At 35.5% G+C, this 57,671-nt stretch carries 41 protein-coding genes, 16 tRNA genes, 2 rRNA genes and 2 pseudogenes (2 of these 61 cut by a window edge); 5 read left to right on the top strand and 56 right to left on the bottom strand.

Annotated features, from left to right (window positions below; translation table 11 throughout):
- Positions 1-966 carry the 5' portion of a MocR-like pyridoxine biosynthesis transcription factor PdxR gene (pdxR, locus tag AC0ONG_RS01520; protein ID WP_000891922.1) on the bottom strand. It extends 435 nt beyond the left edge of the window, so only the first 966 of its 1,401 coding nucleotides appear in the window; its start codon is at positions 964-966; its stop codon lies beyond the left edge, outside the window.
- Between the two features lie 120 nt (positions 967-1,086).
- Here pdxR and AC0ONG_RS01515 point away from each other — a divergent pair, with 120 nt between their 5' ends.
- A complete protein-coding gene (locus AC0ONG_RS01515; protein WP_001059061.1) occupies positions 1,087-2,013 on the top strand; it encodes a DMT family transporter in 927 nt (308 codons plus the stop codon).
- A 195-nt stretch (positions 2,014-2,208) separates the two neighbouring features.
- Positions 2,209-2,733 carry a DUF4871 domain-containing protein gene (locus AC0ONG_RS01510; protein WP_000719684.1) on the top strand — a complete coding sequence of 175 codons (525 nt, stop codon included), beginning with the start codon at positions 2,209-2,211 and terminating at the stop codon, positions 2,731-2,733.
- Positions 2,734-3,019: 286 nt separating this feature from the next.
- On the opposite strand, the gene AC0ONG_RS01505 is transcribed toward AC0ONG_RS01510, so the two are convergent.
- The 20 genes and pseudogenes from AC0ONG_RS01505 to AC0ONG_RS01410 all read right to left on the bottom strand — a co-directional run bounded on the left by AC0ONG_RS01505 (position 3,020) and on the right by AC0ONG_RS01410 (position 23,754).
- Complete coding sequence (locus tag AC0ONG_RS01505) at positions 3,020-4,219, bottom strand: NAD(P)-dependent malic enzyme (RefSeq protein WP_000880775.1); 1,200 nt, start codon at positions 4,217-4,219, stop codon at positions 3,020-3,022.
- Between the two features lie 59 nt (positions 4,220-4,278).
- Positions 4,279-5,625, bottom strand: coding sequence for a 2-hydroxycarboxylate transporter family protein (locus tag AC0ONG_RS01500; protein ID WP_000512864.1), 1,347 nt, complete (start codon positions 5,623-5,625; stop codon positions 4,279-4,281).
- Positions 5,626-5,747: 122 nt separating this feature from the next.
- A complete protein-coding gene (locus tag AC0ONG_RS01495) occupies positions 5,748-6,455 on the bottom strand; it encodes a response regulator (RefSeq protein WP_000598690.1) in 708 nt (235 codons plus the stop codon).
- Entirely contained in the window at positions 6,452-8,056 is a 1,605-nt protein-coding gene (locus AC0ONG_RS01490) for a sensor histidine kinase (RefSeq protein WP_000746398.1), read from the bottom strand. The genes AC0ONG_RS01495 and AC0ONG_RS01490 overlap by 4 nt, the downstream gene beginning before the upstream one ends.
- Positions 8,057-8,134: 78 nt before the next feature.
- Positions 8,135-8,953 (bottom strand): methyl-accepting chemotaxis protein, encoded by an 819-nt coding sequence (locus tag AC0ONG_RS01485; protein WP_434166820.1) that lies wholly within the window; start codon positions 8,951-8,953, stop codon positions 8,135-8,137.
- A 120-nt stretch (positions 8,954-9,073) separates the two neighbouring features.
- Positions 9,074-9,976: pseudogene (locus tag AC0ONG_RS01480) on the bottom strand (HAMP domain-containing protein); the annotation flags it as partial.
- A gap of 422 nt (positions 9,977-10,398) precedes the next feature.
- Positions 10,399-11,154, bottom strand: coding sequence for a C39 family peptidase (locus tag AC0ONG_RS01475; protein WP_003255893.1), 756 nt, complete (start codon positions 11,152-11,154; stop codon positions 10,399-10,401).
- 7 nt (positions 11,155-11,161) lie between these two features.
- Positions 11,162-11,983 carry a hypothetical protein gene (locus AC0ONG_RS01470; protein WP_000728581.1) on the bottom strand — a complete coding sequence of 274 codons (822 nt, stop codon included), beginning with the start codon at positions 11,981-11,983 and terminating at the stop codon, positions 11,162-11,164.
- Between the two features lie 232 nt (positions 11,984-12,215).
- Positions 12,216-13,466 (bottom strand): sensor histidine kinase, encoded by a 1,251-nt coding sequence (locus AC0ONG_RS01465; RefSeq protein WP_012614732.1) that lies wholly within the window; start codon positions 13,464-13,466, stop codon positions 12,216-12,218.
- Positions 13,463-14,134, bottom strand: coding sequence for a response regulator transcription factor (locus tag AC0ONG_RS01460; RefSeq protein ID WP_001238636.1), 672 nt, complete (start codon positions 14,132-14,134; stop codon positions 13,463-13,465). Before AC0ONG_RS01460 ends, AC0ONG_RS01465 begins: the two co-directional genes overlap by 4 nt.
- A 195-nt stretch (positions 14,135-14,329) precedes the next feature.
- Positions 14,330-15,034, bottom strand: a complete 705-nt coding sequence (locus tag AC0ONG_RS01455) for a metallophosphoesterase family protein (protein WP_000821985.1) — start codon at positions 15,032-15,034, stop codon at positions 14,330-14,332.
- A 557-nt stretch (positions 15,035-15,591) separates the two neighbouring features.
- Positions 15,592-16,968 (bottom strand): ABC transporter substrate-binding protein, encoded by a 1,377-nt coding sequence (locus AC0ONG_RS01450; protein ID WP_000060581.1) that lies wholly within the window; start codon positions 16,966-16,968, stop codon positions 15,592-15,594.
- A 21-nt stretch (positions 16,969-16,989) separates the two neighbouring features.
- Positions 16,990-17,811 (bottom strand): carbohydrate ABC transporter permease, encoded by an 822-nt coding sequence (locus AC0ONG_RS01445; RefSeq protein ID WP_000635946.1) that lies wholly within the window; start codon positions 17,809-17,811, stop codon positions 16,990-16,992.
- A complete protein-coding gene (locus AC0ONG_RS01440; RefSeq protein WP_000573795.1) occupies positions 17,808-18,740 on the bottom strand; it encodes a carbohydrate ABC transporter permease in 933 nt (310 codons plus the stop codon). Before AC0ONG_RS01440 ends, AC0ONG_RS01445 begins: the two co-directional genes overlap by 4 nt.
- Entirely contained in the window at positions 18,740-19,837 is a 1,098-nt protein-coding gene (locus AC0ONG_RS01435; protein WP_000571394.1) for an ABC transporter ATP-binding protein, read from the bottom strand. The genes AC0ONG_RS01440 and AC0ONG_RS01435 overlap by 1 nt, the downstream gene beginning before the upstream one ends.
- A complete protein-coding gene (locus AC0ONG_RS01430) occupies positions 19,834-20,400 on the bottom strand; it encodes a glycerol-3-phosphate responsive antiterminator (RefSeq protein WP_000472005.1) in 567 nt (188 codons plus the stop codon). The genes AC0ONG_RS01435 and AC0ONG_RS01430 overlap by 4 nt, the downstream gene beginning before the upstream one ends.
- Positions 20,401-20,711: 311 nt before the next feature.
- Positions 20,712-21,327: pseudogene (locus AC0ONG_RS01425) on the bottom strand (GNAT family N-acetyltransferase).
- A 223-nt stretch (positions 21,328-21,550) separates the two neighbouring features.
- Complete coding sequence (locus AC0ONG_RS01420) at positions 21,551-22,420, bottom strand: ankyrin repeat domain-containing protein (protein ID WP_000287334.1); 870 nt, start codon at positions 22,418-22,420, stop codon at positions 21,551-21,553.
- A 440-nt stretch (positions 22,421-22,860) separates the two neighbouring features.
- A complete protein-coding gene (locus tag AC0ONG_RS01415; RefSeq protein ID WP_000865665.1) occupies positions 22,861-23,364 on the bottom strand; it encodes a nitrous oxide reductase accessory protein NosL in 504 nt (167 codons plus the stop codon).
- A gap of 135 nt (positions 23,365-23,499) precedes the next feature.
- Positions 23,500-23,754, bottom strand: a complete 255-nt coding sequence (locus AC0ONG_RS01410; RefSeq protein WP_000857378.1) for a hypothetical protein — start codon at positions 23,752-23,754, stop codon at positions 23,500-23,502.
- Positions 23,755-24,008: 254 nt separating this feature from the next.
- Here AC0ONG_RS01410 and AC0ONG_RS01405 point away from each other — a divergent pair, with 254 nt between their 5' ends.
- On the top strand, positions 24,009-25,313 hold the full coding sequence (locus AC0ONG_RS01405) for a CitMHS family transporter (protein ID WP_000880475.1): 1,305 nt from the start codon (positions 24,009-24,011) through the stop codon (positions 25,311-25,313).
- A gap of 46 nt (positions 25,314-25,359) precedes the next feature.
- Here AC0ONG_RS01405 and AC0ONG_RS01400 read toward each other — a convergent pair whose 3' ends face one another.
- The 6 genes from AC0ONG_RS01400 to colA form a co-directional block, all read right to left on the bottom strand.
- A complete protein-coding gene (locus tag AC0ONG_RS01400; protein WP_000503468.1) occupies positions 25,360-26,052 on the bottom strand; it encodes a response regulator in 693 nt (230 codons plus the stop codon).
- 2 nt (positions 26,053-26,054) lie between these two features.
- Positions 26,055-27,662 carry an ATP-binding protein gene (locus AC0ONG_RS01395; protein WP_003255872.1) on the bottom strand — a complete coding sequence of 536 codons (1,608 nt, stop codon included), beginning with the start codon at positions 27,660-27,662 and terminating at the stop codon, positions 26,055-26,057.
- A gap of 141 nt (positions 27,663-27,803) precedes the next feature.
- Positions 27,804-29,780, bottom strand: coding sequence for a methyl-accepting chemotaxis protein (locus AC0ONG_RS01390; RefSeq protein WP_000486200.1), 1,977 nt, complete (start codon positions 29,778-29,780; stop codon positions 27,804-27,806).
- Between the two features lie 249 nt (positions 29,781-30,029).
- Positions 30,030-31,604 carry a flotillin family protein gene (locus tag AC0ONG_RS01385; RefSeq protein ID WP_000154996.1) on the bottom strand — a complete coding sequence of 525 codons (1,575 nt, stop codon included), beginning with the start codon at positions 31,602-31,604 and terminating at the stop codon, positions 30,030-30,032.
- Positions 31,605-31,616: 12 nt separating this feature from the next.
- Positions 31,617-32,165, bottom strand: a complete 549-nt coding sequence (locus tag AC0ONG_RS01380) for an NfeD family protein (protein WP_001173143.1) — start codon at positions 32,163-32,165, stop codon at positions 31,617-31,619.
- 246 nt (positions 32,166-32,411) lie between these two features.
- A complete protein-coding gene (gene colA, locus AC0ONG_RS01375; RefSeq protein ID WP_001036431.1) occupies positions 32,412-35,309 on the bottom strand; it encodes a collagenase ColA in 2,898 nt (965 codons plus the stop codon).
- 268 nt (positions 35,310-35,577) lie between these two features.
- On the opposite strand from colA, the gene opuD reads away from it, so the two are divergent.
- Positions 35,578-37,128 carry a glycine betaine transporter OpuD gene (opuD, locus tag AC0ONG_RS01370; RefSeq protein ID WP_000591601.1) on the top strand — a complete coding sequence of 517 codons (1,551 nt, stop codon included), beginning with the start codon at positions 35,578-35,580 and terminating at the stop codon, positions 37,126-37,128.
- A 166-nt stretch (positions 37,129-37,294) separates the two neighbouring features.
- Here the strand turns inward: opuD and AC0ONG_RS01365 are convergent, their stop codons facing one another.
- From AC0ONG_RS01365 to AC0ONG_RS01310, 12 genes are all read right to left on the bottom strand, one after another.
- Positions 37,295-40,072 carry a leucine-rich repeat domain-containing protein gene (locus tag AC0ONG_RS01365; protein ID WP_153599396.1) on the bottom strand — a complete coding sequence of 926 codons (2,778 nt, stop codon included), beginning with the start codon at positions 40,070-40,072 and terminating at the stop codon, positions 37,295-37,297.
- 128 nt (positions 40,073-40,200) lie between these two features.
- Positions 40,201-41,376 carry a sporulation protein YhbH gene (gene yhbH / locus AC0ONG_RS01360; protein ID WP_000503516.1) on the bottom strand — a complete coding sequence of 392 codons (1,176 nt, stop codon included), beginning with the start codon at positions 41,374-41,376 and terminating at the stop codon, positions 40,201-40,203.
- A gap of 451 nt (positions 41,377-41,827) precedes the next feature.
- Complete coding sequence (locus AC0ONG_RS01355) at positions 41,828-43,723, bottom strand: PrkA family serine protein kinase (protein WP_000353273.1); 1,896 nt, start codon at positions 43,721-43,723, stop codon at positions 41,828-41,830.
- Positions 43,724-44,115: 392 nt separating this feature from the next.
- Entirely contained in the window at positions 44,116-46,185 is a 2,070-nt protein-coding gene (locus AC0ONG_RS01350) for a sensor domain-containing protein (protein ID WP_106081995.1), read from the bottom strand.
- Positions 46,186-46,312: 127 nt separating this feature from the next.
- Complete coding sequence (gene trmL / locus AC0ONG_RS01345) at positions 46,313-46,801, bottom strand: tRNA (uridine(34)/cytosine(34)/5-carboxymethylaminomethyluridine(34)-2'-O)-methyltransferase TrmL (RefSeq protein ID WP_000538147.1); 489 nt, start codon at positions 46,799-46,801, stop codon at positions 46,313-46,315.
- 58 nt (positions 46,802-46,859) lie between these two features.
- Positions 46,860-47,747 carry an amidase domain-containing protein gene (locus AC0ONG_RS01340; protein WP_017762769.1) on the bottom strand — a complete coding sequence of 296 codons (888 nt, stop codon included), beginning with the start codon at positions 47,745-47,747 and terminating at the stop codon, positions 46,860-46,862.
- Between the two features lie 44 nt (positions 47,748-47,791).
- Positions 47,792-48,934 carry a tRNA epoxyqueuosine(34) reductase QueG gene (queG, locus tag AC0ONG_RS01335; RefSeq protein ID WP_000345208.1) on the bottom strand — a complete coding sequence of 381 codons (1,143 nt, stop codon included), beginning with the start codon at positions 48,932-48,934 and terminating at the stop codon, positions 47,792-47,794.
- Between the two features lie 202 nt (positions 48,935-49,136).
- Positions 49,137-49,210: transfer RNA gene (locus tag AC0ONG_RS01330), tRNA-Gly, on the bottom strand.
- A 115-nt stretch (positions 49,211-49,325) separates the two neighbouring features.
- Entirely contained in the window at positions 49,326-49,976 is a 651-nt protein-coding gene (locus AC0ONG_RS01325) for a DsbA family protein (RefSeq protein WP_000841308.1), read from the bottom strand.
- A gap of 187 nt (positions 49,977-50,163) precedes the next feature.
- Positions 50,164-50,940, bottom strand: coding sequence for a transglycosylase domain-containing protein (locus tag AC0ONG_RS01320; protein ID WP_000664718.1), 777 nt, complete (start codon positions 50,938-50,940; stop codon positions 50,164-50,166).
- Positions 50,941-51,521: 581 nt separating this feature from the next.
- Positions 51,522-51,983 carry an NUDIX hydrolase gene (locus tag AC0ONG_RS01315; RefSeq protein WP_000400451.1) on the bottom strand — a complete coding sequence of 154 codons (462 nt, stop codon included), beginning with the start codon at positions 51,981-51,983 and terminating at the stop codon, positions 51,522-51,524.
- Between the two features lie 146 nt (positions 51,984-52,129).
- Complete coding sequence (locus AC0ONG_RS01310; RefSeq protein ID WP_000532954.1) at positions 52,130-52,849, bottom strand: YebC/PmpR family DNA-binding transcriptional regulator; 720 nt, start codon at positions 52,847-52,849, stop codon at positions 52,130-52,132.
- A gap of 352 nt (positions 52,850-53,201) precedes the next feature.
- On the opposite strand from AC0ONG_RS01310, the gene AC0ONG_RS01305 reads away from it, so the two are divergent.
- Positions 53,202-53,522: a DUF3884 family protein gene (locus tag AC0ONG_RS01305; protein ID WP_000149824.1), complete on the top strand. Its 321-nt coding sequence runs from the start codon at positions 53,202-53,204 to the stop codon at positions 53,520-53,522.
- 185 nt (positions 53,523-53,707) lie between these two features.
- Here AC0ONG_RS01305 and AC0ONG_RS01300 read toward each other — a convergent pair.
- The 17 genes from AC0ONG_RS01300 to AC0ONG_RS01220 all read right to left on the bottom strand — a co-directional run.
- Positions 53,708-53,789 (bottom strand) — tRNA-Leu (locus AC0ONG_RS01300).
- A gap of 10 nt (positions 53,790-53,799) precedes the next feature.
- A tRNA-Cys gene (locus AC0ONG_RS01295) sits at positions 53,800-53,870 on the bottom strand.
- A gap of 14 nt (positions 53,871-53,884) precedes the next feature.
- A tRNA-Gly gene (locus AC0ONG_RS01290) sits at positions 53,885-53,959 on the bottom strand.
- Between the two features lie 5 nt (positions 53,960-53,964).
- Positions 53,965-54,039 (bottom strand) — tRNA-Gln (locus AC0ONG_RS01285).
- Between the two features lie 63 nt (positions 54,040-54,102).
- A tRNA-His gene (locus tag AC0ONG_RS01280) sits at positions 54,103-54,178 on the bottom strand.
- Positions 54,179-54,197: 19 nt separating this feature from the next.
- Positions 54,198-54,271: transfer RNA gene (locus AC0ONG_RS01275), tRNA-Trp, on the bottom strand.
- Positions 54,272-54,278: 7 nt separating this feature from the next.
- Positions 54,279-54,362: transfer RNA gene (locus tag AC0ONG_RS01270), tRNA-Tyr, on the bottom strand.
- Between the two features lie 10 nt (positions 54,363-54,372).
- Positions 54,373-54,448 (bottom strand) — tRNA-Thr (locus AC0ONG_RS01265).
- An 18-nt stretch (positions 54,449-54,466) separates the two neighbouring features.
- Positions 54,467-54,542, bottom strand: a tRNA-Phe gene (locus AC0ONG_RS01260).
- Positions 54,543-54,551: 9 nt separating this feature from the next.
- A tRNA-Asp gene (locus AC0ONG_RS01255) sits at positions 54,552-54,627 on the bottom strand.
- 3 nt (positions 54,628-54,630) lie between these two features.
- A tRNA-Met gene (locus AC0ONG_RS01250) sits at positions 54,631-54,707 on the bottom strand.
- A gap of 26 nt (positions 54,708-54,733) precedes the next feature.
- Positions 54,734-54,809 (bottom strand) — tRNA-Val (locus tag AC0ONG_RS01245).
- A gap of 4 nt (positions 54,810-54,813) precedes the next feature.
- Positions 54,814-54,888 (bottom strand) — tRNA-Glu (locus AC0ONG_RS01240).
- A 17-nt stretch (positions 54,889-54,905) separates the two neighbouring features.
- Positions 54,906-54,997: transfer RNA gene (locus AC0ONG_RS01235), tRNA-Ser, on the bottom strand.
- Between the two features lie 2 nt (positions 54,998-54,999).
- Positions 55,000-55,074: transfer RNA gene (locus tag AC0ONG_RS01230), tRNA-Asn, on the bottom strand.
- Between the two features lie 8 nt (positions 55,075-55,082).
- Positions 55,083-55,198 (bottom strand): 5S ribosomal RNA (rrf, locus tag AC0ONG_RS01225).
- Between the two features lie 100 nt (positions 55,199-55,298).
- Positions 55,299-57,671: ribosomal RNA gene (locus tag AC0ONG_RS01220) — 23S ribosomal RNA — on the bottom strand; it runs 549 nt beyond the window's last position.

The raw sequence follows: 57,671 nt of genomic DNA, 5'->3' as shown, positions 1-57,671 counted from the left end.
CGGCAACACCATATAGCTCATCCGTAGCGATGGCAATAATGCTTTAGATAGCGTCCCCATATAAATAACTTTCCCCTCTGTATCTAACCCTTGTAGCGCCGGTATAGGCTTTCCAGAATAGCGAAATTCACTATCATAATCATCTTCAATCATATACCTGCCCTCTTCTTTCTTTGCCCATTGTAAGAGCTGCATCCTTCTCGTAATAGGCATAATCATTCCATATGGAAACTGATGGGAAGGTGTAACAAATACAACATTCGCATTGCTATTTTCTAAATCTGCAATACAAATTCCATCTCTATCTAAAGATAACATTTGGACTCTTGCTTCTCCCTGTTCAAAAACAACCATCTTCCTATGATACCCTGGGTTTTCAACTGCATAATTGCTTCCCTTTAACAATTGAAACAATAGTTTCACTAATATTTGTGTTCCCGCTCCTAATACAATTTGACTAGCTGAACAACGCACACCTCTAGATTCATACAAATAATTCGTAATCTCTTCTCTTAAGCTCGCTTCCCCTTGAGGGTGTCCTAGAAAGAGAAGTTCGTTATTATGCGGCTGCCATACTTCATTTACAATTTTCCGATACATATTGAATGGAAAAGCATTTGTATCAATTCCTGTTTGTGTAAAGTCAAATTTATAACTCTTCTCCTGAAACGGTACTTCTTCTATTCTCTCTCCGCAATCCTCTACATGAACCATTTGCTCAATCTTGCATACAAAATAACCTTTTCTCGATATCGACTCAATATAACCTTCTGCAAGTAATTGTTCGTACGCTGCCTCTACTGTATTTTTACTTACTTGTAAATGTATCGCTAACTTTCGCTTAGCTGGTAATTTCGTAAAAGGTACAATCGATCCATCTTTAATTTCTTTTTTTATATACTCATACAATTGCACATATAATGCCTTTTTACTATTCACATTTAAATTAGGCGTTAATTCTAACATAATATCTGACCCCTTAATAAAACTAAAATCTGATACTTTTTACAGTACCAGAAGTTATATATAATTCCTTTTATCATGTCACACATAAAAAATCAAATACCGGAGAGGAGAAACATGATAATGAACAATGGTAGACGTATCGGACTTATTATGATTATTACAGGGGCTACATTATGGGGATTATCTGGTCCAATGATTCAGTGGCTATTTCAGCATACTAATGTATCCTCAATTGATTTTTTAACAATTCGCTTGTTGCTTGCAGGAATATTTATTTTGTCTTTCTTACTTACAAAGAAACAAAACATATTTCAAATTTGGAAACACCCTAGATATTCTATACAACTTATTATTTTCTCTATTCTCGGCATGCTCGGTGCACAATACGCCTTTATCGAAACGGTTCATATTAGTAACGCGGTCACAGCAACGCTATTTCAATTTCTAGGTCCTGTTCTTATTACCATGTATGTTGCATTTGAACAAAGAAAATTCCCTGCTTCTATGCAACTATTCGCAATTATAACTGCGCTAACAGGGACATACTTCATTATTACAAATGGCTCAATTGAAAATGTTGTTTTATCTAAAGAAGCTATTATTTTTGGACTATTAACAGCAATCGGATTTGCATTTTATACCCTCCATCCAGCTTCGCTTATTAAAGCATGCGGAACAACCATAGTAATTGGCTGGGGGATGTTAATCGGCGGCATCGCCCTGCTTATTTGTAATAGTTCGTTTGGATGGAGTCAGCTTTCACAAACCTTTACACCAAAAACTTTTTCTATGCTTATTCTTATCATTATAAGCGGCACTCTTTCTTTCCTTCTTTATATCGGTAGTCTGAAATATTTAGCCGCAACAGAAACAAGCATTTTATCTAGCATTGAACCCCTTGTAGCTGCCATCGTTTCAATCACTTGGCTAAATGAATCTTTTGGAACATATCAATTATTAGGCGGCGTATGTATCGTTCTGTCCGTTATTTTTTTGACGATGCCTCAAAAAGAAACCGAACCAACCTATACAACGGAACAAATATAAGGTGAAACTTTAATCAGTGTGGGTTTGTTCATCCCCCCCACAGATTATTAACCTACACCAATCGGGCTTTTACGGGATAAAAAATGTCAAAAGAGGTCGTACAAAACTTACGACCTCTTTTTATAATTTAAAGGAATTGTCCCGCCTTCTAGCAAATACAATTACACTAACAATAAAAACTAGGAGTGTGGCACCATGAAAAAAATCGGAACTATGCTACTTCTCTCCTTCCTCATCACTGGATGCACACAAGCACAACCTGATTCAAAAGTACCTAAAACAGAAGCTGTCACAACATCATCCGCTCAAGTGAACGCACCTTCCTTCTTTCACCTTAGTGTTTTAAAAGATGTAAATTGGGAAGAAGCACCCTCATTCATAGACGGAAAAATACCTTTAAAAGGCATCGAAAAAAAAATCGCAATGGCTGATAGTCCTATTATCGCAAATGAACAAAATGAAATAATGTGGTACTTTCTAGATTCTGAAATACCAACTGGAAAATTGTCTATTATTGCGCTAAAACAAGGATCTGTAACTCCAACACCAGTACTCTTTCAAAAAGAAACTTCCAAACAAACTTGGACTACTTCAAATACAATCGATTCTACTACAAGCGAACTCCCTCTCGCTATGTCACTACCTTCATCTGGATTATGGTTATTAAATATATATGTGAATGAAAAATATTATGATCAGTTTGTAATCACCGCTGAGTAAAGTGACAAAAATAAACCACTTTCTTACAACAATGTAATTTCTACGTCATGTACTTCGATAGTTGAATTATCTCTCTTCTCTTATACTTAAAGTAAGAAATGAAACGATGAGAGATGAAAAAAATGATAGAAGTGATCGTAGCAGTAACTGAGGTTTTAGTAAATGGTAAACAAGTTGCAATGGAATTAAATAAATAGTGAAGAAACATAAATAATTCTACACTTCTTCATTATTTTGATTTCTTATCTCAAAAAAGCAGTGCCTTTTTAGGCACTGCTTTTAGCTATTAATAACTTGTTATTTTCGTAATTTGCGCCACGCCTGAATCAATAGCTGCTTTCGCTACTGCTTCTGCAACACTTGGAACAACTCTTTTATCTAATGGATTCGGGATTACATAATTCGCATTACGTTCTTCGTCCGTAATGATGTTAGCGATCCCATATGCTGCCGCTAATTTCATCTCTTCTGTAATATCAGTCGCGCGCACATCTAACGCACCGCGGAATATTCCGGGAAACGCCAATACATTATTTACTTGATTCGCATAATCCGAGCGCCCAGTTCCTACTACAGCTGCCCCAGCCTCTAATGCATCCTCAGGGAAGATTTCTGGAATTGGATTCGCCATCGCAAACACAATTGCTTTCTCATTCATCGTCTGTACAAGTTCTTTCGTTAATACGTTAGGAGCAGATACGCCAATAAAAATATCAGCTTGGTGAATCGCTTCTTTTAACGTTCCACGCACATGTTCACGATTTGTCTTTTTTGAAACTTCAATTTGCGCTTCGTTCATCCATGTTTCACCTTCACAAACAATACCTTCTAAGCTAACTAATGTAATGTACTTTGCACCAGCCTTTAATAATAATTTTCCAATTGCAATTCCTGCCGAACCCGCACCGTTAATAACGATTTTCACATTATCCATTTGTTTGCTAACAACTTTTAATGCATTAATAACAGCTGCTAAAACGACAATAGCTGTTCCATGTTGATCATCATGGAATATAGGAATATTCGTTTCTTCTTTTAATCGTTTTTCAATTTCAAAACAACGTGGTGCTGCAATATCTTCTAAATTAATCCCTGCAAATGTAGGCTCTAAATTTTTTACAAGGGTAACGATTTCATCTACATCCGTTGTGCCTAAACATAATGGGAAAGCATCTACATTCGCAAACTTCTTAAACAAAATACTTTTTCCTTCCATAACAGGCATAGCCGCTTTTGGTCCAATGTTTCCTAAACCAAGTACCGCTGTTCCATCTGAGACAACCGCCACCATATTACCACGTGCTGTATAGTCATACACCGTTTCTTCATCTGCCGCAATTGCTTTACAAGACTCAGCTACACCTGGTGTATACGTCAGGCTTAAATCATCCGCTGAATTTACCTCCACTTTACTTGTAATTTCAATTTTCCCTACTAACTCTTTATGCAATAACAATGATCTTTCATTAATTTGATTTGCTAACATACTTATAATCTCCCCTTAATTTGACAAGCTAGCTATATGAATATAGCTAGCTTGTTTAATCATGAAAACATCTTTAATAATATTGTCGCTGTTACAACCATTGCTGCCCCGCCTAAACGAGTAGAAATTTGCGCGAACGGCATTAATTCCATACGATTTGAAGCCGATAAAATAGCGACATCTCCAGTTCCACCTAAACCGCTATGACATCCAGTTACAATCGCTGATTCAACTGGATACATTTTCATCACTTTCCCTACAAGAAAACCTGATGCTACCATTGTAAGAACAACCGATGCACACACAACAACATATCCTACTGAAAGAACTGCTGCTACGTCTTTTAACGGAATATATAGCAATCCTAATCCAACCATTAAAGGCCAAGTTAAATTTTTTGAAATAAATTTATATAAATGGAATGCTCCTTGCTCCATTTTCGCTGGCATTAATTTAAAGTATTTCACAAGTGCTGCTGAGAAAATCATAATGATTGCCCCAGGAATACCGATGAACTTAGAAGCAAATCCTCCGAAGATGAAGAACGTGCACGCAATTAATAAACCTGCTCCCATTAATGAGAAGTCAATTGGCTTCTCTGTATTTTGTTCTTTTAATAATTCTGCTTGATTGTCTGTTTTCACTAATACACCGTTACCACTAAGCTCTGGTTTCTTCTCACCTAAACGCTTCATATACCCTGCACTCACGATTGCGAACATATTTCCAATAATAGCTGCTGGAATAAGCTGCGATACAAACGTTGCTGATGATTCATTTAAAATGTCACTATAAGCTAGCGACAATGGTAAAATTCCTTCTCCGATACCACCACTCACAATTGGTACGATGATAAAGAAGAATGTCTGCTTCATTTCAAATCCAAATAGTGAACCGACCAATAATCCTACTGCTACAGAAGCGAACGTCCCTACTACTAAAGGAATAAACATACGAACGAAACCTTGTACTAACACTTTACGGTTCATTCCTAAAATACTTCCGACTACTAAACAAGAAATATATAGATATAAAAAGTTCGATTTTTTCATTAACATTGTCGCAGCTTCCATTGAAGCTGGATTCATCCAGTTAAAAAATACAAGTAATGATGGAATAAATAACGAAAGTATTGCTGGACCGCCGATATTTTTTAAAATTGGAATTCTCATCCCAATATCACCTAAGAAAATCCCCATGATCATAATAACTGCAAATCCACCAATCATATCTGCTGGCAATTTATTATATACAGATGCCCCATAAATAATAGCAGCCAATACTACATATAACGGTAAAGGTATAACACCGATTTTTACATTCATAATTTTAGAAGCGAAAGATTCTCTTTGTACTTCATTTCCTTCAGGAAATGATACCGCTTCCACATTTTTTCGAATTCCCATATGGCACCCCCTCGTTTTCTTAATAACAATATTAAAACGCTTTCAATAGTAAAAATAGTTTTTGTAAGTTTTGTAATTGATTTTGTAATTAAAAAAAGTACAAGCGACTTATACTAAGTCGCTTATACGTAAAACTCTATTTTCTTTTGATCAACACATCTTAATTTACTTACAGGTCTTCCCACATGTTGGTACATCATTTCGTTTTCTAACACCCCAATGTCAGTCAAAAACATTACATATTTTCGAATAGAAACTCTTGAAATTCCAACTAATTGTGCCATTTCATCTGTTGTAAACACTCTTCCATTCAGCAACTCGATCTTCTGCCAAATTAATTGCAACGTTTGCTTCGTTAACCCTTTCGGAAGCTCTTTAGTGACAGTAGGCTCTCTTTTTTCTTTTTGTAAAATTAACGAATCTAATTCCGATTGACTAATTTTTTGCTGTTCTTTCATGAAAGTAAATTTTTCTCGATATATAGTTAATGCCTCTTTAAATCGTTCAAATGTAAATGGTTTAATTAAATAATCTACAACTCCATATTGTAATGCTTTTTTAATACTCCCCATATCATGTACAGCTGAAATCATCATTATATCGATTTCTTTTTCTTGGTTCCGGATATACATTAAAAGCTCAAACCCAGTCTCTTCAGGCATAAAAATATCAAGTAATACTAAATCCACTCGTGATGTCTCTAATACTTCTATCGCCGACTTTACTGAGTTAACTGCTTGAACAAGTTCAAACCCTCCTACTTGCTCTAAATAGTGCGTATTTAACATTGCTACCATCGGGTCATCTTCTACAATTAAAACTTTAATCATATTTGCCTCTCATCCCTACCTTTAGGTATTTCAATTGTTATCGTTGTTCCCTTTCCTACTAATGAATGCATATGAATTTCCCCATTTATTCGCTGTATACTTTCTTTTACAAGATACAAACCATAACCCCGGTTATCTCCCTTTGTGGAATAACCTTTCGTAAATAATTCCTCTATTTCTTTTTCTTGTATACCTTTTCCCGTATCTTGTACTGTAATAGTTAATATATCCCCATGTTGTATCTCAATTTCAACTTGCTTCTTTTCACAATTCGTCACTGCTTCTAATGCATTATCAATTAAATTTCCGACAATCGTAATAAGTTCATGAGTAATACTTTCATCATCTATTTCCGGCATATAAGAATCTTCACTTATAATTAATTTTATATTTTTCTCTCTAGCATAGCTGAGCTTACCTAGTAAAAAACCAGCAAATACTGGACTTTTTATTCTTTTCATAACTCCACCAATTTCATATTGATGCTCTGATACCATACCGCTTATATACTTCTGTAATTCTTCATACTGTTTCATATGTGTAAGCCCTAATACGACATGCATCTTATTCATAAACTCATGAGATTGTGCCCGTAATGCTTCTGCATATAGTCTAATACCAGTTAGTTCCTCTGCTAGTTTTCTAATCTCTGTTTTATCACGAAATGTTGCAATTGCACCCACTATTTCTCCTTTTACATATAAAGGAACTCGATTCGTCACAATCGTAATTCCATAAATATTTTGTTCTTCGTTTAATTGTACTTCTCCCGTTTGCAATACTTCTTTTATACGTGAATTTGGCATATACAACTCAACATCTTTACCGATAAAATTTTCTTCAAGTCCACTTTTTTTAAATAGACGTTTTGCTTCATTATTAATTAACGTTACTCTAGCCTCTTTATCTACAGCAATGATCCCCTCCTTTACAGATTGTAGCATCGTATTTCTTTCTTCAAGAATTTTTGCTATCCTGTGAGGCTCAAGACCGAATAAACTTTTCTTGATATGTCTAGCTAGCAATATTGCTCCTATAATTCCGACTAATACTCCAACTCCGACACCAATATAAATGATATGTCTACTTTCCTTAACTCTCTCTTTTACATTATCTGCTGAAATACCAACGGCCACTGCTCCAAGTTGTTCACCTGTTTCAGAAAATATTGGTACAAACACTCGCATGGAAATACCTAAAGTTCCTTCTGCTAACGATACATGTTCTTTTCCTTTCAATGCAGGCCCTTCGTCCCCACCAATGAAATGACGACCTATTTTTTGAGGATCTGGATGAGATTTTCTTATTCCATCCATGTCCATAACTACAATAAATTGAACACCTGTGTTTTTTAATATCCTATTTGTATACGTTTGGATTGCAGGAGTATCCGCTTTCCCAACCAAGCCATTGATTACAATTGAATCATTCGCCACAATGTGTGCAATTGTTTTTGCTTTCTCTGCTTGGCTATCCTCCGTCGCCCGTTCTACATTATGACTAATTAATATATCTGTCACAAGTAAAGAAAAAATTACAACTGTACAAACTAACAATGTAATCGTTTTCCACAAATTCCATAGTCTTTTTCTTTTTTTCATCCCGTTAATGACTCCCCTAATTGCTGAATAGAAAAATAAGTAAGGTGATATTATTTTCACCTTACTTATCTGCTGTTATTATACTTTAAATTTACTAGTCATCGCTTGTAGTTCTTCGGCCATCCCAGCTAAGTTTTGCGAAGCTGAACTAATTTCCTCCATTGAATTAACCTGTTCTTCTGTTGAAGCTGCAACACTTTGCATACTAGCTGTATTTTCTTCTGCAGCCGCTGCAATTTCATCAATAGCATTTGTCACTTCATTTGCATCTCCAGCAATTCTCTTCGTTGTTTCTACCATTTGATTAACTTGAGAAACAATATGTGTAGTAGAACTTAAAATTTCCGTAAAACTTACTTTCGTTTTTGTTACAACATCAAGGCCTTGTTGAACTTCTCCATTCACATTATCCATTGCCTTAACAGTATGTTCAATATCCGCCTTAATTTCTGCAATTAAATTTGCAATCTCTCCAGATGACTCTCCTGATTGCTCTGCTAATTTTCTAACCTCATCTGCTACAATAGCAAATCCTCGACCCTGTTCACCTGCTCTTGCTGCTTCAATAGCCGCATTTAAAGCTAATAAGTTCGTTTGAGTAGCTATGTTTTGAATTGCTTCAGAAATAGCTCCTACTTGCTTTGATTTCTCATCAAGAAGTTTAATAATAGCATCTGACTCGGATACCGACCTAGAAATAGACTGCATTTGTTTTGCAGTTTGTTCAACTAAATCTTCTCCCTCTTCAGCTCTTTCTCTCGCATGTAATGAGGAAATAGAAATTGACTCTGCGCTTCCGGTTACATCTTGAATTGCTGTATTTACTTGTTGTAATGTAGCCGCACCTTCTTCAACACCTTGACTTTGTGATTCAGCCCCACCTGATACTTGTTCCATTGCAATTGTAATTTGATCTGTCGCATCATTTGCTTGCTGTACGCTCGCTGTTAACTCCTCAGCCGATGCCGCGACATGTTCTGCTGAAAAGCTAATTTGGGTAATAACATCTTGTAAAGACGTAGACATTTCATTAAATGAAGTCCCTAATTTCCCTATGTCATCCTTAGAATGGATTGTAATTTTCTCTGTTAAATCTCCCTTACTAATTTTATATGCTGATTCAGCTATTTTTCGTAATGGCCCTGTAATAGACCTTGTAATGAAATAAATTAATACACTACCAAATGCAATAGCGATAGCAATAACAATTAAAGTCTTATAAAACACTGGACTGGCAGCTTGGGTAATTTCTTCATCGAACATAACTCCAACTACTTTCCAGCCGGTTTTTTCATTTGTTACAAAGATTAAATTCTTTTTATCATCTTGTTCTGTATAAGACACATTTCCTTGTTTATCTTCATAAATTGGTTTAACCCAAGGATCAGTAACTTTCGCACCTGGTTTTCTAGATGGATGACTAACAATTTGCTTATTTTGATCTAAAATAACTGCATAACCTTTTTCACCAATGTTAATCATTTTGGAAATTTTTAAGATGTTATCTAAATTTAAGTTAATTCCTATAACACCTTTACCATCTTTTACTTCTTTCGCAATGGTCACTACCATATTTTTTGTAGATGCTGATTGATATGGTGCAGTAACAATTACTTTCCCTTTATTTTCATGTGCTTCTTTATACCAAGATCTATCTGTTGGATTATACCCATCAGCCATTTGGATAAATGGTTCTCTTATAAACTTTCCCGTCTGCGTTCCAATATAAATACCTTCTACTTCTGGATGAAGCTTTATATATTGTGCTAACTTCGTTCTCACTATCTCTTCTTGTCCATTTGGATATGTATCCTCTGTTAAGATGTCTGCAAAATACGTCGCATCAACAAATTTCTCTTCTATATTTTGAGAAATAACAGTATTTAAAACTGAAATATTCTCCTTTGCTTTATCTGTCATTTGATGTTCAAAATTTGTTTTGGCAGTTTGATATGAAACACCACCGATAATAATTCCTGGTATAGTTAAAATAATAAAAAATGAAATGATTAATTTTTTCTTGATACTCATACATTTAACCCAGTTAAATATTTTTTGCATAATAAGCCTCCTTTATGTAATGTGGATACTTGTGTCATTTTATACAATTAACATACATAAAACAATATATAATGATAACATGTAAATTTTTCGTCAATTATGCATTTTTCCATATTCACTCCTTAATAAGGATTTTAATCATAAAAATAAGAGAACTTTAGCATTATATATACTAAAGTTCTCTTATTTTTCAACAGCTTCTACTCTAAAAAATTTCTCTTATAATCTTCAATCTCTATCCTTCGCCTTATAGTCATCTTACTAAAACTCTTCATCCTAATTTATTTGGAGCTCTTTACATAACTAATTGCCTGACTCCCCATTTGCACCCATGCCTGTTCAAAGCTTTCTCTCGGTACTTTTACATCTAAGCTATCCTCAAGTGGATCTCGAATATATACAGATTCCTGATCATACCCAATAAGTACAATACAATGTTCATTATACGTAATAGAAACATCTCCACTATTTGTTTCCCATGTAGTAAATTCATCTTCATCTAATGGTGCAAATGTTGCATTCGTAATCATGACTACCGGTTTCCCTGCTTTTACACTCTTATAAATCTCTTCTATATTCTTCCCAGTTAAGTCTACAGCTTTATTAGGTAAATATTTTTCTGCTAACTGAAAAAGTGGCCCATGATATACACCATATCCTGATTCAGAGAATGTATAAATATTACCTACAAATCCTTCATTCGGATTCCCGCGCACACCATCGTCTATAAAATCAACTTTTTTTATTTCATTTGCTAATGTCATCTTATCCACTGAAACACCAGCGTATTGTAACATCATTGCTAAACTTGTCACTTCACAGCCTCTATCCAATTCTGGTAACTGCTGAATTAATGGAACATTTGATAAGATGACTTTTTCATCGTTATTACTAAACTCCGTTTCTTTTCCTCTTTGTATATTTGAGAATGTAAACTTCTCTACATACTTTGGAATTCCATTTGTATATACACTCCATATTGCTGCACCTAGTAAAGCTGTACATATATACCACTTCAATTTTCTTATCACTTTCACGCCCTTATTAATTCGTTAAATAAGAATAAAATGCGTCAGCATCCGTTCTAATCATCGGTACAAAATTTAGTTCTTTTCCTTTTTCAGGCTGATCTTTTTTTATCTTTTCCGCTAACTCTTGAATATTCATATTCATTTTATCCATATTAAGCTCATCTGCCATTTGTAGCACCTTTTGTTCATTAATTTCTTTTAATATTTGATATATATCTTTACCGTACAAATCAATATGATATTTTTTTGCTTCTTCCTGTACTTTTTGTTCGTACACTTCTTGTGCTAACTCTTCAATTTCTTTTCCTTTTTGAGAAATGTCTAACTTTCCTGCTTCTTCTCTTACTTTCGTTCCGTAGATTTCTTCCGCGATGTCTTCAATTTCTTTTCCATCTGTAGAAATGCCTAATTTATCTGCTTCATCTTTAATTTTAATCGTATTAATTTGAGTAATTAAATCTACAATTGATGTATTCTCTATAGATATACCTAGCTTTAACGCTTCTTGCTTTACTTTTGTTTCATAGATTTCTTCTGACAGCGTCCCAACATCTTTTCCTTCAATCGAAATACCTAACTGCTCTGCTTCCCTTCCTACTTCTGTTTCATGAATTTCTTTTTCTAATGTAATTTGTTCTTTTCCTTCCGTTTCAATACCTAGTTCCTCTGCTTTTTCTTCTGTATGCACTGCATGTATCTTACCATTGTTCAATTGTTCTTTACTGCGCTGCGTGTAATCTGTCTTTCCTTTTTGTGTTTCAGAAGGAGAGGCACCCCCTAATATGCTTAAACTCATTACTCCAATAGTGAATACCGTCATCATTTTCTTTTTCAAAATTAATTCCTCCCTCTTACACTTTCTTTTTCAGCATTCCCATAATTTTTTTAATACTATACATACATCTCATCGCTGCTTGAGATAACATTATGATTGATAAAATCCACTCACATACACCTAGTCTCTTCTTCATGTAACGAACGTTCTTTATGCCATACATAATATAAATAGTTTCTTAACTTTCCCTTAAAAAAAAGACGACCTTGTAAAAACAAGATCGTCTTCTTACTTATATTTTTTGATTTTTAGGGAAAATCACTTCAAAACAAGTGCCATTTCCCCATCTGCTCTCTACTGATATTTTTCCATAATGCTTTTCTACAATCCAATTTGCGATTGAAAGACCTAATCCAGCTCCTTCTGACGTACTTCTTGCTTTATCCCCTTGATAAAAACGATCAAATAATTTCGGAATATCTTCTTCTTTCACTCCTATCCCGTCATCCTTCACCTGTATACGAATTGAACTACTCGTTTGCGTACAATCTATTTGAATATGCCCACCTTCGTTTGTATACTTCATCGCATTATCTAACAGTATGACCATCATTTGATGAATCCGCTCTCTATCCCCCATAAAAGATACACCACGTTCTACTTTTAGTATCATTTCTTTTTCCTGATAAGAAGCAATCTCTTTATATGGAGCTACTATTTCTTCTAACAATTTATCAAGTTCAAATGTTTTCTTATCCATCTCAATTTGATTAGAATCAGAACGTGCTAGCAATAATAAATTACTAACGAGTTTCGATAACCGCCTACATTCTTTTGAAATTGTAGAAATATCCATCGCTTTTTCTTCTATCGTAGCGGATGGTGATTGGAATAACACATCCGTTTTTGATTGAATAACTGCAAGCGGTGTCCTTAGTTCATGTGATGCATCAGAAACGAATTGCTGCTGTTTCTCCCATGAATTTTGAATAGGTACAAGTGCTCTGCCAGCTAGGAAAAAGCCGATACCTATCGCACAGAGGCTTCCTATGCTACAACCTATAACGAGGATTAAAAATAAAGTATTTAACATTCTTTCTTCCGCTGTTATATCTCGCACGATTTGAACTATTTCTCCATCTTTTTGAAGCGAAAATGCTCTAAAATATCGTCCTTGTACTTCAATATCTTGTAACTCCCCTAATTTTTTTGGAGAAAACTTTTCCAAATTCTCTTCAAAAATAGAACGGAATTTACGGTTATCGCCCTCTATTTTCACTATTTTCCCATTCCAAGTTATTCTAGTTACTCGCGGATCTCCAATCTGGATATTCTCTATGCGTTTTCTTGGTGGTATTTTAACATCTAATTTTTCTCTATACTGAGCCATCATTTTTATAGATTGATCCACTTCATTATAAATACGCTTATATGTGTATGAATAAATAATACTGCCTAATATACCTATTAATAGGATAAATACTAATGAATTCACTATAGTCAAACGAATGCGTGTCTTTTGAAACATACTTCCTTTTCTCATTGTTCTTTTAATATATATCCAATACCTCGAACGGTTTGAATATCTTTCTGATAACCGAATGGCTCTAATTTTTTACGTAAATGATGCACATACACTTCTACAATCGCTACTGTCGTATCTGAATCAAATCCCCAAACACGATCAAAAATTTGTTCACGCATTAAAATCTTCCCGCTATTTTGAATGAGATACTCTAGTAGCTCATATTGTTTCAATGTCAACTTAATACCTTGTCCATCTACTTGAACGTCTTTATCTTTTCCGAACAATTCAATCCCTTTATAGCGAATCGTTTGCTGCGTTGTTAAACTACCACTTCTGCGTAGTAAAGCGCGAATTCTCGCTTTTAATTCAGGGGCCTGAAATGGCTTAACGATATAGTCATCTCCACCAAAGTCCAATCCCTTCACCCGATCTTCTAAAGAATCTCTCGCTGTCAAAAACAGGACTGGTGTTTCAATCTTTTCATCACGTATTTTTTGAATCACTTCAAATCCGTCCATCCCTGGCATCATCACATCCAACAAAATTGCATCATATATATTTTGAAGCGCTAAAAACAATCCATCTTCTCCATTCAATGCTGTATCCACTTCAAATTCATCACGCAAAATTTGTACGATAGATTCTAATAACGAAGTATTATCTTCTACTACAAGTAAGCGCATGCTCTCACCTTCCATCAAATAGTTCAATTCTATTTATTATTACATTTCTTCTCTTCATAACAAAAGAATGTAGTTATATTACGTAATTTCATTTTCAGCTATTTCCTTCTAAAATTTTGAAGTTTTATTATAAAAACTTTGTCTTAAATTTACCTTAATAAAAAATTGAAAGAAATAAGATTCCTCTTATCTCTTTCAATTTTTTATTACATATACCTTTTTACTTGGCAACTCCAAACAATTTAGCTGACCACCATACACAGCCCCGCCATCAATTCCAATAATACGATTACTACCAAAATACACTCCGCAATCCTCACTACTATGAAGCGTTTTTGTTTCCGTATGCCCAAATACAACAACCTTTTCACCGCTATATCCATTATGAAATTCATTACGGATCCACATTAACGTATATGGTTCAGATTCAGAAACTCGTTTCATCGGCTCAACCCCAGCATGTACAAATATATACTCTTCTGTTTCAATGTAATGATCTAATTCTTGAATAAACTTTATATGTTCCTCTAATACAGAAGATTGTAAAATCGGTTTTTGGAAGTCTTTCTCATTAACCGCAATATCTTCTTCTACAAATCCATAACTATATAATGTCTTATCTCCACCATTTCTTTTTACCCAATGGTTCCATGAACGTTCCTCATTTGTCGTTAACGCCTTAATCATCATATCTTCATGATTTCCTTTTAAAATGAGTGCTCCCTCTTCTTTCAATTCTTTTACCTTTTCAATTACAGCACGCGCATTTGGACCACGATCTACATAATCTCCCAGTAAGATTAATTGATCCTTTTTCGCATTATATTGAGCTTCTTTCAACAACTGTTCAAACTTTTCTATTTCTCCATGAATATCACTAATAACAAGAATTCTTTTCATATTATCCCCCCTCTTTCTAATTATAGTTCAAAACAACGGAAAATTCCGAATCTTAACCTTGGATTAAATTTATCCCGCATTAACAGGCAGTAAGACCCCCACCTCAAAATTCAGCGGAAGCAAAGAAGTTAGGTGGGGGTAGGGCTGCCCGTTAATGCCCGATTGGTGAGGGCTAATAATCAGTGGTGGATGAAGAAAAGCCCCATTGATTAAAGTTTCACTTTATTACAAACTAAACTATTATCCTTACAACAATGTAAGTCTCTTGTCATCCAATTCGATAGTTGTAATTACTGTATCTCCTTATACTGAGAGTAAGAAATGAAACAAAAAACAAGGAGAGATGAGAGATGAAAAAAGTAATGGAAGTTGTAGTAGCGGTAGTAGAGGTTTTCGTAAATGGTAAACAAGTCGCAATAGAGTTGAATAAATAATGAAAAGGACAACATTCACTCTAGACCCTTTACTCATATAAAAGAGATAAAACTTCATCATTTCTTTGATCCCTTATCTCCCTATAAAGAAAGCCGTATCCCTTTTAAGGATACGGCTTTCTCTTATTTTTGACTCGTACGAGATGAAATGCTAATTGCTCTATCTGTTGCTTTGGCAGCTTCATCTAACGCTTCTTTACTATTCTTTCCGTCATACATTGCTTCTAATGCTTTTACAACTGCATCTCGTGATTCTGGGAATACACTAATTAAAGCACCTTGTGTTGCTGGAGATTGCTTCGTCGCTTGCAGTTGATCTACTGTTACTTTCAACTGTGGATATTTTTCATATTGCTCTTTTACTAACGGCTCATTATATGCATCTGGATTAATTGAGAAATAGCCTGTTGCCGTATGCCATTTCGCTTGTACGTCTGGCTTCGTTAAATATTTCATAAAGTCCCAAGCACCTTGTTGCGTTTCTTCTGAAACCATATTCGTCATCCATAATGATGCACCTCCAATGATAACACCATTTTGTTTCGAATCCTCTGGATATGGAATATATGAAACACCTACATTAAACTTAGATGCATCAATTAAATCGCGAACACCTGCTGAAGAATCTAAATACATAGCAACTTGTCCAGACTGGAACGCAGCACGAATATCATCCCAACTTGCTCCATACTTTCCAAGTGCGCCAGCTTTATTTAAATCATCTAACATTCCAAATACTTTCTGTCCTTCTTTACCGTTAAATACCGCCTTCTTTGCAGCATCTTTACGGCCGTTTTCATTATCTACATATAAAGCACCTTGTGTCGCTAACAACTCTTCAAAGAACCAACCATAGTTAAGCATGGAGAATCCATATTGTTTTACATTTCCGCCTTCTTTAATCGTTAACTTTTTCGCTGCTTCTTGTAATTCCACATATGTTTTTGGAGCTTTCTCTGGATCTAAGCCCGCCTTTGCGAAAGCATCTTTATTATAAATTAATACTGGTGTAGATGAATTAAATGGCATAGAATACATTTTTCCATCAACTGAATAATAATTTGTAATTGCTTTTTCTAATTTTGACGTATCGTACTTATCTTTTTTTATCCAGCTATCAATTGGTGTGATTTTTTTGCTATCAATCATATATTTCGTTGTAATTTCACTCGATTGAACAAGAGCTGGCGCTTCTTTCGTTGCAGACATCGTTCTAAACTTCGTTAAAGACTCTTCATATGTCCCTTGGAACTCTGCCTTTATCTCGTATTTACTTTGTGACTTATTATAGTCTGCAACAAGACTATCTAGTACACCTTGTGTTTTTCCACCCATCGCATGCCAGAAGCGAATTACAGTTTTATCACCATTTTTTTCAACTGGTGCTACTTTTGCCTGCGCTTCAGGTTTTCCCTCTGTTTTACTATTTGAACAAGCGGCACTAGATAATGCCATTGTTGCTGCCATTAATAGGGCAGCACCTTTTTTTACTAAACTCATTTTAAGCTCACCTTCTCTTAGTTATTTAATTGCACCTTTTGTTAATCCTTGTTGTAATTGTTTTTGTCCTAAAAATAGTAAAATCAATGTTGGAATAACGATAACCGTAACACCGGCCATTACACTTCCCCAATCAGTTGCAACTTCTTGAGACTGAAGCTGCTTTACACCGATTTGCACTGTTCTTACTTTTTCATCAGTGGTCACTAAAAGTGGCCATAAATACATATTCCATGTTGTTAAAAAGCTATATACTCCAAGCGTAATAAAACTCGTTTTACAATACGGTATTACAACGCTGAATAAAAATCTTATATTTCCAATCCCTTCAATAAAAGCAGCTTCTTTCAGTTCATTCGGGAGTGTCATAAAATGTTGGCGTAACAAGAAAATACCGAAAGCTGTTGCAAAAAACGGCACTGTCATCCCGGCGAAACTATTGATCCAGCCAAAGTTTTGAATCGTTAAAAAGTTAGGCACCATCGTTGCTTCCCACGGAATAAGCATCGTTGAAATAAACAGGAAGAAAATTAAGTTTCTCCCTTTAAACTGAAGAAAAACAAAAGCATAAGCTGCTAAACTTGATACGATAAGTTGTCCAATCATAACGACTGTCGATACAATTAAACTGTTATATAAGTATGTAAAAAGCGGTACTTTTTGAAAAATATTAATGAAATTATCAAAAGTAAACTGGGTCGGAAATAACCTTCTCATTTGAATATCGTCTGGTGTCATAAAGCTTATTAAAAATGCATACAGTACAGGAAAAAACACCATCACTGCACTAATAATGAGTAGCATGTATAATAGGAAATTTTGTTTCCACTGTTTAACAATCATTTATAATGCACCTTTCTCTCAGCAAACTTAAATTGAAGTAATGTAGCAACGAAAATGAAAACAAATAATACCATCGCTTGTGCACTTGCTGTTCCAAATTGATGATTCACAAACGCCTCTTTGTAAATCGAGTACACAATTAAATTCGTTGCATCATTTGGTCCACCGTGCGTTAAAATATCAATTTGTCCAAAGCTTTGGAACGCACTAATTAATGTTACTGTTACAATAAAGAATAAAGTTGGCGATAGCATCGGTAATGTAACACGGCGAAGCTTATATAAATAACTAGCACCATCTATAGATGCACTCTCATATAAAGACGTATCAATATTTTGTAAACCACCTAATATAACTAAAAATGCAAAACCTGTATTCATCCAAACTGTTGTAACTGATACAGAGAATAGTGCCCAGTCCGGACTCGTTAACCATGCGATTGCAGGAAGGTTCATAGAGGCTAATATATTATTAAATAATCCTACACTTGGATGAAATAAAAATAGCCAAATCACTGCACTAGCAGCTACTGATATTCCCATCGTCGAAGAAAACAGAACTCGGAATAACCCAATACCTCTTACCTTTCCATTTGCAATCAATGCAAGAAACAAAGCAAATATAATACTCGTAGGAACTGTATATAAAACAAATAATAAAGTTGATTTTATACTTTTGTAGAAGGCTGGATCAGAGAATAAATATTGATAATTTTCTAAGCCAACGAAGAGATTAGCTTCTCCATGTATATCGGTTAAATAAAAACTATAATAAATCGTCCTAAACAATGGATAGAACAGAAAAATCGAAAATAACAAAATAGATGGCGCCAAAAACAATAATCCTATTCTTAAATCTTTCGTTCTCTCCCATAATTTTTTCTTTTTTGACACCTTTGTTTGAACTGGTAACTTACTTACTTCGATCATTATTTCGCCACCACTTTCAACTCTTCTTCAGCTACCACTTTTAAGCGTTCATTCGTGTTTTCGTTAAAGAAGCATAACTTTTCTTGCGAGAATAATAATTTTACTTTGTCACCTTTGTTCAGGAGTAACTGTCCGATGACTTTCGCACTCCAAGTTGTTCCATTTACCGCAAAATTTAATATAGATTCATTCCCTAATACTTCTACAGATTGCAGCGTCACTTCTTGTCCTTCCTCAGACAGTGCAATATGCTCAGGACGCATGCCTATACGAATTATTCCTTCTGGTAATTGCTTTAACTGTCCAATAGATAATGGAATTTGCAATTGCCCTATATGTAATACACCTTTTTCTTTATCTACTTTTCCATCATTTATATTCATAGAAGGAGAACCTATAAAGCTTGCAACAAATTCGTTTGCTGGTTCGTTATATATGTCAAGTGGTGTTCCAACTTGCTGTATACTTCCTTTATTTAAAACCATGATACGATCTCCCATAGTCATCGCTTCTATTTGATCGTGGGTAACGTAAATCATCGTAATTCCTAATCGCTGCTGAATTTCTCTAATTTCAATTCTCATTTGCGCACGTAATTTTGCATCTAAATTCGAAAGTGGTTCATCCATTAAACAGATTGGTGCTTGACTCACAATTGCCCTGGCAAGTGCAACACGCTGTCTTTGTCCGCCTGATAATTGGCCTGGTTTCATTTTCACATACTCTTTCAGTCCTACCATTTCAATAGCTTCCATTAATCGCTTTTGTCGCTCTTCTTTTTGTACTTTTCTTACCTTAAGTCCAAATAAAATATTTTCTTCTACAGATAAGTGTGGATATAATGCATAATTTTGAAATACCATTGATAGATTACGGTCTTTCGGCTCTATATCATTTGCAACACGTTCATTAATAATTAAATCTCCCGAAGAAATCTCTTCTAAGCCAGCAATCATTCGTAATAATGTGCTTTTCCCGCATCCCGAAGGTCCAACTAAAACAAAAAATTCGCCCTTCTTAATATGAACCGATACGCCTTTAACCGCCGTCTCTTTTGCATTTTTATATACCTTTGAAACATTTTTCAATTCAATCACAAGGTTGCACTCCTTTTTTCTTCTTGTATCCATACTTCATAATGACTTGTTGAAATCGCACTTGCTCCTGCACGAATTGCAATTTCCGCATCTTCTCGCGTTTGAATCAGCCCGCCTGCAATAATAGGAAACTCTATTTCCTCTGCTAGCTGTTTAATTATAGAAGGCATAATCCCCGGCATAATCTCTACTGCATTTGGTTTAGTCGTTTTACAATTTTCAATTGATTTAGTAAGGGATAAAGTATCTACAATAAAAATACGTTGAATTGTTTTCAATCCAATTTTATTAGCATTTCGAATTGTCGAACCCTTTGTTGAAATAATGCCTTGTGCCCCGATAACATCTTGAATATACAAAAGCGCTTCCTCTGTATTCGTATTTAAGCCTTGTATAAAATCACAATGAAGAAATACATCATGTCCATGTTTCTGCAATTCGTATACACGCTCTGGTAATTCCAGCATTGAACCCGTCATAAGAAAAACTGTTTTCGGCAATTGTTTGTATGCTTTGTATCCTTTCCAATCCTTTATCATCGCAATATAAGGTTCTTTAAACATTCATTCCACCTAACTGTTCTATTTTTATCCAAACTAAAAACACCTACTTACATAGAACGCCTTTCTCCTTATTTGAACTCTAGGGAATAGAGCACACCTAAGAAAGCGGCACATTATATGTAAGCGGGTGTTCTCAAATGTTCTCTACCCTAGTTATTTTGTTACCTTTACTATATTACTCATTTATTAAGCCAGTTTTGATAGTTTGTTAATTAGGTGTTAATCGAGTGTTAATATTCACCACATTACTTTTTACAATAATCTAGATATATGAATGAACTCCAACAGAACGCAACAACTATCTTTAAAATTCAAGTGATATGCAAATTCATTCCATAGTCAATCAGTTTTAGTTTTCTCGCAACTGCTTGTGAGGCATAATTATCCCAGGAAGTACTATAAAGTGGAATGCGCTTTTCCTCTTGTATTGCTATGGCCCAAGCTGTAACAACATCAGTACCATATCCATTCCCTTGAAACTCGGTTAAAGTTTCCACACTTCCCTCAGCACTCAGCAGCTACGGGGGTACTTCTGGCACTGCAACAAACAGAAACCACCTTTTCATTTTTTACAATTGCAAAATAAGGTTTCCTCCATTCCATCTGTTCTATTAGATTAGGAAAATTTTCTCGTAAAAGCTCTCTATTCTTCTCCGTTATTTGTATTGTTCTAGTCGGCTTATGTAAATTACTAGTAAACATGAAAGCAGGACCCATCCAAATATTTTCCACTGTTCTTTCTTCATTTAATACATTAATAATCTTTGCTATCTCTATATGCTTTGAAGGTTCTCGAATTAACTTCTCAATCTTACTTACCGTTTCATCATCCACATTACAATGATATCTCGTTATACCCCCTTCACGAGTTCTGCCAAGAAAAAAACGTGGTGCTTTCGGATTTCCTTGTTCATTTACATATTTCATTTTTCCTACTTGATTATGAACAAATAAAACCTCTGCCTGAATTACTATTAAATCAAGTTCTCAGAGAGTCATTTATATCCTCCTTATTTACCCCATATACCATCCATTCATAATCTATTTTTCATGTTCAAAACAAAAATCCCATTCAAATACACATTACTGAATCCATCATACTAACTGATTTCTTCATTCTGTCTATCTAAATGGGATTATTTTTCGTTTGTTACTCTACTGGTTGTTGTGGCTGTACTACTTCATTCGCTCCAGCTACCCTCAACATATTTACAATATCTTTAAAACCTCTTTTTTCAGCGTATTGCAGTGGCGTCAGATGTTCCTTGTTAGCCATATTTACATCTGCACCATGATCAATAAGCAATTGAATTACTTTCTTATGGTTTTCACTACCATTTCCTAATACAATTGCTTCTAATAGCGCTGTTCCACCACGTTCATTTTTATAATTCACATCAATATCTGTATGCTCTAATAATTCTTTAACAACCTCTACATGGCCACGCTCAGATGCAGAAATAAGTGCTGTTCCACCTGACTTAGTCGTTTCTTTCGTATTAACTCCTGCATTAATTAATACTTTTACAATATCCGTATATCCTTCTCTACTTGCATAAAGAAGTGGATTACTTTTTTTCTCATCTTTAATTTCAATATTAGCACCTGCACCAATTAATGCTTTAACTGTCTCTACATGATTTTGGTACGTCGCTGCAAGGACAGGCGTTTCTCCGTTGTCACCTTCTACGTTTATATTCGCTCCATCCTGAATCAACTTCATAGCTGTCTCTGTGTCTCCAAGAGTAGCTGAAAGTAACAACTGTTTGTCCATTAAATTTATACTTTTCTCTTCTTTAGATTCTTCCTGTTCTTTATGCTTCTCTTTTTTCTTTTCATTTTTCACATGAACCGGTTTCGATTCTGGTTCTTCTTGCTTATCGCAAGCCACTACCGTCATTAAAAGTCCTAATAAAATACATAATAAAATTTTTTGTTTTCTCACAACTACAGCTCCTATGAAAGATAATGTTTTCTTAACCATTCCTCCATCACATACAATAACTCTTCTTGAGTACATTTATCCATAAGCCCTTTAGATTCCTTCTTTAATCGGATTATCTTAAGCTTATACTATGTTTCTCAACCTATTGAAATGATACGCCTGATGGCCCCATCATTAACATTATGAAGCAATTAGTTTAGCACGTTTTTACCGCATTTGTATACATTTCTAAAAAGTACATAAAGTGAAACTTTAATTAGTGGGGGTTTTGTTCATCCACCACTAATTATTAGTTGAACCAATCGGGCTTTTACGGGCAGTTGATCTCCACCTAAATTCTTTGCTTTCACTAAATTTTGAGGTGGGGATCTTACTGCCCGTTAATGCGGGATAAATGATTGCTTTAGGTTACTATATTCCATTGTAACCGTTCTTCTAAAAATTTTACACCTTTTCTATATTTGCACCTGAGTAATAATAGAAAAAGACAACTATATAGTTGTCTTTTTCTATTATTAATGATGTCCACCATGATTTCCTGCTTTCGGTTTCCCCATCATCTCTTTATTCATTTCCCATTTATGCTCTGCTAACTCTTTATACGAAAGAACTTTGCCCTTATAGTTAGATACAAAGCTCTCTGCATCTTTTTTATTTTTAAATGAAATGACATTATAAGCCATCGGTGTCGTTATTGTTTTATCATATACGTAAGTAGCGTCTTCTAACGAAATCCAATCTTTCGAATCATAATCTCGAACAAATTTCTCTTTCGTCTTTTCATCTGAGTTGATCTCCATCCATTTATACATACAACCGATATCATCAAACTTTAACGCTTTTCCATTTTCTAAAATGATTTCTGTTGCAAATTGATTATCTGTTACCCCAATTTGGCAAATATCACATTTATCATGTTTCTCATCAATAGCAACAGCTGCTGTTTCCTTTTTCCCACACCCGACTACCGTAAATACGAAACATAAACATATAGCAAGTACAACATATTTTACTTTCATCAATATTCCTCCCTAGAAACCGTATACTTCACGAAAAGAATACCAAAAGGTTGTGTGAGATTTGTGAAAAAACAATGTGCTTTTTGTAATATAGGAAACAAAAAAAGATGTGTAGTTATTTCTACACATCTCTCATCACTCGCAGCCTGTAATTAACAAATCATCTTCTAACTTAACTAATAATGTATCCGCACTAATTTCCTGTCCAACTTCTACATTTACCAATCTTATATTTCCACTAATCCCGACTGTAATTTTTTTAAGCTCACCGTCATTTTTTCGGATCATCAGTAATTTTTCCCATTCATATACGTAAGAAGATTCATTAATAAAAATCTCCTCTACTTTTCCTTCATAAGAGCTATAAATCTCTTCAATTCTCGTTTTCATATAAAATCTACTCCCTATTCCACACTTCACTATTTTCATCTTATTCTACCATTCTTACGAGGAGTAGCTTACTTTTTAAAAATTCAAATTAACTACCGTGAACAAAATGAACAAAATAAAAATTATGCTTCTAATGATGTTATTTTTCAAATTATTTACCATTTGAATGGATGCTTTTATTATAAATAAAAAACCTTTTTCTGAATTTTTATTCTATTTTGAAAGCGCAATCATTCTTTTGAGGGGGAAATTACATGTTAGCACTACTTGGATTTGCGATGGTATTTGTCTTTATGTTTTTAATTATGACGAAACGTATGTCAGCGCTAGTAGCATTAATATTAATTCCGAGTGTTTTTGCATTAATTGGCGGATTCTATGCCAATATGGGGCCTATGATGTTAGAGGGGATTCAAAAATTAGCACCTACTGGTATTATGCTTATGTTCGCTATTTTATATTTTGGGATTATGATTGATAGCGGTTTATTTGATCCTGTCATTAGTAAGATTTTAAAATTTGTAAAAGGAGATCCTTTAAAAATCGTTGTCGGAACGGCTATATTGACTATTATCGTTTCTTTAGATGGTGATGGTACAACAACATACATGATTACAGTTTCTGCAATGTATCCACTATATAAGCGCCTTGGAATGAACCCACTCATATTAGCTGGAGTTGTTATGTTAGGAGCGGGAGTAACAAATCTTACACCTTGGGGTGGACCCACAGCTCGTGTTATGAGCGCACTTGGACTTGAGGCTTCCGAATTATTTACACCTCTTATTCCAGGAATGATTGCTGGTGCAATTTGGGTTGTTTTCGTTGCCTACTATCTTGGAAAAAAAGAAAGAAAACGTTTAGGAATTATGGATGTACAGTATTTAAAACAAATGCAAACAATGGATGAGCAAGCTGCAACTGTCGAAGCCACAGCGCATAAACGTCCTAAACTTCTATGGATTAACTTTTTATTAACCGCCACATTACTTGTCTGTCTCATACTAGAAGTTATGCCGTTACCTGTTTTATTTACAGTCGCTTTTGCTATTGCTGTTATGATTAACTATCCAAACTTAGAGCAACAGAAAGAACGTATTGCTTCTCATGCAGGGAATGTATTAGCAGTTGTTTCTCTCGTATTTGCTGCCGGTATTTTCACTGGTATTTTATCTGGAACAAAAATGGTAGATGCAATGGCTAACAGTGTAGTAACTCTTATACCAGATGCACTTGGACCACAACTACCAATTATTACAGCACTTCTCAGTATGCCATTCACATTTTTCATGTCTAATGATGCATTTTACTTCGGGGTATTACCTATTTTGACGAAAGCTGCTGCTACTTACGGAATTAGTGCAGCTGAAATGGGACGCGCTTCCTTACTTGGGCAACCCGTTCACTTATTAAGTCCTCTTGTCGCTTCCACTTATTTATTGGTCGGAATGGCCAAAGTTGATTTCGGTGAACATCAACGCTTCACTTTATTGTGGGCCGTTGGAACGACAATGGTTATGTTAATTACCGGAATTGTAATTGGGATTATTCCAATATAAGATGCAAAAAAACAGTAGAAGAAATAAAATCCTCTACTGTTTTTTATTATGAAGAAGCAAGAAAATAACGTCTCTCCGGTCTCCCAACACTTCCATATATTAGCTCTGCGTGGACTTTCTTCCCAGATATCAAATACTCTAAATAGCGCCTTGCCGTTGATCGGCTTACTCCAATCATTGAGCTTAACATTTCTGCTGTAATCCCTTCTTCATTAACTGTTAACATATGCTTTTTTACTTTCGCTAAAGTATAAGGATCTATCCCTTTCGGGGCATATTCTATTTGATCTCCCTTCACACCTCTTTGAGACCATAAATATTCAATTTGTTCCGTAGATAATTGATTGTTCTTCTTTAACTGTATAATCTTTTTTTGATAGCCTTCTAGACTTGCTTTAAATCGATCAAACATTAGTGGCTTTACGATATAATCTGTTACTCCGCCCCGCAGGGCGTGCCTCACTACATCTGTTTCCGATGCCGCTGTAATCATAATGATATCTGTATCGTGCAAATGATTCCTAATATATGTGACAAGTTCCGTTCCCTGCATATCAGGTAAGTACACATCTAATAACACGAGCTGTGGCTTCACAAGCTCTAGCCATTCTTTCGCTTGTTCTCCAGTCGTTGCCGTTCCAATTACTTTAAATCCCTCAATTTTTTCAGTAAAACGACGATGAATGTCAGCAATCCGAATATCATCTTCTACAATTAATACTTCAATCTCCTCACCCATTACTATTCGCCTCTCTCTTTCGGTAGTGCAATAATAAATAACGCACCACCTAAATCCCCTTTTTCAATTGCAATACTTCCATTTAAATCTTCTACTAACTCTTTCACTTTTGCTAATCCATATCCTCGCTCTCCTCCTTCTTTCGTCGAAAAGCCTTTATAGAATATGCTAGTAATTATTTCATCATGAATCCCTTGCCCTGAATCTTCCACTTCAATTAATATTTCTTCTCCAATATCAGTTACAAACATCCTTACTTTCCTATCATTCTCTTCATTTTTTTCAATTGCTTCAAATGCATTCGTAATTAAATTCCCTAAAATAGAAACGACATAATTACTCTCAATATGTGGACTTAATTTGTCTAAACCACTTTCTCTATCTAGCATAAAATCAATCTTCAACTCTCGTGCTCTATTATAAAATCCAATTAAAATTCCACCTAGCCATGGATTTTGAATCCGCTTCATAATAAATTGAACAAAATCTTGATATACCGCTGTTTCCTTATGAATAAGCTCTAAAGCATCTTCATATGATTCTAATTGGATAAGACCCGAAAGCGTATACAATAAATTATTATATTCATGCGTTTGCGCCCGCAATGCCTCTGTATATTGCTTCGTCTGGGACAATTCTGCTGTTAACTGATCCATTTCAGATTTCAAACGTAAGCTCGATACAACGCCAGTTACTTTATTCTTTACTTTAATAGGTAGACGGTTCGCAATAACAGCCTGTCCTTTTATATTTAATTGGCGGTCAAACTGTTCTTCACCAGTTTGAAGTACATCTAGTATCGTTGAATTAGGAATTACATTTAAAATAAATTCCCCAATAATATTTTGTTGTTTATTTAGCGAAAGAATATCATAAGCTGCTTGATTGACTAAACTAATCATGCCATTTTTATCGATTACAATAATCCCTTCACGTACAGATTGAATCACTGTACTATGCTCTTCATATAAAGATGAAATTTCTTCTGGCTCCATCCCGAACATCATTCTTTTTATACTTCCCGCTAAATATATAGAGCCGATTACCCCAATTAAAAGACCTATTACTGTAATCCAAAATACACGCTTTCCATACACTTCTACTGCTCCATGAATATCAGCCATTGAAAACCCAACAGACACCACACCGATAATTTCATTTTCCTGGTTACGGATTGGGACTTTCCCACGCAATGAAGGGCCTAACGATCCATTAGCTTTCGAAACATAAGATTTCCCTTCTAATAAAACGCCTTTATTATCTCCGCCAACCATTTTTTCTCCTATTTTATCTCGCTCAGGATGCGCATAACGAATCCCCTCTTTGTTTCCAACTACAATAAAGTCAGCTTCTGTATCAATTCGAATTTTTTCTGCGATTGGCTGAATAATAGAAGCTGGATTTTCTTTTTGAAAAGCTTCCTGAATTTCTGGTATCGCAGCAACTGTTTTCGCAACATGCAAGGCCCTTTTACCAATTTGCTCTTCTACTGTTTCAGATAATATGTAAAAAAATAAATAACTTGTTAGCAAAAGTACAACAAGAATAAGTGTACTAATAGTTAATGTAATTCTCGGTTGTAGTTTTAATTTTTTCAATGTCAAAACCATTCCCCTAACATAATTAAAGATAGAATTTAAAGAAAATACAGTTTTTTATTATCATAACACGCTTACTATATATTTCTTTCTTTTTTATCTTCATAAAAAAAGAAACGAAGCATAAGCACTACTTCGTTTCTTAACAGTTTATTATATTTTAAACTTACCAATCATCTCTTGTAATTCTTCTGCCATTTGTGATAAATGAACTGCTGCTGCATTTATTTCATCTACTGAAGCTAATTGTTCCTCAGAGGAACCAGCAATATTTTGAACGCTTGCCGCATTTTCTTCAATCGTAGCTGCAATTTCATTAATAGATGCACTTACTTGCTTTGCATCTACCGTCATTTGTTTTGCTACATCTACCATGCTATCAATTTGTACAACTGTATCATTTGTAGACTTCAATATTTCGGCAAAGCTTTGCTTCGTTTCATTTGCAACTACAAGTCCTGATTGTACTTCTGTTCCAACTTGATTCATAGAGCTTACTGTTTCTTTTATATCAAATTGAATCTCTTTCACTAGTTTTCCAATTTCCGTAGAAGACTTTCCTGATTGTTCTGCTAGCTTTCGCACTTCATCTGCTACAATTGCAAATCCTCTTCCTTGCTCTCCAGCTCTCGCAGCCTCAATTGCCGCATTTAACGCTAATAAATTTGTCTGTTCTGCAATATGTTGAATCACTTCAAGAATTGCTCCAATTTGTTTCGACTTATCGTCTAACAAACCAATGATTTTGTCTGACTGTGAAACAGAATCATGAATTAATTGCATTTGATTCACAGTTTTTTCAACTAACGTCCCACCATTTTCAGCTTTTTTCTTGGTATACATAGAGGCTGTAGATACTAATGAAGAACTATCTGCAACACGCTGAATTCCTTCTGTAACTTCTTCTAACAATGTTGCTCCTTCTTCAACTTCTTTCGTTTGTATTTCTGCACCACTCGATACTTGCTCTATCGCCTGTGTAATTTGTTCCGTTGCTTCGCTTGTCTGCTTCATACTAGCTGTTAATTCTTCTGAAGATGCTGCTACATGACTTGCTGAAATGTTTATATTGGAAATGACACTATGTAACGATGTAGCCATCTCGTTAAAGCTTTCTCCTAGCTGTCCAATTTCATCTTTAGAATGAACTGTAATTGATTCTGTTAAATCGCCTTCACTAATCTTCTTCGATGATATAACAAGTTGTTTTAACGGTTTAATAATAGACGCAATAATGAAGTAAATTACAATCCCACCGATTAGTAGCGAAATTCCAAGAACAGTTATTGTTTTATAGAAAATAGGTTCAGCCGCTTCGATAATTTCTTTGGAAGGCATAATTCCTGCTATTTTCCATCCAGTTTTCTTATTCGTTTTAAAAGTGATATTACGATCTTCACCATCTAACGAATAATGAACATCCCCAGCTTCCTGTTTATACAATTCTTTACTAAGTTTCTCTTCTAATTTCTCTCCTGGCTTCAGTGTCGGGTGCGCTACTACATTTTTATCTTGATCAAATATTGCTACATACCCTTCCTTACCGATATTAACCATCTTGGAAGTAGTAACAATATCATTAATGATTAAGTCAATCCCAAGAACGCCACTTTTATCCTCATTTTGTTTTGCTAGTGTAATAACAATATTACCTGTCGTTTTTGACTTATATGGAGCAGTTACAATTACTTCTCCGCTTTTCTTCACTGCCTCTTTATACCAATCTCTTTCTGTAGGATTATATCCATCTGGCATCTGAATAGCTGGTGATTGAATAAACTGTCCATTACTAGATCCTGTATAGATTGCTTCCATTTCTGGATGCAGTTTATTGTATTCTTCTAGTTTATTTTGTATGTTTTGAATTTGATCTGCTTGGTAACTTGATTGTGTGAATAATTTTGTAAAATAAGTTGCATCTATTTTTTTACTATCCAATTCTTTATTAATTACATTATCCAAAATTTTTATATTATCTTTCGCCGAGTTCAAAATCGTTTCATTAAAATTCGTCTTCGCCTGTTGATAAGACGTCCAACCAATTACAATACTTGGAAGAATTAAAATAATAATAAATGATACAAGTAACTTTGTTTTTAAACTACTACTCCTTAATTTCCCTTGAAACATACTTCTACCCCTCCATACCGTTTTAAATGTAATTAATTAACATTTAATCTTTCTATAAAAATAATACAATTTAAATGTATCGATGAGACTCTCTATCTTTTTCTACATCATAAAGAATTGATACATACCTTTTTCATTCTATATAAATTAAATAATTAAAACAATATATAAAAATGTATATTATTCGAAATATTATAATTCACTGAAGAACCTCTAGTATCTCACTTACTAGAGGTTCCTCCCGCTTTACTATTCTTTATCTTTTTCTACTTCTTTTTTCGCATCTTCTACTACAGATACAACAGGTTTATCGTTTGATAATTGTTGTACTGCTCCTTTTCCAGCAAATCCTTCTAATAACTCTTTTAAATCAATGCCAGAAGAAGCTTTTAATGTTTCTTGCATCGTTGCCATTAAATCAGTCGCATAACCTGCAACTTTTCCGGCGCCGCTATTTTTACCACCGCCACCTGTATCGACAACTGTAATTTTATCAATGTTGCTAAGTGGGCTTGCAACTTCCTTCGCATAACTTGGAAGCATGTTAAGAACCATATCCATAATCGCCGCTTGGCCATATAACTCAAATGCCTCTGCAATTTTTTGTTTCGCTTCCGCTTCTGCTAAACCTTTTAATCTGATAACATCTGCTTCCGCTGTACCTTGTGCTTTTTGTACTTCTGCTTTTGCTTGACCTTGCGCTTTTTCGATTTCCGCCTTCGCTAAACCTTCTACACGAACTTCTTCTGCACGTGCTCTTGCTTCCGCTTCAATTTTATATTGATCTGCATCTGCTTTTTTCATTTGTTTTACTTTTTCCGCTTCTGCTGATTGTTCAACAGCATAGCGATCTGCATCTGCCTTTTTCTTTACTTCTGCATCATATTGCTTTTCACGACGCGCAATCTCTTTTTCTTCTAATTCAATTTGCTTTTCACGTTCAATGATTTTAACGCGCATTTGCTCTTCTGTAACACCTTGTTGCGCTTTTGCTTGTTGTAATTCATAGGAAAGATCTGCATCTGCGCGAGCTTGTTCTTGATCTCTCTTATAAGATTGTACTTTTAACTCTTTATGTTTTTCAGCTTCAGCGATTTGTGCATCACGTTGATACTCAGCTTCTTTTGCTTCTTTCTCAGCACGAGCTTTTTCAATTCGTGCCTCTTTTTCACGCTCTGCATTTGCAACTGTTGCATCACGCTTAACCATCGCAATTTGTGGCTGACCAAGTGCATCTAAGTAACCGTTCTTATCCATGATTTCTTTAATTGTAAAGGAAACGATGCGAAGTCCCATCTTCTTTAAATCTGTAGAAGCTACTTCATGTACCTTTTGAGCGAATTGCTCTCTATTACTATAGGCATCTTCTACTGTCATAGAAGATAAAATAGCACGTAGATGACCTTCTAAAACTTCTTTTGCTTCTATTTTCAACTCTTCTGTTTCTTTTCCTAAATATTGTTCAGCTGCTGTAGAAACTTCTTCAATGGTAGATCCTACTTTAATAATAGAAACACCATTTACTGTAATCGGTACACCTTGTTTCGTATACGTATCACGTGTTCCCACTTCTAATTTGTAGTTTAATAGACTTAAAGGCTCTGCTCTTTGCATAATCGGAACTACGAAAGTACCGCCACCACGAATAATCTTAATCTTCTTTCCATCATCAGTGGTAACTACATTTTTCCCGCCACCAAGCCAGTTTCCAGTAACAATTAATGCTTCATCTGGTCCAACTGTTCGATACTTTGTAATGAATACTAAAATGAGTAGAATTAAAATTGCGAGTAATACTCCACCGATAATTAATGGAATCGTCATGTAAATTCCCCCTTATAATTTTGGTTTCTTTAAAGAATAAGCGATGTTCTGTACAAGTAAAACACCATCTTGGACTCCCTCGATAATAACCTCTGTTCCTTGCGAAATATCTTTCTTTCCAACTGTTTTAGCTAGGATTGCATTGTTTCCAAATTGGGAGGAAATTAATACTTCACCAAACCCTTCTGTAGGAATAGTCGTAATGACCTCTCCTTTGCAACCGATGAATTCATCCATACGTTGCACCGTGTTTTGTTCTGCTTCTGCAATCGGTTTTAAAATTAGTATTTTCATGATGAATACACCGATAAAAGATATAGCAAATGCAGCCCCAAAAATAAGAATACTATTAAAGGAAAATAAATATTCTCCTATATAACTAAGTCCACATAACATGGCGAAAAAACTAAGTAATAAAGTAACAACGGATACAGATCCGCCTCCAAAACTAAATATGGATTCAAATATATCTCCAAAAAAGATATAAATTACAGTGAGTATAGTAGCAATAATAAATCCGTATAAATAAATTGTTTCAAGTGGATAACCAAACAAAGCCATTTCTTATCCCCCTCTCTTAAACAATCCCTTTTTTGTTATGTGTATGCCCCACCTCTTTCAAAGATTATCGTTCTAAATTTTCAGTTATTTACCCTTTAAAGAAAAGCCTGTAAGACAGGCCTCTAAAAAAGAACAGGAGAAACCTATTGTGACAGGCTCCTCCTAGAAAATAACCGATATATTATATATCTATATAATATACTATTTTCCACAAAAAGTAAAGTTAAACATACATTGGAAAAGTACTTATTTTACTGACAATTCGTATGTTCCATCGCCATTATCATATTTATATACATACAAGTAATACTTACCTGGTTTTGCATTAAATTTTGCTTCTATATGATTCCCATTAGCTTGACCGTAAGCCGCATAATTTTGCATATCTGATTCATGGTGAAGTACCCATGTCATCCCAATTCCATACTCATTTAAAACAGAAATGTCGATATCTTTCGCTGATGCTACATTAAATGTATAAACATCAGTGTGGTCCCCGCCAATAAGATTACCTTTTATCGTACTATTTAGCCCGATACGATTTGCTTCCTCTGGACGATTATTTGGTTCTGATTCTGTTAAACTTCCATCTTTAATCGTAACAGTTGTTTCGCTTCTGCTCTCTTTTCCTTTATCATCTTTTACTCTTAACGATACTTTATAAGAACCTTCTCTTTCATATACATGTACTGGATTCACTTCTGCACTTGTGCTTCCATCTCCAAATTCCCATAAATAAGAAACAATTTTTCCATCTTCATCGTTTGAGCCATCACTTTTAAATTGAATTCCCTCTTTTACAACTCCATTATAAGGCCCGTTTACATTAACCGTCGGAGCTTTATTTTCTCCATCATCTTTTGCGATTCCATGGAAGACTACATCATATTCAAATTCATTTGAGCTATTCACACGATAATTGACGAAGTATGCTGTAACAGTTTTGTAGCCACTCCATTCTTTTTGCGCCAATTGTTCTAAAGATTCATTTACTCTTTTACTCATTGCTTTCCAATCTTCTGATTCACCTTTTGTGACACTACCTGTATACGTACCTTCTAATGTAAATGTATTAAAGAATTGAGAATTATGTTTTGTCATTTTTGTATCTTTCATAGGCAACGTATCACTAATTTCTTTCTTCACCGCTGTTAACGACTTCGTTGCATGTTCAGCTAAATAATCATCAGCTACTTCTGGTACAGTGTATGTATCTTGATTATTAATTAACTGCTGCATATACTCTTGATACTCTTTATTTAACTTAGGATCTTTACTTAGATTTTCACGATATGCATCATAATTTTTCACGTCATTCGCACGAATTAAATCTTGAATTTTATCAAATGTTTCAAACTGATGCGTATATAAGTAAGACTGCAATGCGAACGAGTAATTATAGAAATCCCAAGAACCGTATTTAGCAAATAGTGTGCGCTCTGCAGTATAACGGCTTGCAGGATCAGATGATAATCCGCTAATTATACTCTTTCTTGGTACAACGTTATTCGTACGAGTAGAGCCTGCGAAAAACTCTGCATTTCCTTCTTGGAACCAAGTTAACCTTTCATTTTGATACATATCTCCTCTTCCAAATAAACCAGGAACTTCATATCTCCCTTGCAGATAATGAGTAAATTCATGACGGAATAACTCTTCTAAACTATAAATACTTTGCTCTGGTGTACGCTCATATGTAAAGAATGTTCCTGTTTCTTCGATATAAATTCCACCGTTGTTTGTTTCATACCCATACAATTGTCTATTTAACTGATATTCATCTGGACTATTATAAATTACGATTGTTAACACATCATCCGCATTTCCTGGCTCTAATGCTTTGTCATTTCCAATTACACGGTGATACTGTGCCTTTACTTCCTTCGCAGCCCAATATAATCTCTTAATTTTTTCTTCTGATACTTTATCTCCTGTTTTGAACACAATTGATCCATCATCGAATGTATACGTTTTTGGTAAGTACTGCTCTTTTCCTTCTTTACGTATTTTCTCTAAATCTACTGTATTCCCGCTATAATCTTTACCATTATAATTTGTTGTAATTTGTTCTACCGCAACAAAATATGGTTCACTTAAGTGTGGGTACATATGCATTGCTTGTGTAACAACCTCTAATCCTTTATTCGGATTGCTATGAAATTTCCCTAAACGGCTTGCAAAATAAATACCATTATTAACGAGCCATTTATTTTCTGACGTTACTTCATTTAAAAGAGCAATACGATTTATTTCATTAATAAACCCATCTACTTTTCCATACCACATCGTTTCATTCGCTTCTTTACGGGCCTCAACTAAATACGACTGTATATCATAGTCAATCCCTTGCATAATATCGTATATTGCTTGTCCCTTCATTCGATCATTTACATAAGTAGTAAAATTATCATTGTATTGCTTTAAAATATTTGATGCGTATTGAACTGTTTCAACATCACTTGATGCATTACTAATTAATTTTCCGTATGCAGATACGACTGTATCTTGTTCATCTGTACCAAGCTTAAAGTTTGGATTTTTTGCGATTGCTTTTAAAGCAGGTAAACATTTATCCTGGAAGCTTCTTTCATTTAATTCACTTAATTCGTTATTATAAAATGCCAGATAAAAAGCGGAACGCAACACTTCAGTAAACGTTTGAATTCCTTTTGAATCATCTTTCGTAAATGTACTACCTCTATGAGCTAATTCATCTATAATGACTTGCATTTTTCCTTTATCTTTATAAAAGGCCTTTGTGTCTTCATTAAACTGGAATAAATCTGTAATTTGGTGCCACTTAATACTGCCTAATGTTTCAACTAATTCTTGATCATTCATTTTGTTTAAATCAGCCATTGAATAGCTTTCTTTAACTTGCTTTACTGCCGTTTTCTTCGTAATAGATGCTGGTCGCTGTGAAAAATCGCCTACTTTTAAACGTTCTTGAAATGATAAGGTTTCATCAACTTTTGAAACATGCCCAACTTCATCTACTGGCTTTTCAATTCCAACCGGTTTCGTTTTTAGCACATTATACGGTACTTTTTCTTCCGCTACTGCATGAGTTTGAAGTGCCCCTAACGATAAAGCCATTGTACTAATGCTAAGCATCACTTTATTGATCTTTGATTTCTTGTTCATATCCTTGCCCCCTATTTTAATATTCCATTCAAGAATTTAACATAAAATCTGGATGTAACAATATAAAATGCAATATTTCATATTATTTCTTCCTATAATTTGTACATATCGTGAACACCCTTTCCTTTATCTAACCTCCGCTGATTATGAACTTATAACAATCAAAATTCCCTTTTACAAATATTAAAAAGAGAATTTTTTGACATTTCACCCCTTAATTGTTATGGTTAATATAATTGTTAACTTTATTAAATAAAGGTGGGATTCTATGATAAAAAAAGAGAACAGTGTATTTTATATCTCCATCTTGCTTACAACCTTATTTATTATATGGGGTGTCATACCAGCAAGCTGGATACAAGGCCATGATTTACAAAGTATCACATCTTCTTTAAACTCATTTATCCTCAATAAATTTGGATGGTTTTACTCTCTACTTATGACCACAATGCTTGTTTTAGCTACTTATTTAGCCTTTTCAAAATACGGTTCTATTCGTCTTGGTAAAGATGGAGAAAGACCAAAATACAGCTATTCATCTTGGTTATCCATGTTGTTTGGAGCAGGAATGGGGATTGGACTCCTCTTCTATGGAATCGCTGAACCGATTTCACATTTTACAGATCCATTAACAGGAAAAGCAGGTACAGAGGAAAGCGCCAAACTCGCTATGCAATATTCATTTTTCCACTGGGGACTCTTTCCGTGGTCACTATACGCGATGGTTGCTTTAACAATTGCATATTTCACATTCCGCAAACAAAAAGGTAGCACAATTGGGGCTACAGTTACTCCATTATTTAATCGATCGAAAAATTCTCCTATCGGAAAAACAGTCGATATTTTGGCTGTTTTAGCCACAGTATTTGGCATTGTGCCATCTGTTGGGATTGGTGCTCAACAAATTGCCGGAGGATTAAGCTATTTATTCCCTTCTATTCATAACACTTTACTTACTCAGCTCGTACTTATAGCTATCTTCGCTGTTTTATATTTAACAAGTGCGCAAACTGGCTTAGATCGTGGGATTAAATATTTGAGTAACTTGAATTTCTCTCTCGCAGGTATTTTACTCGTCTCCTTTTTAATTTTAGGACCAACTGTATTTATTATGAAATATTTCACATCTACACTCGGTTCTTATATCGGCGCTTTACCTAGTATGGGATTAAATTTAGGAGCATTTAGTGAAAAATCTTCTTCTTGGATTGAAAACTGGACTATTTTCTATTGGGGATGGTGGATCTCTTGGTCTCCATTCGTCGGTACATTCATTGCTCGTATTTCTAAAGGGCGCACAATAAAAGAATTTATTATTGGAGTTGTATTAGTCCCAACTCTTATCTGTACATTTTGGTTTGCAGTATTTGGCGGTACCGCTATCCATATGGAAATGTTCCAATCGCTTGGGATAGCTGATGAAATCGCAAAAAATGGTACAGAGATTGGATTATTTGCTGTTATTTCGCACCTACCATTCTCTACATTTTTAACGGTTATCGGGTTAATTTTAGTAGCCACATTTTTCGTTACTTCTGCCGACTCGGCAACATTTGTTGTTTCAATGCAAACGAGTAACGGAAGCTTATCACCGAAAAATAGTTTAAAACTTATATGGGGATTAACAATCGCGATCATTGCAGCACTTTTATTACAAGCTGGAGGATTAAATGCACTACAAATTGCAGCTATAATCGCAGCACTACCATTTTCTATCGTAGTCGTTCTTATGGTTGCTTCGCTATTTAAAGAGCTGCGAAAGGAAGATGTTAATTCGCAAACGAAAGAAGTTCCGCAAAAAATAAAAAAGATTATGTAACAATTGGCACCTCAAATTACTTCTGAATCCGTGATGACTGAGAGAAAAAAGAAAATTAACAAACCCCATTCGTATGAAATATAATTTTCATACGAATGGGGTTTTACTCTATCTATTACACAAAAGACAAACATTAATTATATACAATAATAAGATTAAACGTTATTTATTTCTTAAATAACCTCTTTCTAAATACGAACATACTTAGTGCGGAAAGAACAAGTGTTATTCCAGAAAGTAAAGTCGATGTGCTAGCTTCACCGCCTGTTGATGGTAAAGATTTCTTTCCTTCCTCCGTCTTATTAACATGTTGTGTATTTAAAGTATCTGCTGTTCTGCCTTCGTTTTCAACAACCTGATTATTTCCTTTTGGCTCTTTTACTTCCTCTTTCGCTTCTTCAACTTCTTTTGTTGGTTCTTTCACTTCTTCTTTTGACTCTTCCACTTCTTTCGTTGGTTCTTTTACTTCTTCTTTTGACTCTTCAACTTCTTTTGTTGGTTCTTTCACTTCTTCTTTTGACTCTTCCACTTCTTTTGTTGGTTCTTTCACTTCTTCTTTTGACTCTTCAACTTCCTTTGTTGGTTCTTTCACTTCTTCTTTTGACTCTTCCACTTCCTTTGTTGGTTCTTTCACTTCTTCTTTTGGTATTAATTTTTCTACTATATTCTGCATTACAATGCCACTATATAATATGCCAGTCTCATAATGATCTGCATCTAAATCAAATTCATATATTTTTTCTCCTAAAGTACGCCAAATGATTCCCTCATCAGTAAGAGTTCCACCTTCACTCTTTAGTGTAATCTTTTCAATTGGCTCTCCCTCTAAATCATATACAGGTATTTTCACTTCTTTATTTATTTCTGCATCATCCAAAATGACCTTTTGCCTTCTAACATCAATTGTTACCCACTGACCTAATTGTATTAATGGCCTTACATCACGAATCTCATTTTCAGCTAATTTTAAACTAAGTAAGTCTAACATTGAGCCAAGAACCGTTACATCTGTAATACGATTCTCAGTAAGATTTAACCACTGTAAATTTTTCAATGAAGATAGCGGTGTTATATCTTCAATTTGATTATGAGATACATTCACATTATTCAATCGTTTCAAGTTTGAGATGAAATCAATATTTTTCAGGCCTACTCCTTCTAAAGTAAGGTTTTCTAAGTTCGTCATGTACTCTAAACCTGTTATATCTTTTATCTCATTTCCTTTTTCTTTAAGTATCTCTAATTTTTTAACCTGTAATAAATCTTCTTTTGTGATAGGAGCGTTTAAGTTCTCTCTACCTAAATTCTCTTTATTAATATGTTGTTGTAAAGTTTTATCGAGAATTACATTTGCACGTTCTTTTTGTTTTTCAACTATATTCTGTATAACCGTACCATTAAATCTTATTTTACTTTCAGTAGAATTAGTATCTAGTTTAAATTCATATATTTTTTCTCCAGGACTATTCCATTTTATAAATCCGTTATTCAGAGTAGCCCCCTCACTTTTTACATTAATATTTTGAATTGGTTCTCCCTTAAGGTTGTATACTGGGATTTTTAATTCCTCATCTACGCTTGCTTCATTTAAAAAGATTTTTTGTCTTTGAATGTCAATTGAAATTCGCTTACCTAATTCCTCAACAGGCCTTACGTCAGAAATTTCATTTGCTCCAAGATTTATCTCATGTAAATTTGTTAAAGTGCTCAACGGCGATATATCAGAGATATAATTCTCTTCTAAATTCAGCACTTGTAAATTTCCTAATTGAGATAATGGTGATATATCTTTTATTTCACTATCAGCAATTTCTAGTTCAATAAGATTACTCATTTTACTAATAGATTCAACATTATTAATTTTATTGTTCCCTATCCATAATAGTTCCACATTATTTAATCGATCAATTCCATTAAGATCACTGATTTGATTATTTGCTAAGTATAATTGTTTCATAGTTGATAATGTAAATAATGGCTGGATATCTTTAATGTTATTACCGATTAAATCTAATGTTTTGATTTTTTTCATTTTACTTAATGGTGTAAGATCAGAAATTTTATTATCTCTTAAAAAAAGCATATTAATATTCTCTAATTGCCCAATTGGATGAATACTTTCAATTGAATTAGAAGTTAAATCAACGTACTTCAAACTTCTCAATTTCGAGATAGCTGATATATCTGTTACATTAGACTCTCGTAACGTCAACTTCTCTAAATTTGTCATATACTCTAAACCAGCTATTTCATTTATCCCTTTACCTGAATAAATGGATAATGTTTTAATTTGTAATAAATCTTTCTTTGTGATTGGCGCATCTACATTATCTCTATCTAAGTTATATTTATTAATATATTTTTGTAATTGCTTATCTAATATTACATTTCCGTTTTCATCTTGTTGCTCCTCTTTATTTTCCTTTTGTTTTTCTGAAACATTGTTTTCTAAATTTATAGCATTTACTTCAAACTGCACTTGATATTTATTATCATAGGCCATCGTTGGAATATAAATATGCATTTGCATATTGTATGTTTTTCCTAATTCTCCAACTTCAAATTGAATAACCTTCGTCCCATTTTTCTTTTTGTCTTCTGATAGGACCTTTACATCATGAAACACACCTGGCGTATGAATATCCTCTGTTTTCAAGTATTGGAAGAAATCACTATCACTTAACGTTGCTGTTACAATTTTCTTTCCATTCTCAATTGTTAATTTCGGATCCTTTATATAAACAGCTGCCATAGACTCTTCATTCGTTTTATCTTTATACGCTTTAATAACAGCATCATATGTACCATCTTCTAAACCTTGTCCCGTTTTATTCGCCTCAATTGCCACTGCCGCTAAAGCAGGTGTTGAATAAACAGCAAACGGAAGTGATAACGCCGCCGCTATAATCATTGCATTTATACGTTTTCTTTTATTTTGTTTCAACTTTACATCTCCTCCAAAATATATAATTCGAAATGTAATCATTTCTCGAATAAATGATAATGATTTTCATTATCATTGTCAACTAAAAAAATAAAAAGTTTACAAAAAAAGAACCTCTTTAAAAGAGGTTATGCCATTTTCTCACCTGATTCTTCTCTAAAAAAGCTTTTCATCGCATGAAATACGTCTGCTTTTTGCTTTAAAATATAGTATCTAAAGTTTTCATCTTTAATATTTTTATAGGCTGACATGAGTGTACTATGGCGATTATACTGATTCACTTCCCCATATCCAAACATATTACATTTCTTCATTAATTCTTCCACAAGCTTTACACACCTAGCGTTATCTGATGTTAAATTATCACCATCTGAAAAATGGAATGGATAAATATTATAGCGGTCTGGTGAATATTTATTATCAATCAGTTCTAATGCCTTTTTATATACGGAAGAACATATTGTTCCGCCACTTTCTCCTTTTGAGAAAAATTCTTCTTCTGTGACGACTTTCGCTTCTGTATGGTGAGCAATAAATTCAATATCAACTGTTTCATACTTTGTGCGTAAAAATCTTGTCATCCAGAAAAAGAAGCTACGTGCCATATACTTCTCCCACATTCCCATCGATCCACTCGTATCCATCATCGCTAACACAACAGCCTTTGAATCTGGCTTTAATACTTCATTCCAAGTGCGGAACTTTAAGTCTTCTTGATGAATTGGATGGAAAGATGCTTTACCACGCATCGCATTTCGTTTATATGCAGATATCATTGTTCGTTTCTTATCGATATTTCCCCATAATCCTGTTTTTCTAATGTCATTAAATTCAACATGTTCAATCCGATTTTCATCTATTTCTTTTCTCTTTAAATTAGGCAGCTCTAACTCTCTGAAAAACGCCTGCTCTAATTCTAAAATAGAGACTTCAGCTTCATAGTAATCTTCCCCAGCTGCATCTCCTGCTCCTTGCCCTTTTCCTGGCCCTTTTTGTTTTTGACCACCTGATCCATCTCTCGCAACGACATCACCAACTTTACTGTCACCGTTTCCTTGCCCAACATGTTTATTTTTATCATAATTGTATCTAATCTTATATTCATCTAGAGAACGAATTGGTATTTTTACAACATCTTTGCCATTAGACATAACTATACTTTCTTCTGTTACAAGATCGGGTAAATTATTCTTAATTGCCTCTTGTACTTTTTCTTGATGGCGTTGTTGGTCGTCATATCCTTTGCGATGGAGGGACCAGTTTTCCTGTGAAATCGTATAATTTGGTTGATTTTCTTCGCCCATTCCTTTCCCTCCTTACTGTAATTGTCTTCCTTTATGAACAGCAATCTATAAATTTTGTTCTGTACTGTGCAAGCTAGAATATTTGAAAGGTAACTGCCCACAGAAAATCATCCCATAAACATTTATAACGTTTTTCATACAATACCCGAGCATCCTAAACAAAATTTTGCCACTCACATAATAGAAAGAAATATTCAGCCACTGATAAGAAAGAAACACAATGCATTGTTGCACACATTTTTACTTTGCAACATATTGTATTGTGTTGGCTTTTTTCATATGAATGGTTGGTTACTCTATCATATGCATATTGTAAAAATAATTGACAATAAATTCATGAAATTGCATCTTAATTTATTACATTTGGACAAGGTATGACACTTTATACACATATGAACGGATAATAAAACGCTGTCCCGCAAAATACAAGAGACAGCGTTTTGTTATCAAACTATCGGTTTAACAAGCTACCTACATAGCGTAATAATTCATTTGCTGAAGAAGAATTATAGCCATGCTCATCAATTAAACGCGCAACAACATCATTGATTTTTTTAAGCTGATTTTCGTCCGGCGTTTTCGTTGATGTTGTAATTTTCACTATATCTTTTAAATCAGCAAATAGTTTTTTCTGAATCGCTTCACGAAGACGTTCATGTGAATTATAATCAAAGCGTTTTCCTTTACGGGCATAAGCAGAAATGCGAATTAAAATCTCTTCACGGAACGCTTTCTTAGCATTTTCTGAAATCCCAATTTGCTCTTCAATTGAGCGCATTAATTTTTCATCTGGACTCATTTCTTCTCCTGTTAACGGATCACGTAATTTCGATTTATTGCAGTACGCCTCGACGTTATCTAAATAATTATCCATAAGTGTCTTAGCCGATTCTTCATATGAATAAACAAACGCCTTTTGTACTTCTTTCTTCGCGATTTCATCGTATTCTTTTCTCGCTAATGAGATGAAATTCATATAACGTTCACGGTCTTCATTACTAATCGATGGATGCTGATCCAGCCCATCTTTTAAAGATCTAAGTACATCTAACGCGTTAATAGATGGTACCTCTTTTCGAATGATTGTAGACGAAATTCGGTTAATGACATAACGAGGATCAATACCCTTCATACCTTCATCTTGGTATTCTCGTTGTAGCTCCTCTACATCAATCGCATTATAACCTTCTACCGTTTCTCCATCATACAAACGCATCTTTTTAATTAAATCAATATCCGGACGCTTCGGATCTTTTAAACGAGTTAAAATAGTGAACATTGCTGCAACGCGAAGTGTGTGTGGTGCAATGTGAACATTCGACACATCACTTTCACGAATCATTTTTTCATAAATATGTTCTTCTTCACTTACTCGTAAATTATAAGGAACTGGCATTACAATAATTCTTGAGTGCAATGCTTCATTTTTCTTATTTGCTATAAATGAGCGATACTCTGTTTCATTCGTATGCGCTACAATTAATTCATCTGCTGAAATAAGCGCAAATCTTCCCGCTTTGAAATTCCCTTCTTGCGTAAGCGATAATAAGTGCCATAAAAACTTCTCATCACATTTTAACATCTCTTGGAACTCCATCATTCCTCGGTTCGCCTTATTTAATTCTCCATCAAATCGATACGCACGCGGGTCTGATTCTGAACCATATTCTGCAATCGTAGAAAAGTCCAGACTACCTGTTAAATCTGCAATATCCTGTGATTTTGGATCAGACGGGCTAAATGTACCAATCCCTGTACGGCGATCTTCAGAGAAGAAAATACGCTCTACAACTACATCCTCAATTCTTGATCCGTATTCTTGCTCTAAACGCATGACATTTAGTGGTGATAAATTTCCTTCAATTCTAACCCCATACTCATCAAAGAAATCATCTCGTAAATGATGTGGAATTAAATGCAGTGGATCCTCATGCATTGGGCATCCTTTAATTGCAAAAATTGCTCCACGATCTGTTCGTGAATATGTTTCTAATCCTCGTTTCAACATCGTAACTAACGTTGATTTCCCTCCACTAACAGGACCCATTAATAATAAAATTCTTTTTCTAACATCTAATCGTTTTGCGGATGGATGAAAATATTCCTCTACAAGACGTTCTAGAGCATCCTCTAATCCAAAGAGCTGATTACTAAAGAAGTTATACTTTCTTCTACCATCAACTTCTTCAATTCCAGCATCTTTTATCATATTGTAAATGCGAGAGTGTGCTGTTTGAGCCACCCATGGTCTTTCTTTCACAAGCTCCAAATACTCCGCAAACGTACCTTCCCATTGTAACCGTTCTTCTGCTGCTCGATGCTGTTCAATCTTTTTTAGAATATCCATTATAGCTCCTCCCCCATCTCCTTGTTCAATCGGATTATTATAAAAGGTATGCTAGGATGTCCTTAAACATTCTTTAAATCAAAACGAAATATATAATAGCACGCTAAAATTCTCTCCAAAATTCAAAGAAAATTCTGTATAATATAGGTATTAACGTTTTCACACTGCTATTCATTATAAATAAATTCTTTTCTTCTAAGAACCTTACATACATTTTGGGTAATAAATAGAACTCGTGAACCGAAAAAAGTAAGGAGGATATTAGTATGAAATTATTATTAATTTTAGGTGTATCACTCACATTTCTTACAGCTATTTTTACATCTGGTTACAATGACAAACCAGGTACACATAAAAAATGATGTGCTTTTAGCACATCATTTTTTTATACATTATTTATAATACATATTTTCCATATCATATTTGGATAATGGTCGACTATAATAATAACCTTGTACAAGCTTCACATTCTTTTCTTTCAAAAACTGTATTTGCTCCTTTTTTTCTACTCCCTCTGCAATTACATTCAGTTCTAAAGTATGAGCTAAATGAATAATTGCAGCTGTAATATTCGTATCACGTTCATCTATATGTATACCTTCCATAAAAGAACGATCAATTTTTAAAGTATCAATTGGATATGTTTTTAAGTAACTTAAAGATGAATAGCCTGTTCCAAAATCATCTAAATGAATCTTTAAATTTTGTTCTTTTAATTGTAGTAACACTCTCTTCGATATATCTTTATGTATAAGAGCTCCTTCTGTAACCTCTATCGCTAATAAATGAGCTGGTACATTGTACTTATTTAAAGCCCGTGTAATCATCTCTATTAATGTAATAGAGCGAAAGTGTCTAGCTGAAATATTAACTGCAATTGGGACCACTTCATATCCTTTATTTAACCATTCGCGCAGTTGCTGACACACTTGATTTACTACCCATTCATCGAGCTTAATAATAAATCCTGTTCTTTCTGCCAACGGAATAAATTGATTTGGAGAAACAAATCCTAATTCCTTATTCTCCCACCTTATTAAAGCTTCCATACTAGCTATTTTTTTCGTTTCAATATTAATTTGTGGCTGATAATATAAGAAAAACTCATTTTTTTCTATAGCACGATGTAACTGGTTTTCTATTATAAACCTTTGTTCACGCTCACAGTCTAATCCACTACAATAAAAATGATAATGTCCTTTTCCTTTTTCTTTTGCTTTTTCTAAAGCAGCATCGACCCTCTGAAATAGTATTTTTTCATCTTCTCCATCTGCTGGAGCCATTACAATTCCAATTGACGCACTCAAATATACATCTTCTTCCTCGATTACAAAATATTCACTAATATTTTTCAGTATGCCTTTTGCAATTTCCTCTACACATTCTTTCGTTATATTTTCTATTAACATAACAAATTGATCATCGTGTTCTCTAAATAAGTGCATACCTTCTATTTTTAGATTGCTTAAACATTCTGTAACTTTTTGTAATACTTTATCTCCCTCTTTATGACCAAATGTATCATTAATACGATGAAACTCATCTAAATCTATAAATACAAGCGCAAAATTTATACTCTCTTTTAAAAAAGTATTTAACTTATTTGTACATGAAATTCTATTCATTAATCCCGTTAACTGGTCATAGTAGGCTAAATATTCTGTTCGCATTTCGTTTAATACTTGCCTTGTAACATCTCTCGTAACAATATAAACTCCAACAATTTCACCGTTCACAATAATCGGGATAGTTCTCAAAGAAATATATAGCTCGTACCCTTCTTTATGAACATATTTCTTTGAAACAATTTGTTTTGCTCTTCCCTGCAGAGCTCCTTTAAATAGAATTTGAAAGTCTTTTTCATATTCTTTATTAATGAATTCAAAAATAAATTTATTATTTAACTCTTCATACCGGTATCCAAATATTTCATACGTTGCCGGGTTTGCATATGTAACTCTCCCTATAGAATCTATAGATATAATTGAGTCATTATTATATTCTAGTAACGACTTAAATAACATTTGTTTTTCCTCTATCTCTGTCTTCTCCTCAATTTGAGCTGTAATATCTCTTGTAATACAAATAACAAATTGACATATTCCTTCTTCATCGCAGACAGGATTAAGTGAAGATTCATAATGTATCTCACCTTTTTGTAATTTGACTACATCACAAAATGTGTGTGCTTTCGCTTCTCTCACTACTTTTTCATATTGCCTTTGCAATATCCCCGCTATATCTTTTGGTAATACTTCTGCAAAAGTTTTTCCATAGCACTCTTCGCTTAACCTAGCATAATCCATTCCTATTCTATTCACATACATATATTTAAACGTTTCATCATCAATAACTTTCAAAATAAATACTAAATCTTGAATAGCATGTAATAATCCTTGTCTAATTAAATCCATATCTATCATACTTAAAAAGGTATTTTGATTACTATATTCTTCCTTCATATTTATCTCAACCCGTCTTATCTATTTTTAATCATATATCCCATTCTATATGATTATGTCCTCTCTTTTAAATGTATGATTACATATTATTTTTATTTTATAAAAAAAAGTCGCCATATGGCGACTTTTAATAAACGATTTCTAAATCTAATCCAGGGTAATTTTGTTGACGGAACGCTTCATAAATTAAAATTGCTGCTGTATTAGATAAATTTAATGAACGTACTTTATCTGTCATTGGAATACGTAAACAATGATCAAAGTTTTCTTCGATTACATTAGCTGGTAAGCCGTTTGTTTCTCTTCCAAATACAAAATAGTAATCCTTCTCGCGCTTGCTATAGTCAAACGCTGTATGAGCTTTTTCGCCATACTTCGTTAAATAGAAGAATTCACCATCTTTATTTTTTTCATAAAATTCTTCAATTGAATCATAATACGTAATTTTCACGTGCTGCCAATAATCTAATCCGGCACGCTTTAACATTTTATCATCCGTTGAAAATCCAAGCGGTCTAATCAAATGTAATTCTGTTCCAGTTGCTGCACAAGTACGAGCAATATTCCCTGTATTTGCTGGAATTTCTGGCTGATATAAAACAACATGTACTCCCACGCGATATTCACCTCTGTTTTTTGTCTACTACGTATTATACCACTTGAGCGAAAAATCTCTACCCATTAATAATATGAAAGAATTTATATTTCATTTGTGGTGTATATTTACTAGAGTCTTCATAGTTCCAATAACGTCGACGGCTATTCGCTGAATGTGCATTTACAAGCGGCATACCATCTGCATCTTTTGCTACTACAATCGTCGTATGATTCCATCTTCCGTCATCCTCGAAATCATAAGCAATAACATCTCCAAGAATAAGTTCTTCTGGCCTCTCTACCGCCTCTGCTCGAAGTCCTGTTGTAGCACCTGACAAATACCAATAAAAAGAATGTGCAACAGCCCAGCTCCAACTCCACTGATTCTCCCTTTGCCACCATCCTTTACGAATATTAGGATATCCGTTCATAGGTACTTCTCCAGTATGAAGACATTGAGAAATAAAATTCGTACAATTATCAGGGAAATTACGATACATAGGATTTCGGTCATCCCACCAACGCTCTGCATATTTCACTGCCTCTAAACGATTATACTGATAAGAACCGTACTTCTCTTTCGTAATTTCCCTTTCTAATGTCTCACCCATTCTAATTTCTTCTGACACTTCAATATCATAATCGCCTATAATCCGACTATTATTTAAACAAACTCTTCGTTTTAATTGTTCCTCTTCAATATAAAATGATTCTTTATGCTTAATTAAATATTTAAAATGTATTTGATAATCAATTTCTTGATGGTCATTACTATTTAATTGTCTAATGAAAGAAACATCCGCAGTTGCTTTCACTATATGTGCACTACGCCTTTGAAACAATTGTTTCTTTCTCTGTGCCATTTGTAGTAAATCCTCAGCAATACCATCCACGTCTGTTCGTTTCTCTGTGATATATGCTAAAAACTGTTGTACTTGCTTTTCAATATTCATTTTTACAGCCATTTCGTTTCCCTCCCATATTACAATATGAAAAAGGGAAATATTATCTACTCTTTTTTCTGTGCTAACAATTCAAGCCCGCGCTTCATTTCATGAAGTACTTCTTCATCTTTCTCACGTTCCATCGCTTTCTCAATCGCTTCGCCTACTCCATCTCCCCCAATTTTCCCAAGTGCCCATGCTGCCGTTCCGCGCAATACCGGTCTTGGGTCATCTTTCATAACACCAATTAAATCAGGAATTGCCGATGCTTCTTTAAAATGTGCTAATGCTAAAATCGCATTTCTTTGCAGTGGCTTTTTCCCTCTCCATGACCCTGACATAATCCCATATTTCTCTTTAAAATCACGATTACTAATTGTTAAAAGTGGCGTTAATAATGGTTTAACTAGCTCAGGATCCGGCTCCATCTCAGGATGATTATGAAAATCCATTCCTTTGTTTTTCGGGCAAACAGTCTGACACGTATCACATCCATATATACGATTTCCTATTTTATCGCGATATTCTTCAGGTAGGAATCCTTTCGTCTGTGTTAAAAACGCAATACACTTCTTCGAATCTAACTGTCCCCCCTGTATTAAAGCACCTGTAGGACAAATATCGATACATTTCGTACAGCCCCCGCATTGATCTTCTATCGGCTTATCTGGCGGGAATGGAACATTTGTAATCATTTCCCCTAAGTATACGTACGAACCGAATTCAGGTGTAATAATAGCACAGTTTTTCCCACTCCAGCCAATGCCTGCACGCTCTGATACAGCTCGATCACTTAATTCACCTGTATCAACCATGGACTTCACTTCTATATCTGGAAGTTTTTCAATTAAATATGCTTCTAATTTTTGCAAACGATCTCGTAAAACAAGATGATAATCTTGTCCCCAAGAAGCACGGCAAAAAATTCCACGGCGTTCTCCACGCTTACTTAATGGTGCATTTTTTAATTTTGAAGGATATGCTAAAGCAATCGCAATAATTGATTTAGCACCCGGTAATAAAAGTTGCGGATTCGTTCTCTTCTCTATATCAGGCTCTTCAAATCCAGATTGATAATTTAATTGTTGTTGCTGGATTAAGCGCTGCTTTAATTCCTCAAAAGGAGAAGCACTCGCAAAGCCTATTTTATCTATGCCAATTGTTTTACTATACGCAATTACATCTTGCTTTAATTGTTCAAAATCCACTCTTAATCGCCTCCTCAGATGAATCCATCATCCCTTATGTAACGACTTTATTGGTTAGTAATTCACTTTTGGAATACTATTATTTACTTCTATTTTCGCATGTAATTATATTTTTCAAACATTAAAAAACGCAATGCCTCGTTTATCTCGGAAACGAAACACTGCGTTGATCACAATTTATAGAAAAACATTTAATAAAATTTGGAGCGGGTGAAGAGAATCGAACTCTCGACCAGAGCTTGGAAGGCTCTTGTTTTACCACTAAACTACACCCGCAAATATGAATTACATATAAGATATTAGAATAACTTATGTAAAGTAGTATAGCATGTTAAAAAAATAGAGGCAAGAATTTTATCGAAAAAAGTCGAAAAAGTGATGAGAGACCTCATCACTTTTTCAATTCTTTATCAATGGCCTTCTTCATACTATCGAAATCAGGGTTTGCAAGATTTCCGTTTACATATACTGAAGGAGCACCTTGAACTTTTAATTTTTGAGCACGATCTGAATCTTTACGTACTTTTTCTGTAATTTCTTTACTGTGTAAATCTTTCTTAAATTGCTCTACATCAACTTTTGGAAGTTTCTCTTTCACAATACTAAGAAGCAAATCTTCTGTAATCCATTCTTCCGTATCTTTCTTTTGATTTTGATAAATCTCATCATAGAAAATCCAGAATGAATCTTTATCTTGTTTATAAATTGCTTCACCAGCTGCTGCACCTAAATCCGAGTCTTTTCCGATAAATGGGAAGTTAATAAAATATAACTGCACTTTGCCTTTATCAATATACTCTTCTTTTAATCGAGGTAATACTGTTACATCCCAAGTACGACAAGCAGGACATTTGAAGTCTCCAAATTCAACTACCTTAACTGGAGCATCATCTTTCCCTAAAGATTGTTGCGTGGAATAAGCAAACATCTCATTCCCTTTATCTTTTTTGTCATTTATGATGCTATACGCAATTGTTCCAATTACAATCAATACTGCGATAGAAAAAACTATACCAAGAGCCATGAGTTTATTTGATTTCATATACATTCCTCTTTAAATTCATATTCTGTATACAGCATTGTACACAATACACATAATATCAACACTTATATACGTCACGCAATGAACACGCTCACATAAATTACAAAAACACAATAATTGTGACGATATTGTGTCACAATTTGTCACAATTTATTCAAAAAAAGAAGCTCCTCTGTAGGAACTTCTCTTAACTTACTGCTTTTTTACGCGCGCTATTTAACATCGACTGCTCTATTTTTATATCATGACGAATTACCAATTTCTCACTAACTGCTTGAACATACTCATCATGGCTTATATAGCCTTCTTTCTCCATTAGTCTCAAAACGACATTTCGTCTCTCTACTGCTTTATCATAATTTTGGGCAGGTGAGTAATAAGCAGGTGCTTTTACTACAGCAGCCATCATTGCACTTTCAGCCAACGTTAATTGGTTCACCTTTTTACCGAAGTAAAGGTTTGCTGCTTTTTCAATTCCCCATGCTCCTTCTCCATAATAAATGTTACTTACATATAATTTTAAAATTTCATCCTTCGTAAATGTACGTTCAATTTTTTTCGTATAAAAAATCTCTTTCCACTTACGAGAAAATGTACGTTCATTCGTTAAAAAAGCATTTTTAGATAGCTGCTGTGTAATCGTGCTTCCTCCCTGTACGACACCACCAGCCTTTATATTCTCAACAGAGGCCCTAATAATTGCTATATAATCTAAACCGTTATGATGATAAAATCTTTTATCTTCTGTCGCAATAAATGCATGTGTTAATGATTCTGGTACCTCTAACTTAGCCGGCACATGTAATTTACTAATATCACTTTGCTCAATCATTACATTTCCAATGAATAATAACGTACAACTTAACAATAATAATAATATAATGGCTTTATAAAAAAGTTTAGTCATTGGATTTAATGCAACTTTTTGATGATAGTTCACCCTAGATAATACTCGTTCTTTCATCTTGAACACCTCTTTTCCACACAGCATATAACTCTTACTTTAAGAATACATTGTTGTAAAAAAATATCCCATCGATTTCTCTTACACGTACCTTACATCATTGTAAGGTATAAAGTGAAACTTTAATAAGCCCTCATCAATCAGGCTTACTGCCCAGCAAATAGTCGGATAAAAAAGTATTGTATCACAGTCTTTTTTTATCTACTATTCATCTGAAATATTGAATATAGGTATGTTAAAGTACGAATAACCAATAAGAGAGTAACCCTTAAGACTATTATATTTTCACTTTACACTTTAATTATATCATCTACAAATATATGTACTTTTAACTATCTAGTAATCTAAATGTATATAACATATAAAGTGAAACTTTAATCAGTGGGGGTTTTGTTCATCCCCACTGATTATTAGCCCTCACCAATTGGGCTGCCCGGCAAATAGCGGGATAAATCCATTATACAGAACAAACGTTCTATAAATCAATACTAGCGCTATTATTATTTTGACCTTTTTCTTAAACAGTATACAAAAAAAAAGAGTAGTGATTTGAATGTATCTCAAATCGGTCACTCTTTTCTTTACAATCTTCCTATTAAACTATACGGCTGTACTTCCCACGTTTCGTACGGAATATAATGTGTTGCTCTCATCGCATCAAGCGTTCTGGATTTCATATGAGGACGCGTTATATACTCATCTATATTCTCTTCATTTAAAGCAACAAATTTAGCCTCTTGTATTTCTTCAGGTTGAATTTTTATTTCACCGCTCACATATGCCACTTTAAAAACAACAGCTAAAATATGCATAGAAGCATTATAGTAAACACCTGTAACTCCAACCGGCTTCACAGTTAAACCGGTTTCCTCAAACATTTCCCTACAAACTGCTTGATCGAGCGCTTCTCCTTCTTCCACCTGTCCTCCTGGCAACTCCCACGTATCCGATCGCCAATGTACTTTAGCTAATAACACTTCATCTTTTTCATTTGTTAAATAACCTGCTACAGCAACGATATGCTTTGGTGTTTTATGTTCCATATTAAACCTCCTAGAAATAATGATTATTTCATATATCCCTATAAGCATATTCCCTGTCTACAACAAAATACCTTTACTAATTCATCAACTTAATTAACTTCATAAAAAAAGCCTCTATCCGTTAAACGGACAGGGCTTCTATCGTATTATTCTCCTAAGTCTACGTTGTGGTAAACTTGTTGCACATCTTCTAAATCTTCTAATGCATCAACCATTTTCTCAAATTGTACTTGAGCATCTTCGGGAAGTGTAACATCACTTTGTGCAAGCATTGTTAATTCTGCAACTGTAAATTCTTCAACACCAGCACCTTTAAGTGCAGATTGTACTGAATGGAATTGATCAGGTTCAGCATACACGATAACAGAATCTTCTTCTTCTAGAATGTCACGTGCATCAACATCTGCTTCCATTAAAATTTCAAGAACTTCATCTGATGTTTTACCTTCAAGGCCGATAACAGCTGTCGCATCAAACATGTAAGCTACAGAACCGTTTACACCCATGTTACCACTGTTTTTGCTAAATGCAGCTCGTACATCTGCTGCAGTACGGTTTACGTTATTTGTAAGTGTATCTACAATAACCATAGCTCCATTTGGTCCAAATCCTTCATAACGAAGCTCGTCATAATTTTCCTCTGAACCGCCTTTTGCCTTTTCAACTGCACGATCAATAATTGTTCTTGGTACATTGTATGTTTTCGCACGTTCTAATACGACTCTAAGCGCTTGGTTTGATTCTGGATCTGGCTCTCCTTGTTTTGCCGCCACATAAATTTCACGTCCAAATTTCGCGTATATACGGCTTGTATTTGCATCTTTCGATGCTTTTTTGTCTTTAATATTGTTCCATTTACGGCCCATACTTTCCACTCTCTTTCTCGTTTTAAATCTACATAAAAATATTAATATGAAATATAATGTGTGTTCAACACATTTTTAAAAGAAATATAAAAAGTTCATTTTTGATTCATATTACAGACATAATATAAATCACTATCATTTTGTTCTTTCGACAAGTTATATTATACATGAATTCCTAAGTTTATTACGAATTTTAGCATCACATAATATAATTTAACAAAAAAGACTCTAACATTTCTGTTAGAGTCTTTTTATATTGCCGATACCGATTTCCATAATATTCCCATAATTACTTTCTATTGCTGTACAATAAAAATAGGGAAAAATTTGAAGAAAAGGTGGAGGGAGAATTATGACACATTCAAATGAGAAAAAATCACATGCTTTTAAAGGAATAGGAGAGAAGTTAAACCCAACTATCTATCAAGTAAGATTCATGAAATTAGATGAACCAATCCAATTTGAGGCGTTTCCTGAATTGAAGGAATTAGGGGACTGGTTGAGTACTTCAACGCACATGTGGTCGTGCCACTCAACTATGTACAAATACAACAGAGAAAAGTTTGAAAAGAAGTTTTTAGAAATTACGAAATTAACAGCTGATCATGTACTAATATCTACTGGTGGTGTCGGATTTAACTTCATGTCACCGGGGTGGAGAAATTCTCTCTAGAGTGCTTGAAGGGAATATTATAGAATACCGCAATTAAAAGGATAAAATTGAATGTTTGTTTTTATCCTTTTAATGTTTCGCAGTTTACTCACCGTACACTTTTTGTGCTTATTTTGTCATGTAATGAAAAGAAAACAAAAAAAACTCTATACTAATTGTATAGAGTTTTTTTACGACGTTCATGATACCGATGGTCGGGGTCGAACCGACACTCCCGAAGGAACACGATTTTGAGTCGTGCGCGTCTGCCAATTCCGCCACATCGGCACAAAAGAAAAGGCGGCAACCGGATTTGAACCGGTGATAAAGGTTTTGCAGACCTCTGCCTTACCACTTGGCTATGCCGCCATATTAAATTTCATTGGAGCGGAAGACGGGATTCGAACCCGCGACCCCAACCTTGGCAAGGTTGTATTCTACCACTGAACTACTTCCGCAAAAATGGCTGGGCTAGCTGGATTCGAACCAGCGCATGACGGAGTCAAAGTCCGTTGCCTTACCGCTTGGCTATAGCCCATCGAATTCTTACTTAATTATATGTAAGTATCAATTAAATTATTTGTAATTTTAAAAATAAAAATGGGGCGACTGATGGGAATCGAACCCACGAATGCCGGAGCCACAATCCGGTGCGTTAACCACTTCGCCACAACCGCCATGTTGTGTAAATATATTTGGCAGGGGCAGTAGGAATCGAACCCACACTGGAGGTTTTGGAGACCTCAGTTCTACCTTTAAACTATGCCCCTATGTAAATGGTGGAGGGGGGCAGATTCGAACTGCCGAACCCGAAGGAGCGGATTTACAGTCCGCCGCGTTTAGCCACTTCGCTACCCCTCCGAAACTTACATGGTGCCGGCTAGAGGACTTGAACCCCCAACCTACTGATTACAAGTCAGTTGCTCTACCAATTGAGCTAAGCCGGCGTATTTTATTAAAATAAATGGTGGCTCGGGACGGAATCGAACCGCCGACACGAGGATTTTCAGTCCTCTGCTCTACCGACTGAGCTACCGAGCCTTATTAAAATGGCGGTCCCGACCGGGGTCGAACCGGCGATCTCCTGCGTGACAGGCAGGCATGTTAACCACTACACCACGGGACCATTTGGTTGCGGGGACAGGATTTGAACCTGCGACCTTCGGGTTATGAGCCCGACGAGCTACCGTGCTGCTCCACCCCGCGATAATACTATTTATATAAAATTCATATGGTGGAGGATGACGGGATCGAACCGCCGACCCCCTGCTTGTAAGGCAGGTGCTCTCCCAGCTGAGCTAATCCTCCAAAGTGGTGACCCGTACGGGATTCGAACCCGTGTTACCGCCGTGAAAGGGCGGTGTCTTAACCACTTGACCAACGGGCCAAATATTATAAATCCTATGGCGGAGAGCAAGGGATTCGAACCCTTGATACGCTTGTGACGTATACACGATTTCCAATCGTGCTCCTTCGGCCAACTCGGACAGCTCTCCAATGGCTCCGCAGGTAGGAATCGAACCTACGACCGATCGGTTAACAGCCGATAGCTCTACCGCTGAGCTACTGCGGAATAATATTGCCTGGCAACGTCCTACTCTCACAGGGACAAGGTCCCAACTACCATCGGCGCTAGAGAGCTTAACTTCCGTGTTCGGTATGGGAACGGGTGTGACCTCTCTGCCATCATTACCAGACATTATTCTTTTGAGACAATCATTATTATAACTTATTCACTTTAAAAGTCAACAAATTTTTTATGTTCTCTCAAAACTAGATAACATCGCTACATATTATATGGTTAAGTCCTCGATCTATTAGTATTCGTCAGCTCCACATGTCACCATGCTTCCACCTCGAACCTATCAACCTGATCATCTTTCAGGGATCTTACTAGCTTACGCTATGGGAAATCTCATCTTGAGGGGGGCTTCATGCTTAGATGCTTTCAGCACTTATCCCTTCCGCACATAGCTACCCAGCTATGCCCTTGGCAGAACAACTGGTACACCAGCGGTGCGTCCATCCCGGTCCTCTCGTACTAAGGACAGCTCCTCTCAAATTTCCTACGCCCACGACGGATAGGGACCGAACTGTCTCACGACGTTCTGAACCCAGCTCGCGTACCGCTTTAATGGGCGAACAGCCCAACCCTTGGGACCGACTACAGCCCCAGGATGCGATGAGCCGACATCGAGGTGCCAAACCTCCCCGTCGATGTGGACTCTTGGGGGAGATAAGCCTGTTATCCCCGGGGTAGCTTTTATCCGTTGAGCGATGGCCCTTCCATGCGGAACCACCGGATCACTAAGCCCGACTTTCGTCCCTGCTCGACTTGTAGGTCTCGCAGTCAAGCTCCCTTATGCCTTTGCACTCTACGAATGATTTCCAACCATTCTGAGGGAACCTTTGGGCGCCTCCGTTACACTTTAGGAGGCGACCGCCCCAGTCAAACTGCCCACCTGACACTGTCTCCCGGGTCGATAAGACCCGTAGGTTAGAATTTCAATACAGTCAGGGCGGTATCCCACCAGCGCCTCCACCGAAGCTAGCGCTCCGGTTTCAATGGCTCCCGCCTATCCTGTACAAACTGTACCAAAATTCAATATCAGGCTACAGTAAAGCTCCACGGGGTCTTTCCGTCCTGTCGCGGGTAACCTGCATCTTCACAGGTACTATAATTTCACCGAGTCTCTGGTTGAGACAGTGCCCAAATCGTTACACCTTTCGTGCGGGTCGGAACTTACCCGACAAGGAATTTCGCTACCTTAGGACCGTTATAGTTACGGCCGCCGTTTACTGGGGCTTCAGTTCAGAGCTTCGCTTACGCTAACCCCTCTCCTTAACCTTCCAGCACCGGGCAGGTGTCACCCCCTATACTTCGCCTTACGGCTTCGCAGAGAGCTGTGTTTTTGCTAAACAGTCGCTTGGGCCTATTCACTGCGGCTTTCCGTTAAGAAAGCACCCCTTCTCCCGAAGTTACGGGGTCATTTTGCCGAGTTCCTTAACCAGAGTTCTCTCGCACACCTTAGGATTCTCTCCTCGCCTACCTGTGTCGGTTTGCGGTACAGGCACCTTTTATCTCGCTAGAAGCTTTTCTTGGCAGCGGGGAATCAAAGACTTCGCTCCATAAGGAGCTTCCCCATCACAGCTCAGCCTTCACGATAAGCGGATTTGCCTACTTATCAGCCTAACTGCTTGGACGTGCACAACCAATCGCACGCTTCTTCTATCCTTCTGCGTCCCTCCATTGCTCAAACGATAAAGAGGTGGTACAGGAATATCAACCTGTTGTCCATCGCCTACGCCTGTCGGCCTCGGCTTAGGTCCTGACTAACCCTGAGCGGACGAGCCTTCCTCAGGAAACCTTAGGCATTCGGTGGACGGGATTCTCACCCGTCTTTCGCTACTCATACCGGCATTCTCACTTCTAAGCGCTCCACCAGTCCTTCCGGTCTGACTTCACTGCACTTAGAACGCTCCCCTACCACTGATACCATTGGTATCAATTCGCAGCTTCGGTGGTGTATTTAGCCCCGGTACATTTTCGGCGCAGAGTCACTCGACTAGTGAGCTATTACGCACTCTTTAAATGGTGGCTGCTTCTAAGCCAACATCCTAGTTGTCTAAGCAACTCCACATCCTTTTCCACTTAATACACACTTTGGGACCTTAGCTGGCGATCTGGGCTGTTTCCCTCTTGACTACGGATCTTATCACTCGCAGTCTGACTCCTAAGGATAAGTCATTGGCATTCGGAGTTTGACTGAATTCGGTAATCCGATGAGGACCCCTAGTTCAATCAGTGCTCTACCTCCAAGACTCTTACACTTAAGGCTAGCCCTAAAGCTATTTCGGGGAGAACCAGCTATCTCCAGGTTCGATTGGAATTTCTCCGCTACCCACACCTCATCCCCGCACTTTTCAACGTGCGTGGGTTCGGGCCTCCATTCAGTGTTACCTGAACTTCACCCTGGACATGGGTAGATCACCTGGTTTCGGGTCTACGACCACGTACTAAACGCCCTATTCAGACTCGCTTTCGCTGCGGCTCCGCCTCTTCAGCTTAACCTCGCACGGGATCGTAACTCGCCGGTTCATTCTACAAAAGGCACGCCATCACCCATTAACGGGCTCTGACTATTTGTAGGCACACGGTTTCAGGATCTC

This window comes from Bacillus sp. TCT6, from assembly GCF_056033845.1.
This window is presented reverse-complemented; position numbering and strand designations above follow the sequence as displayed.

Excerpts from the sequence above, each read along its gene's own strand:
- AC0ONG_RS01420 (WP_000287334.1), bottom strand. The coding sequence starts at position 22,420 with ATGTACTCAAGAAGAGTTATTGTATGTGATGGAGGAATGGTTAAGAAA.
- AC0ONG_RS01485 (WP_434166820.1), bottom strand. The coding sequence starts at position 8,953 with ATGGAACAAGTATCAGGTGGGGCTGAATCACAAAGTCAAGGTGTTGAA.
- AC0ONG_RS01395 (WP_003255872.1), bottom strand. The coding sequence starts at position 27,662 with ATGGTTTTGACATTGAAAAAATTAAAACTACAACCGAGAATTACATTA.
- AC0ONG_RS01450 (WP_000060581.1), bottom strand. The coding sequence starts at position 16,968 with ATGAGTTTAGTAAAAAAAGGTGCTGCCCTATTAATGGCAGCAACAATG.
- AC0ONG_RS01445 (WP_000635946.1), bottom strand. The coding sequence starts at position 17,811 with ATGATTGTTAAACAGTGGAAACAAAATTTCCTATTATACATGCTACTC.
- AC0ONG_RS01515 (WP_001059061.1), top strand. The coding sequence starts at position 1,087 with ATGAACAATGGTAGACGTATCGGACTTATTATGATTATTACAGGGGCT.
- AC0ONG_RS01465 (WP_012614732.1), bottom strand. The coding sequence starts at position 13,466 with ATGAGAAAAGGAAGTATGTTTCAAAAGACACGCATTCGTTTGACTATA.
- AC0ONG_RS01310 (WP_000532954.1), bottom strand. The coding sequence starts at position 52,849 with ATGGGCCGTAAATGGAACAATATTAAAGACAAAAAAGCATCGAAAGAT.
- AC0ONG_RS01455 (WP_000821985.1), bottom strand. The coding sequence starts at position 15,034 with ATGAAAAGAATTCTTGTTATTAGTGATATTCATGGAGAAATAGAAAAG.
- AC0ONG_RS01500 (WP_000512864.1), bottom strand. The coding sequence starts at position 5,625 with ATGGGAATTCGAAAAAATGTGGAAGCGGTATCATTTCCTGAAGGAAAT.
- AC0ONG_RS01390 (WP_000486200.1), bottom strand. The coding sequence starts at position 29,780 with ATGTTTCAAGGGAAATTAAGGAGTAGTAGTTTAAAAACAAAGTTACTT.
- AC0ONG_RS01320 (WP_000664718.1), bottom strand. The coding sequence starts at position 50,940 with ATGAAAGAACGAGTATTATCTAGGGTGAACTATCATCAAAAAGTTGCA.
- AC0ONG_RS01510 (WP_000719684.1), top strand. The coding sequence starts at position 2,209 with ATGAAAAAAATCGGAACTATGCTACTTCTCTCCTTCCTCATCACTGGA.
- AC0ONG_RS01410 (WP_000857378.1), bottom strand. The coding sequence starts at position 23,754 with ATGAAAACGAGAATTGAAGAGATTTATAGCTCTTATGAAGGAAAAGTA.
- AC0ONG_RS01430 (WP_000472005.1), bottom strand. The coding sequence starts at position 20,400 with ATGTTTAAAGAACCTTATATTGCGATGATAAAGGATTGGAAAGGATAC.
- AC0ONG_RS01495 (WP_000598690.1), bottom strand. The coding sequence starts at position 6,455 with ATGATTAAAGTTTTAATTGTAGAAGATGACCCGATGGTAGCAATGTTA.
- AC0ONG_RS01355 (WP_000353273.1), bottom strand. The coding sequence starts at position 43,723 with ATGGATATTCTAAAAAAGATTGAACAGCATCGAGCAGCAGAAGAACGG.
- AC0ONG_RS01305 (WP_000149824.1), top strand. The coding sequence starts at position 53,202 with ATGACACATTCAAATGAGAAAAAATCACATGCTTTTAAAGGAATAGGA.
- AC0ONG_RS01325 (WP_000841308.1), bottom strand. The coding sequence starts at position 49,976 with ATGAAATCAAATAAACTCATGGCTCTTGGTATAGTTTTTTCTATCGCA.
- AC0ONG_RS01400 (WP_000503468.1), bottom strand. The coding sequence starts at position 26,052 with ATGGGTGAGGAGATTGAAGTATTAATTGTAGAAGATGATATTCGGATT.
- AC0ONG_RS01405 (WP_000880475.1), top strand. The coding sequence starts at position 24,009 with ATGTTAGCACTACTTGGATTTGCGATGGTATTTGTCTTTATGTTTTTA.
- AC0ONG_RS01385 (WP_000154996.1), bottom strand. The coding sequence starts at position 31,604 with ATGACGATTCCATTAATTATCGGTGGAGTATTACTCGCAATTTTAATT.
- AC0ONG_RS01415 (WP_000865665.1), bottom strand. The coding sequence starts at position 23,364 with ATGAAAGTAAAATATGTTGTACTTGCTATATGTTTATGTTTCGTATTT.
- AC0ONG_RS01340 (WP_017762769.1), bottom strand. The coding sequence starts at position 47,747 with ATGGCTGTAAAAATGAATATTGAAAAGCAAGTACAACAGTTTTTAGCA.
- AC0ONG_RS01315 (WP_000400451.1), bottom strand. The coding sequence starts at position 51,983 with ATGGAACATAAAACACCAAAGCATATCGTTGCTGTAGCAGGTTATTTA.
- AC0ONG_RS01460 (WP_001238636.1), bottom strand. The coding sequence starts at position 14,134 with ATGCGCTTACTTGTAGTAGAAGATAATACTTCGTTATTAGAATCTATC.
- AC0ONG_RS01490 (WP_000746398.1), bottom strand. The coding sequence starts at position 8,056 with ATGAAAAAAAGAAAAAGACTATGGAATTTGTGGAAAACGATTACATTG.
- colA (WP_001036431.1), bottom strand. The coding sequence starts at position 35,309 with ATGAACAAGAAATCAAAGATCAATAAAGTGATGCTTAGCATTAGTACA.
- AC0ONG_RS01505 (WP_000880775.1), bottom strand. The coding sequence starts at position 4,219 with ATGTTAGCAAATCAAATTAATGAAAGATCATTGTTATTGCATAAAGAG.
- AC0ONG_RS01380 (WP_001173143.1), bottom strand. The coding sequence starts at position 32,165 with ATGGCTTTGTTTGGTTATCCACTTGAAACAATTTATTTATACGGATTT.
- AC0ONG_RS01440 (WP_000573795.1), bottom strand. The coding sequence starts at position 18,740 with ATGATCGAAGTAAGTAAGTTACCAGTTCAAACAAAGGTGTCAAAAAAG.
- AC0ONG_RS01350 (WP_106081995.1), bottom strand. The coding sequence starts at position 46,185 with ATGAAGGAAGAATATAGTAATCAAAATACCTTTTTAAGTATGATAGAT.
- opuD (WP_000591601.1), top strand. The coding sequence starts at position 35,578 with ATGATAAAAAAAGAGAACAGTGTATTTTATATCTCCATCTTGCTTACA.
- yhbH (WP_000503516.1), bottom strand. The coding sequence starts at position 41,376 with ATGGGCGAAGAAAATCAACCAAATTATACGATTTCACAGGAAAACTGG.